Annotated in this window: 44 protein-coding genes and 4 pseudogenes (1 of these 48 running past the window's edge); 35 read left to right on the top strand and 13 right to left on the bottom strand. The window is 59.9% G+C overall.

Annotated elements, in window-relative coordinates; translation table 11 throughout:
* Positions 1-758: ABC transporter substrate-binding protein (locus RAD10_RS08410; RefSeq protein WP_461617055.1), on the bottom strand; the 758-nt coding region annotated here is incomplete at its 3' end.
* 428 nt (positions 759-1,186) lie between these two features.
* Here RAD10_RS08410 and RAD10_RS08405 point away from each other — a divergent pair.
* The 4 genes from RAD10_RS08405 (at position 1,187) to RAD10_RS08390 (ending at position 3,852) form a co-directional block, all read left to right on the top strand.
* Complete coding sequence (locus RAD10_RS08405; protein WP_018320022.1) at positions 1,187-1,564, top strand: PRC-barrel domain-containing protein; 378 nt, start codon at positions 1,187-1,189, stop codon at positions 1,562-1,564.
* Between the two features lie 587 nt (positions 1,565-2,151).
* Complete coding sequence (locus RAD10_RS08400) at positions 2,152-2,322, top strand: hypothetical protein (RefSeq protein ID WP_461617054.1); 171 nt, start codon at positions 2,152-2,154, stop codon at positions 2,320-2,322.
* 126 nt (positions 2,323-2,448) lie between these two features.
* Positions 2,449-2,886, top strand: coding sequence for a YybH family protein (locus tag RAD10_RS08395; protein WP_461617053.1), 438 nt, complete (start codon positions 2,449-2,451; stop codon positions 2,884-2,886).
* A gap of 546 nt (positions 2,887-3,432) precedes the next feature.
* Positions 3,433-3,852, top strand: coding sequence for a hypothetical protein (locus RAD10_RS08390; protein WP_461617052.1), 420 nt, complete (start codon positions 3,433-3,435; stop codon positions 3,850-3,852).
* Between the two features lie 150 nt (positions 3,853-4,002).
* Here RAD10_RS08390 and RAD10_RS08385 read toward each other — a convergent pair whose 3' ends face one another.
* Positions 4,003-4,461 (bottom strand): metallophosphoesterase family protein, encoded by a 459-nt coding sequence (locus tag RAD10_RS08385; protein WP_461617051.1) that lies wholly within the window; start codon positions 4,459-4,461, stop codon positions 4,003-4,005.
* Positions 4,462-4,667: 206 nt separating this feature from the next.
* Here RAD10_RS08385 and RAD10_RS08380 point away from each other — a divergent pair, with 206 nt between their 5' ends.
* The 12 genes from RAD10_RS08380 to RAD10_RS08325 all read left to right on the top strand — a co-directional run bounded on the left by RAD10_RS08380 (position 4,668) and on the right by RAD10_RS08325 (position 14,811).
* Entirely contained in the window at positions 4,668-4,790 is a 123-nt protein-coding gene (locus RAD10_RS08380; RefSeq protein ID WP_461617050.1) for a hypothetical protein, read from the top strand.
* A gap of 149 nt (positions 4,791-4,939) precedes the next feature.
* Entirely contained in the window at positions 4,940-5,272 is a 333-nt protein-coding gene (locus tag RAD10_RS08375; RefSeq protein ID WP_461617049.1) for a hypothetical protein, read from the top strand.
* A gap of 21 nt (positions 5,273-5,293) precedes the next feature.
* Positions 5,294-6,346, top strand: a complete 1,053-nt coding sequence (coxB, locus tag RAD10_RS08370; RefSeq protein WP_461617048.1) for a cytochrome c oxidase subunit II — start codon at positions 5,294-5,296, stop codon at positions 6,344-6,346.
* A gap of 2 nt (positions 6,347-6,348) precedes the next feature.
* Entirely contained in the window at positions 6,349-8,256 is a 1,908-nt protein-coding gene (ctaD, locus tag RAD10_RS08365) for a cytochrome c oxidase subunit I (RefSeq protein ID WP_461617077.1), read from the top strand.
* Complete coding sequence (locus RAD10_RS08360; protein WP_091965609.1) at positions 8,253-8,852, top strand: cytochrome c oxidase subunit 3; 600 nt, start codon at positions 8,253-8,255, stop codon at positions 8,850-8,852. The genes ctaD and RAD10_RS08360 overlap by 4 nt, the downstream gene beginning before the upstream one ends.
* Positions 8,849-9,202: a hypothetical protein gene (locus tag RAD10_RS08355; RefSeq protein ID WP_461617047.1), complete on the top strand. Its 354-nt coding sequence runs from the start codon at positions 8,849-8,851 to the stop codon at positions 9,200-9,202. The genes RAD10_RS08360 and RAD10_RS08355 overlap by 4 nt, the downstream gene beginning before the upstream one ends.
* Positions 9,190-10,113, top strand: coding sequence for a cytochrome c oxidase assembly protein (locus tag RAD10_RS08350; protein WP_461617046.1), 924 nt, complete (start codon positions 9,190-9,192; stop codon positions 10,111-10,113). Before RAD10_RS08355 ends, RAD10_RS08350 begins: the two co-directional genes overlap by 13 nt.
* An 83-nt stretch (positions 10,114-10,196) precedes the next feature.
* Positions 10,197-10,985 carry a GlcG/HbpS family heme-binding protein gene (locus RAD10_RS08345; protein WP_461617045.1) on the top strand — a complete coding sequence of 263 codons (789 nt, stop codon included), beginning with the start codon at positions 10,197-10,199 and terminating at the stop codon, positions 10,983-10,985.
* A gap of 106 nt (positions 10,986-11,091) precedes the next feature.
* Positions 11,092-12,939, top strand: a complete 1,848-nt coding sequence (locus RAD10_RS08340) for a methanol/ethanol family PQQ-dependent dehydrogenase (protein WP_461617044.1) — start codon at positions 11,092-11,094, stop codon at positions 12,937-12,939.
* Positions 12,923-13,780, top strand: coding sequence for a substrate-binding domain-containing protein (locus RAD10_RS08335; protein ID WP_461617043.1), 858 nt, complete (start codon positions 12,923-12,925; stop codon positions 13,778-13,780). The genes RAD10_RS08340 and RAD10_RS08335 overlap by 17 nt, the downstream gene beginning before the upstream one ends.
* Positions 13,780-14,415: a c-type cytochrome gene (locus tag RAD10_RS08330; RefSeq protein WP_461617042.1), complete on the top strand. Its 636-nt coding sequence runs from the start codon at positions 13,780-13,782 to the stop codon at positions 14,413-14,415. The genes RAD10_RS08335 and RAD10_RS08330 overlap by 1 nt, the downstream gene beginning before the upstream one ends.
* Before the next feature lie 18 nt (positions 14,416-14,433).
* Complete coding sequence (locus tag RAD10_RS08325; protein WP_461617041.1) at positions 14,434-14,811, top strand: c-type cytochrome; 378 nt, start codon at positions 14,434-14,436, stop codon at positions 14,809-14,811.
* A 537-nt stretch (positions 14,812-15,348) separates the two neighbouring features.
* Here the strand turns inward: RAD10_RS08325 and RAD10_RS08320 are convergent.
* Positions 15,349-15,933 (bottom strand): class I SAM-dependent methyltransferase, encoded by a 585-nt coding sequence (locus RAD10_RS08320; RefSeq protein WP_461617040.1) that lies wholly within the window; start codon positions 15,931-15,933, stop codon positions 15,349-15,351.
* Positions 15,934-16,155: 222 nt separating this feature from the next.
* On the opposite strand from RAD10_RS08320, the gene RAD10_RS08315 reads away from it, so the two are divergent.
* The 3 genes and pseudogenes from RAD10_RS08315 to RAD10_RS08305 all read left to right on the top strand — a co-directional run bounded on the left by RAD10_RS08315 (position 16,156) and on the right by RAD10_RS08305 (position 19,100).
* Positions 16,156-17,811: a recombinase family protein gene (locus RAD10_RS08315; protein ID WP_461617039.1), complete on the top strand. Its 1,656-nt coding sequence runs from the start codon at positions 16,156-16,158 to the stop codon at positions 17,809-17,811.
* A 359-nt stretch (positions 17,812-18,170) separates the two neighbouring features.
* The gene (locus RAD10_RS08310; RefSeq protein WP_461617038.1) at positions 18,171-18,380 is read left to right on the top strand and encodes a hypothetical protein; all 210 of its coding nucleotides are present in this window, start codon (positions 18,171-18,173) and stop codon (positions 18,378-18,380) included.
* 35 nt (positions 18,381-18,415) lie between these two features.
* Positions 18,416-19,100: pseudogene (locus tag RAD10_RS08305) on the top strand (SOS response-associated peptidase).
* Positions 19,101-19,156: 56 nt separating this feature from the next.
* Here the strand turns inward: RAD10_RS08305 and RAD10_RS08300 are convergent.
* Positions 19,157-19,345 carry a DUF3606 domain-containing protein gene (locus RAD10_RS08300; RefSeq protein WP_461617037.1) on the bottom strand — a complete coding sequence of 63 codons (189 nt, stop codon included), beginning with the start codon at positions 19,343-19,345 and terminating at the stop codon, positions 19,157-19,159.
* A 115-nt stretch (positions 19,346-19,460) separates the two neighbouring features.
* Here RAD10_RS08300 and ligD point away from each other — a divergent pair, with 115 nt between their 5' ends.
* The 3 genes from ligD (at position 19,461) to RAD10_RS08285 (ending at position 21,926) form a co-directional block, all read left to right on the top strand.
* Positions 19,461-20,381 carry a non-homologous end-joining DNA ligase gene (gene ligD, locus RAD10_RS08295; protein WP_461617036.1) on the top strand — a complete coding sequence of 307 codons (921 nt, stop codon included), beginning with the start codon at positions 19,461-19,463 and terminating at the stop codon, positions 20,379-20,381.
* On the top strand, positions 20,378-20,572 hold the full coding sequence (locus tag RAD10_RS08290) for a hypothetical protein (RefSeq protein WP_461617035.1): 195 nt from the start codon (positions 20,378-20,380) through the stop codon (positions 20,570-20,572). The genes ligD and RAD10_RS08290 overlap by 4 nt, the downstream gene beginning before the upstream one ends.
* A 553-nt stretch (positions 20,573-21,125) precedes the next feature.
* Entirely contained in the window at positions 21,126-21,926 is an 801-nt protein-coding gene (locus tag RAD10_RS08285; protein ID WP_461617034.1) for a hypothetical protein, read from the top strand.
* A 48-nt stretch (positions 21,927-21,974) separates the two neighbouring features.
* Here the strand turns inward: RAD10_RS08285 and RAD10_RS08280 are convergent, their stop codons facing one another.
* From RAD10_RS08280 to RAD10_RS08270, 3 genes are all read right to left on the bottom strand, one after another.
* Positions 21,975-22,499: an ATP-dependent DNA ligase gene (locus RAD10_RS08280; RefSeq protein ID WP_461617033.1), complete on the bottom strand. Its 525-nt coding sequence runs from the start codon at positions 22,497-22,499 to the stop codon at positions 21,975-21,977.
* A 444-nt stretch (positions 22,500-22,943) separates the two neighbouring features.
* Positions 22,944-23,171, bottom strand: coding sequence for a hypothetical protein (locus tag RAD10_RS08275; RefSeq protein ID WP_461617032.1), 228 nt, complete (start codon positions 23,169-23,171; stop codon positions 22,944-22,946).
* A 257-nt stretch (positions 23,172-23,428) separates the two neighbouring features.
* Complete coding sequence (locus RAD10_RS08270) at positions 23,429-23,653, bottom strand: hypothetical protein (protein ID WP_097668212.1); 225 nt, start codon at positions 23,651-23,653, stop codon at positions 23,429-23,431.
* Positions 23,654-23,954: 301 nt separating this feature from the next.
* Here RAD10_RS08270 and RAD10_RS08265 point away from each other — a divergent pair, with 301 nt between their 5' ends.
* Positions 23,955-24,125 (top strand): hypothetical protein, encoded by a 171-nt coding sequence (locus RAD10_RS08265; protein WP_461617031.1) that lies wholly within the window; start codon positions 23,955-23,957, stop codon positions 24,123-24,125.
* 484 nt (positions 24,126-24,609) lie between these two features.
* Here RAD10_RS08265 and RAD10_RS08260 read toward each other — a convergent pair.
* A pseudogene (locus tag RAD10_RS08260) lies at positions 24,610-25,959 on the bottom strand (transposase).
* 1,346 nt (positions 25,960-27,305) lie between these two features.
* On the opposite strand from RAD10_RS08260, the gene phaP reads away from it, so the two are divergent.
* Positions 27,306-27,905 (top strand): TIGR01841 family phasin, encoded by a 600-nt coding sequence (phaP, locus tag RAD10_RS08255; RefSeq protein ID WP_461617030.1) that lies wholly within the window; start codon positions 27,306-27,308, stop codon positions 27,903-27,905.
* A gap of 63 nt (positions 27,906-27,968) precedes the next feature.
* On the opposite strand, the gene RAD10_RS08250 is transcribed toward phaP, so the two are convergent.
* Positions 27,969-28,229: a hypothetical protein gene (locus RAD10_RS08250; RefSeq protein ID WP_461617029.1), complete on the bottom strand. Its 261-nt coding sequence runs from the start codon at positions 28,227-28,229 to the stop codon at positions 27,969-27,971.
* A gap of 387 nt (positions 28,230-28,616) precedes the next feature.
* Here RAD10_RS08250 and RAD10_RS08245 point away from each other — a divergent pair, with 387 nt between their 5' ends.
* Positions 28,617-29,240 carry a response regulator transcription factor gene (locus tag RAD10_RS08245; RefSeq protein ID WP_461617028.1) on the top strand — a complete coding sequence of 208 codons (624 nt, stop codon included), beginning with the start codon at positions 28,617-28,619 and terminating at the stop codon, positions 29,238-29,240.
* A 443-nt stretch (positions 29,241-29,683) separates the two neighbouring features.
* The gene (locus RAD10_RS08240; RefSeq protein ID WP_461617027.1) at positions 29,684-31,654 is read left to right on the top strand and encodes a response regulator transcription factor; all 1,971 of its coding nucleotides are present in this window, start codon (positions 29,684-29,686) and stop codon (positions 31,652-31,654) included.
* A 331-nt stretch (positions 31,655-31,985) separates the two neighbouring features.
* Here RAD10_RS08240 and RAD10_RS08235 read toward each other — a convergent pair whose 3' ends face one another.
* Entirely contained in the window at positions 31,986-32,177 is a 192-nt protein-coding gene (locus RAD10_RS08235; RefSeq protein WP_092258735.1) for a CsbD family protein, read from the bottom strand.
* A 252-nt stretch (positions 32,178-32,429) separates the two neighbouring features.
* Between RAD10_RS08235 and RAD10_RS08230 the strand changes: the two genes are divergently transcribed.
* Entirely contained in the window at positions 32,430-32,762 is a 333-nt protein-coding gene (locus tag RAD10_RS08230; RefSeq protein WP_461617026.1) for a hypothetical protein, read from the top strand.
* A 163-nt stretch (positions 32,763-32,925) separates the two neighbouring features.
* The gene (locus RAD10_RS08225; RefSeq protein ID WP_461617025.1) at positions 32,926-33,285 is read left to right on the top strand and encodes a hypothetical protein; all 360 of its coding nucleotides are present in this window, start codon (positions 32,926-32,928) and stop codon (positions 33,283-33,285) included.
* 100 nt (positions 33,286-33,385) lie between these two features.
* Here RAD10_RS08225 and mdoH read toward each other — a convergent pair whose 3' ends face one another.
* Together mdoH and RAD10_RS08215 are read right to left on the bottom strand one after the other, a co-directional pair.
* Complete coding sequence (gene mdoH / locus RAD10_RS08220; protein ID WP_461617024.1) at positions 33,386-35,509, bottom strand: glucans biosynthesis glucosyltransferase MdoH; 2,124 nt, start codon at positions 35,507-35,509, stop codon at positions 33,386-33,388.
* Positions 35,497-37,004, bottom strand: a pseudogene (locus tag RAD10_RS08215) (glucan biosynthesis protein G). The gene mdoH and the pseudogene RAD10_RS08215 overlap by 13 nt, the downstream one beginning before the upstream one ends.
* Positions 37,005-38,959: 1,955 nt before the next feature.
* Here RAD10_RS08215 and RAD10_RS08210 point away from each other — a divergent pair.
* From RAD10_RS08210 to RAD10_RS08180, 7 genes and pseudogenes are all read left to right on the top strand, one after another.
* Complete coding sequence (locus RAD10_RS08210) at positions 38,960-40,000, top strand: transglycosylase (RefSeq protein WP_461617023.1); 1,041 nt, start codon at positions 38,960-38,962, stop codon at positions 39,998-40,000.
* 416 nt (positions 40,001-40,416) lie between these two features.
* Complete coding sequence (locus RAD10_RS08205) at positions 40,417-41,115, top strand: ABC transporter substrate-binding protein (RefSeq protein WP_461617022.1); 699 nt, start codon at positions 40,417-40,419, stop codon at positions 41,113-41,115.
* Positions 41,049-41,222 carry an ABC transporter substrate binding protein gene (locus RAD10_RS08200; RefSeq protein ID WP_461617076.1) on the top strand — a complete coding sequence of 58 codons (174 nt, stop codon included), beginning with the start codon at positions 41,049-41,051 and terminating at the stop codon, positions 41,220-41,222. Before RAD10_RS08205 ends, RAD10_RS08200 begins: the two co-directional genes overlap by 67 nt.
* A gap of 358 nt (positions 41,223-41,580) precedes the next feature.
* Positions 41,581-42,033, top strand: a complete 453-nt coding sequence (locus RAD10_RS08195; RefSeq protein ID WP_461617075.1) for an Hsp20 family protein — start codon at positions 41,581-41,583, stop codon at positions 42,031-42,033.
* A gap of 82 nt (positions 42,034-42,115) precedes the next feature.
* Positions 42,116-42,445: pseudogene (locus tag RAD10_RS08190) on the top strand (hypothetical protein).
* 22 nt (positions 42,446-42,467) lie between these two features.
* A complete protein-coding gene (locus RAD10_RS08185) occupies positions 42,468-42,668 on the top strand; it encodes a hypothetical protein (RefSeq protein ID WP_461617021.1) in 201 nt (66 codons plus the stop codon).
* 61 nt (positions 42,669-42,729) lie between these two features.
* Positions 42,730-43,113 carry a Lar family restriction alleviation protein gene (locus RAD10_RS08180; protein WP_461617074.1) on the top strand — a complete coding sequence of 128 codons (384 nt, stop codon included), beginning with the start codon at positions 42,730-42,732 and terminating at the stop codon, positions 43,111-43,113.
* Positions 43,114-43,476: 363 nt separating this feature from the next.
* Here the strand turns inward: RAD10_RS08180 and RAD10_RS08175 are convergent, their stop codons facing one another.
* Positions 43,477-43,574 carry the end of an Nramp family divalent metal transporter gene (locus RAD10_RS08175; RefSeq protein ID WP_461617020.1) on the bottom strand. 1,198 nt of this gene lie beyond the right edge of the window, so the window shows 98 of its 1,296 coding nt (coding positions 1,199-1,296); its start codon lies beyond the right edge, outside the window; the stop codon is at positions 43,477-43,479.

Genomic DNA, 43,574 nt, shown 5'->3' with positions numbered 1-43,574 from the left:
ATCACGAACTCGAATTTAGTCGGCTGCTCTACCGGCAGATCGGACGGCTTGGCGCCTTTAAGTATCTTATCGACGTAACCGCCTGCACGGCGGAAGAGATCGGCGATATCGGGCCCGTAGACGATCAATCCCCCATTGGCGAATTGTCGGGAGAAATGAACAGCAGGCAGATGATGTTTCGCCGCGAGCGCGACGACTCGGGGGGCCTCGACAACGGTCAGAGTATCGCCAAAAACAATGATAGCATCAGCGCGCTGGGCGGCAGCCGAGGCAAAGGCCACATCAAGCTCCTCGGCCGTGATCGCCTGAACTATCGGCAGAGCCACACCCAGGTTGCGGGCCGTACTGGGTACCTCGTCGGCTAACAACAGCCTATGCATCGGGTTGCCTGGATTGGCCAGGATTGCAAACCGCGAGGCACCAGGCACCAGTTCCCGCAGGATTTCTATTCGTTTTGCGACAAAATCCCCCGGCACGTAAGTCGCAAGTCCCGTTATGTTGCCGCCGGGACGCGCTAGGCTTTGCACGAGGCCAAGTCCCACAGGGTCAGCCACAGCTACGAATACGATGGGAATGGTAGCAGTTGCCGATTTCAGGGCCTTGGTTGCCTGCGGTGCCGCGACGATGAGCACATCGGGACTGAGGGCAACGAGATCGGCAACTGAAGCGGGCAGTCGATCCGGAGGTTGGGAAAAACGATAATCGATAATCAGATTTCTTCCATCTATCCAACCGTGGTCTCGCAGCCCATCAAACAACGCCAGTTCGGTTTGATTGAGCCTCCGCCCGCTTCCATCACCTACAGCGAGAAAGCCAAGTCGATAGCGACTGCTCTGCGCCCGCAAACCCCGTGACGAACGAGTAACGCCGCAGCGGCCGCTATGAACTCCCGCCGCTTCATTCGACCCTCATCACAACTTGAGGACGACGCGGTGCAGTATATCAGTTCTCGACAGAGGTGAGCACTTGGTGAGTGCAATATTGCGTCGCAGCAGCGGCGCGAAGCGACCCGGCTGGTCGTCGCCAGATCTGCGCCTCATCGTCGTCCCTCTGTTTGAGCTCTTAAAGTCCATGTCAGCGTCGCAAGGCTGGTGATCGGCGCGGCGACCGTTACGCCTAACGCAGGAACACCCTCGGAGCGGCAGAGTTAAGCCGAAAACCACCTACCCATGAAGGAGAAAAAGTCATGGCCCGCGCAACAGCCCATCCGGATCATCACTGCATCTCAAGCGAAGACATTCAAGGAACCGAGGTGTATGGAGCAGATGGAAAGAATATCGGTGAGATTGATCACCTAATTATCGACAAGGTGTCAGGTCGCGTGGCTTATGCCGTTATGAGCTTCGGCGGATTTGTCGGCTTGGGTCACAGCCATTACCCCATTCCCTGGGGCGCTCTGACGTATGACACGTCACTTGAAGGCTTCCGAACCAATATCACGGAGCAACAGCTGAGGGACGCGCCTGAGTTTAGCGATGACTCCTGGGAAGATCGAAATTGGGAAACCCGAACCCACCGGTATTATGGGACGCCCACCTACTGGGAAGGGCGAGGTGGCCTATAACGCCGACTGGATCAGCGATTTCCGTGAGTGCCAGCTGACCTGATCGGCCGGCCCCACGCGGTAACCCCAATCCGGTCGCCAACCTGGCGACGAGGTCTCAAGTTTGGATGACGTTCGCTGCCGCATTGTCGAGCCTGATTCATTGGCGCTGCCTTGCCAGCCGCAGCACCGACGGTGTTGTGTTCGTCGAGGATACCGCTTATCGGCTCAGTCGAGGCGAAACCACCGATAGCCATCAAGCTCAATAGTGGTACCTCGGCGCTAGGTCTCGCGCCGCCTCATGTTCGCCCCCTAAGACACATCATAGCGACGATCGACCACTTTGATAGGGCCAAACCCACGGCTGTTGGCCCCCGATGTATTCAGGTCATTAGCGCCACTTGGAAGCGGCCGGTTGCTTCCGGTCTACCCCAACGAGTCGACAACTGCGATCGCCGCCCGAACCTCGCCTTCGGGCCAGAAGGCGAATTACTCCGGTGATAAGCGCAGGGATTTCCGGCCCAGGCAGTATGTGCGGCGTCGCTCCCTCCCATTTGTCAACGTGGCTGACGGTAATCGCCCGGAATTGCTGTTGCGCGAACTATTGGATGGAGTCTTCCGGCACCAGCCATGATGAACGTGTCTTCGCAAAACTGGTCGTGGTGGTGAAGTTCGGCGCATGTGTGACCGGCTGCATTGGCGGTGTCATGGCGCGCGATATGGACTTCGAGGTGAACGGCGCCGTTGAAGTTACCATCGCCTGCACCTCTTCCCTATGAACCAATGGCCGGCCGCAGCGCGACCGGCGACGGTGTCGTCATGCTGGCGGGCGCGCAGCCGCGGCAGACGATTGGACTGATGATCTGATCAAGCGGAAAAGGAATTATCCAACAGAGGAGTATCCTATGAAGTTGGCTCAAATATCAGCGCTAGTCATTTGTCTGCTCGGCGCGCCGGGAATTTCGTTGGCCGCGGACGCCAAGGGGGACGTGCAGCAGGCTTACGCCGCTTGGGATGCCGCATTCAACAAGCACGACGCGAAAGCCATCGGCGCTTCCTATGTCGCGACGGCAAAATTGATGCCGCCCACACATCAGGTGGCGTCAGGTCCGGCTGAGATCGAGAGTTTCTTTGCCGGTCTCTTCGCGAACGGTGTGACGGGTCACAAGTTGGAGATGATCGACGCCGGCGGAGACGACAAGGTTGTATTCGGCACAGCAAAGTGGAGTGCCACGGGCAAGGACAAGGACGGCAAGCCATCTCCGTTGGGTGGTTTGGCGATGCACGTATTCGAACGCCAAGCCGATGGCTCGCTCAAATTGAGGCTGCAAACATTCAACTAAAGCGGTGGCTTCATCGGTCCGGTGAGGTGGCAGCCTCACCGGACACCGAGGGCTGCTTGATGGGTCAGAAGCTGCCATCACGCAACATGCCGAGATTGGTCAGCTAAGGGCCAATTCCGGACGTCCGCCGTTATAGGTCGGCGGCAATGATCTGTTAATCTTGAGAGCGTGCTTGACGTGAGATTTGATCGATTAGCGCTTAAGTTGTACCGCCATAGTTGAAAGCTCTAGGGCAGTTCGCACGCAGCGATGGTACGGGCGGTGAAGCATCCCAACCGAAGGAGACATCGATCCATTCGGCGGCTCCCCTGGATTCCGGATCGTGCGGGCATTGTGTGGATGCTCGTGTCAGCTGTTATTGCTCTCGCCATCTTTGCGACGGTTGTCATTTATTACCCATTCCTGCCACAGCGGAACTCCAATGCGGGCTTTGGACCGGACTGGGATTGCACACCTCAACCCAGCGGCGAGCCCACCTGCATCAAGAAGATTGATCGCTAAAAGGATGCAATATTAGCGACGACCCCAAACAAAGGAGAGGTGGAGGTGACCGCTATAATCCTGCGGGCAGGTCTCGCGAGCACACTTCTTGCGGTGTTGATTACTACCTTTCCGGCTGTGGCTTGCCGCGGCCCTCAATTTGAACATCGCATCCTGCTCGACGCGATCCCACCGGCAGCCGAGAAGACCGAAGTCATCGCCAAAGTCGAGATCATTGAGGTGAACATTCATGAAATTCCGGGAATGCATCCCTTTCATGTGGCTCGGGGTCGGGTGCTGCAATCAATCCGAGGCACCTCGGACGGACAGATGCTCGAAATCTACGCTGAACCGGATTCATGCGGCGGTGGGCTTGATCAGCGTGCCCTCGGACGCATCGGGTTCATAGCAGGCCGCTTTAGACAGATATTCAGCCAAATGTTTTTCGAGGGCAGCTGGACTAACCGTCAACTCGGCAAAATCTAAGGTTGGCAAGGCTGGTGCCTTCGCAGAAATCGAGTCGGCTTTGGGTCAAAAGCAGACGGTCGGCGGGCTGCGCGACAAGGGCCGCTACGGGCCAATAGCCGACATCGCACACCAACCACGGCTGGCCGCCGGTCCGAGATTTCAAGCATATCAATCAAGCGTGTGGACGACCGGCCGAAGCTCACCCCCCTCGTCAATCTCAACGGTTGCGAGCGTGACCGGCAGCCTGAAGCGTTTCGGCCCGGCGCTGCCGGGATTGAGATAAAGGACGTTGTCGACCACCCCCACGCTCGCCCGATGCGAGTGACCACAGATCACCGCATTGATCCCGCTGGGCGCGGGCTTCGCGACCAGATCTTTCAGATCATGCAAGACATAGAAGCCGTGTCCGCCGAGGCGAACGGTCGTTGTCTCAGGATAATCGCGTGCCCAGGCGTCAACGTCGACATTGCCCCGGATGGCTGTCACCGGGGCGAACCGTCGTAACTCATTGAGGACTCGCTCGGCACCGATATCGCCCGCATGAATGATATGCGACACGCCGGCGAGGTAGAGCGCCACCTCTGGCCGGAGCAGGCCATGCGTGTCCGAAATCACTCCGATCTTCAAGGTGGCGCTCCTCCTGACAGACGGCGAAATCAAGCAGGATTAGGAACCAGCGCGGCGCGCTCGCATTGCCGTTTATCTAGCCCGAGTTCACATTTAGACAATAGTGGTATTATGGCCACGCGCCGCCGGGAGCTTGGCACGCCGGCTCAGAACACGAAGCCGACAGCGCCGCGGCGACGAATGGCACGGTCAGGCGAGGATGATGAATGCTTGAAGACCTGCGTGCGATCATGCAGCCCGGTGCGGTCACCGCCGTTCTCCTCGTACTGGCGCTTATGGCAGCAGCCGACGCGGCCATCTTCATCGCGGCCAGAGGATGGCCGTTCTAGTCAGGCGACCCGATAGTTGAAGTTGGGCACATCATCTTCCGGGGGGTGGCACCGATCCTGCGAACTGCCATCGGTACGACCCTCACCTATGTCGCTCTCGTTATCATGCTTCGCGTTGCGGGCCCAAGAACGCTGCGAAGTGGTACGCCATGGACTTGATCGTCACCGTTGCACTCGGCTCCACCTACGCTAACAGCGTTCTTTCCGGCGAAATCAGTGTTGCGCAGTCATTAGTCGGATTTGTCATGCTGATCGGCCTGCAATTCGTCATTGCCTTTGCAGTCGCCCTTGGGGCCAGTTGCGGATCGTCGTCAATCCGCAACCTGCATTTCGGCTGCTTCGCGGAAAATTCGTTCACGATGCGATGCGCCGACAGCGCGTCGCCAAAGCGGATAAGCGGACGGCCATACGACATCAAGGCAATGGCCCCATTTAGGATGTCGGTGCGGTCGTGCTCGAGGCTCCGCCAACCGCTCCGATGACGAATAGGAACCATCATAGGTTTGACCGGTTCGCCCTCCAACAGGGGAGCGCGGCGAACATTGATGCCTGTCCGGATGCGAACGGCTCTGGTGCCATTTGCGACGTTGCCACTGGCCGCTTGCGCCGGCCGGCAGTCAGCGCTCGACCCGCAGGGACTTCAATCCAACCAGATACTCCAGACTTTGTTCATCTTCCTGATTGTCGCAGCAATCGTCTGGACCGCAGTCGTTGTCGTGCTTTGCATCGGCCTGCTGCGCCGGAAGCGCCACGCCGAACAGCCTCTCGCGCTGCATCAGGGCTTTGAACGGACCAGCGGTCGCATCGTCTTCGTGTTGGGGCTCGCGACTCTCGTCATCGTGGTCGGGCTGTCGATCGCCAGCTATGCCGGTCAGCGCTCCGTGTTCACCAAGGACGAGCATGCGCTCACCCTCAAGATCATCGGCCATCAATGGTGGTGGGAAGTTCGTTACGAGGACGATAGCCCCGACCAGAGCTTCGTGACCGCGAACGAAATCCGGATCCCGACGGGCCAGGCGGTGAAAATCGAACTTGAATCCGCCGATGTGATCCACAGCTTCTGGGTCCCGAGCCTGACCGGGAAGATGGATCTGATCACCGGGCAGAAGAACGAGCTTCAATTCACCGCGAGAAACGCCGGTGTCTATCGCGGCCAGTGTGCTGAGTTCTGCGGCCTTCAGCACGCCCATATGGCCTTCGCCGTCTTCGCTTTATCGCCCGATGAGTACGGGCGCTGGCGGGATCATGAAAACCAAAGCGCCACCAGCCCGACCGACCCGCTCGGCAAGCAGGGCGAGCAGCTGTTTCGCGCAAGAGGCTGCGCGCTCTGCCATACGATCCGCGGCACGCTCGCCGGCGGCCAAGTCGGCCCAGATCTCACGCATATCGGCAGCCGGACGACGGTCGCAGCCGGAACGCTGCCGATGTCCTCGGCAACCCTAGGCGCCTGGATTGCCGATCCGCAGCACATCAAGCCCGGAAATAACATGCCGAGGATGCCGCTGCAGTCGGGCGAGCTTATCGCGCTCATTCATTATCTGGAGCAGCTCAAGTGAGCATGGTGGCCGAGCAACGCGAGTTGCGTGATGACGCGCTGAATGGCCTTCAGCTTTCGACGCGCATGGAGAGCATCTGGCGCACGCCATCCAGCTTTTTCGGCGCGCTGATGTCGGTAGATCATAAGGTCGTGGGACGTCGCTACATCGTCACGGCATTCGCATTTCTGCTGCTCGGCGGAATTCTCGCGGTGCTCATGCGCGTCCAACTTGCCAAACCCGAGAGCACGTTTCTCTCGGCGGACAAGTACAACCAGATCTTCACCATGCACGGCTCGACGATGATGTTCCTGTTCGCCGTGCCTGTGATGGAGGCCTTCGCCGTCTACCTCGTGCCGCTGATGGTTGGAACCCGGAACATCGCTTTCCCACGTCTGAACGCCTTCAGCTACTGGATGTTCTTGTTCGGAGGCTGCTTCCTCTGGATGTCCTTCGCCCTTAACGTGGGGCCGGATGTCGGCTGGTTCGCCTATGTCCCGCTGTCCTCCTTGCAGTACACACCGACCAAACGGCCCGACGTCTGGGCGCAAATGATCACCTTCACTGAAGTGGCTGCGCTTGCGGTCTCCGTCGAGATCGTCGTGACCGTCTTCAAGCAGCGCGCGCCCGGCATGACGCTGGACCGTATTCCCCTCTTCGTCTGGGCGATGCTGGTCACCAGCTTCCTGGTGATGTTCGCCATGCCATCCATCATGGTCGCATCGACCTCGCTGATCCTCGACCGCCTCGTCAACACGCGCTTTTACGATTCCTCGTCGGGCGGGCATCCCCTGCTCTGGCAGCATCTGTTCTGGTTTTTCGGCCATCCCGAGGTCTACATCATCTTCATCCCCGGCACCGGCATGGTCTCGGCGATCCTCGCAACGTTTGCCCGACGTCCCGTGGTCGGCTACCCTGTCGTCATCCTCTCGCTGATCGCAACGGGCTTCCTGTCGTTCGGCCTGTGGGTCCACCACATGTTTGTCACGGGCTTGCCGCAGCTCGGCGCCGGCCTGTTCACGGCCTCAAGCATGCTGATCGCGGTGCCCAGCGGCCTGCAGATCTTCTGCTGGCTGGCCACGCTCTGGGACGGTCGCCCGGTCTACCGCACGCCGCTTCTGTTCGTGATCGGATTCATCGTGATCTTCGTCATGGGTGGATTGTCGGGCGTGATGGTCGCCTCGGTACCGATCGACACCCAGGTGCATGACACCTATTTCGTCGTCGCCCACTTCCATTATGTCCTAATCGGCGGCGCCGTCTTCCCGCTGATCGGCGCCGTTTATTATTGGTTTCCTAAGATCTGCGGCCGGATGCTCAGCGAGAGGCTGGGACGCTGGAATTTCTGGCTCGCCTTTGTCGGCTTCAACGTCGCATTCTTCCCGATGCACATCCTCGGACTGATCGGGATGCCGCGGCGCGTCTACACTTACACCGCGGATATGGACTGGGCGCATTTGAACCTACTCTCCAGCGGCGGCGCCCTCATATTCGCGCTCAGCTTCGCGCTGCTGCTCGTCAACGTGATCCAGAGTCTTCGCAGCGGCACGCTGGCGGGAGACAATCCCTGGGATGCTTCGACCCTGGAATGGGCGACATCCTCACCCCCGCCGCCGCAGAATTTTGACCGCATTCCTGTCGTCAAGCACCGCGATCCCCTGTGGTTCGACACTGAGAGCATGCCGGTGGTCGCAGGTCTGAGTGTGGAACGCCGTGAGGTGCTGCTGACGTCGCTCGCCGAAGCAGAGCCGCAGGTCCGCGAGGCGTCTCCCGAACCGAGCATCTGGCCTCTGCTGACAGCCATCGCGACGACCGTCTTCTTCATCGGCTCGATCTTTACGCCGTGGGCCGTGCTGTGGGGCACCCCACCAATGGCGGTCGCCTTGATCGGCTGGTTCTGGCCCGCCGGCCACAAGGAGGACGAGGAGTGAGGCAGACCATCGTTCGCAATGTCGGCGACTTGCCGACCTATGGTTACGGTCCCCGAAGCGGTCCCTGGTGGGGCGCCATGGGCTTCATGGCGCTGGAGGGCATGGGGTTCGCCCTCGCCATCGGCGCCTATCTTTATCTCTACGCCGTCAACCCCAACTGGCCGATTGGCGCTACCCCGCCCGATCTCTGGCCGGGTACGGCCGAGGTCATCGTCTATCTCCTCAGCGTCATCCCCAACGAGATGACCAACCGCGCGGCGCACCGGCAGGATCTTGCCAGGGTACGCACAGGCTTGATCGTGATGTCGCTGATCGGTATCGCCCTGCTGGTGTTGCGCGGGTTCGAATTCGCCCATCTCAACACGCGCTGGGACAATTCAGCCTACGGATCGATCGTCTGGCTGATCCTCGGGCTGCACACGACACATCTCGTCACCGATCTCGGCGACACCGTGGTGCTGACGGTGCTGATGTTCACGCGGCACGCGAAGCCACGCAGGTTCAGCGACGTCACCGACAACGTGTTTTACTGGAACTTCGTCGTGCTGGCCTGGCTGCCGCTCTACGCGCTGCTCGACTGGGTACCACGCCTATGACCGATACGGAACGACATACGAAACTGCTTTATTGGGCCGGCGTCGCGCTCGGCCCCCTGGCTTGGGCTATCAACCTGCAGGGGATCTACACGTTCGCGCATTTCTCGTGCGAGTCGACCAGGTTCAGCGGTGCGATCATGAGCGCGGTGCTCGCCGGCATCGCCCTGGCCGGCACCGCGATATCCGCCCGTGCCGTCCGTCGTGGCGCCGGTGCGGAATGGAGCGATGCGCATGGCGGTGGCCCCCGGACGTTCATGGCCTGGCTCGGCGTCGGCTCCGGCGTTCTGTTCGCGCTGGTCATCGCGGACCAGCTCGCGGCCTCGCTGTTGATCAGCCCATGCCTGCGCTGAGCCTCTTGGCAATCCTGCTCGGCCTGCTGGCAACGCCTGCGTCAGCGCACGGCATCTCCGAGGTCGACACAGGCTCGCTCTGGAGCTCCGATCCCTGGCTCCTGGCGCCGCTCTACGTCGTCGGTATTTCCTTCTACATCGGCACACAACGGCTCTGGCGCCATGCCGGCGGCGGCCGCGGCGTCAGCTTCCGTCAGGTCGGCGCCTTCTGGACCGGCTGGCTGATCGTCGCGCTCGCCCTCACCTCGCCGCTGCATTGGCTCGGCGAGCGCCTGTTCACCGCGCATATGATCGAGCACGAATTGCTGATGGTGGTCGGCGCGCCGCTGATGGCCTACGCGCGGATCAACGGGCCGGTGATGTGGAGCTTGCCCGCCTCGCTGCGTCCTGCTGCAGGTCGCTTCCTGAATTGGCCAACGGTAGCCAAGCCCTGGGCTGCCGTCAGCCATCCTGTCAGCGCGACGGCCCTGCATGGTTTGGCGCTCTGGGCTTGGCATGCGCCGCCGCTCTATGCATGGGCGCTGGAAAGTACTGCTATCCACCGCCTTCAGCACATCAGCTTCTTTGCCACCGCGCTGTTGTTCTGGTGGGTGCTTTTCCATGGCCGCGGCGTCGGACGCAGCCTGCGGCTGCGGGACGGCATCGCGATCGCTTGCCTGTTCGTCACTGTCCTTCATTCCGGTGTGCTCGGAGCGCTGTTGACGCTGTCGACGCGCACATGGATTCCGGGCCAAGGCGCGCTTGCCGGCGAGTTCGACTTGTCTCCCCTGGAGGATCAGCAGCTCGCGGGCATTTTGATGTGGGTGCCCATGGGGATGCTCTACACCGGCGCTGCGCTGTTCTTCGCCTATCGGTGGCTCATCACGATTCCTGCGCGCTCCTCCATGCCGGTGGCCCGGCACGCCGGCTGAATCATGGACTGAGGGCGAACATAGGAACCGCAGCTGTGATGCAACGTTCGCCAGCTGACTCTCGACCATCGCGTGGAGGCCATATGGGCAAACCAACCGTCCGAGCGACCGTTATCATCGCGGCCGCTCTTGCGACGCTGCAAGGCGCAAGCGCGCAAGATCAGCCGCGCACAGGAATGTCGTGTCCGGTCGACCATGATCAGCTCGCGGACATCTTGAAGAAGAGCGTCAAGCCCGCCGGCGGTCCCAGCAATGGCGGCCTCGACAACAACGAGTGGGCTGCTGTCGTGAACCGGCAAGGCGTGGTCTGTGCCGTAGCCTACAGCGGCAGCAAGGTCGACGAGCAATGGCTCGGCAGCCGCGCCATCGCCGCCGAAAAGGCCAACACGGCGAACGCCTTCAGCCTGAAGGACAAGGCGATGGCGACCGCCAATCTCTACGCGGGCGCCCAGCCCGGCGGCTTCCTGTTCGGTGCGGCTCTCGGTAACCCGCCGTCTCCTGAGGTCATTTACGCGGGCACACCGGACGAATTCGGCACCGCTCATGATCCGATGGTTGGTAAGCCGGTCGGCGGCACGATCGTGTTCGGAGGCGGGCTGGCGCTCTACGACGGAAACGGCATCGCCGGCGCGCTCGGCGTCAGTGGCGACAGCTCCTGTGCGGATCACAATGTGGCCTGGCGCGTGCGCCACTTCCTCGGCCTCGATCACGTTCCGGCCGGCGTCAGCCCGAACATGAAAGATGCGATCATCTACGACATCGGTCCGGACGGCAAAAGCCCGTCGGGTTTCGGTCATCCCAAGTGCAACGGCAAGGAGGATCAGATTGCCGTCGACCTCGGCGCGGGCGTATCGGGAAATGTCGTTAGATAGCTCCCTCTCGAGCACTCAGGAACCAAGCACGCGTGCAACGTTTGTACGTTCGCAAACCGGCCTGCAACGCGGCACGGCCTCGTCACTGCCGTGGAGATCTTCACTTATGTTAATGTCCGGCCTCAGGCGGTTGCTGTGGGGAATACCGAGTACGCTCTGCGTGAGCCTTGCGTTGCTTTCACCCAGCCTTGCGCAGACTGATCTCGCCAGCCGCATGAAGGATCCTGGCCAATGGCCGATGGCTGCGCGCGACTACGCCAACACCCGTTATAGCGAGCTCGACCAGATCAACGCCAGCAACGCCTCAGGCCTGCGGCTCGCCTGGACGTTCTCCGTGGGGGTTGATCGCGGTCAGGAAGCGGCACCTCTCGTCGTCGACGGTACCATGTATGTGGTCAGCCCCTATGCGGGCCCGTACCCGAACCGCGTGTTCGCGCTGGATGCGACGACGGGCGAGCTGAAATGGTCGTATGCACCGAAGCCTGAACCCGCCGCAGCAGGCGTTGCCTGCTGCGACGTTGTCAATCGCGGGCTCGCTTTCGACAACGGTAAGATCTTCCTCAACACGCTGGACAACCACTCGGTCGCACTCGATGCCAAGACTGGCAAGGAGCTCTGGCACACCAAACTGGGTGAGATCAACAAGGGCGAGACCATCACGATGGCGCCCGTCGTCGTGAAGGGCAAGGTCCTCATCGGTAACAGCGGCGGAGAGATGGGCGTCCGCGGGTGGGTCACCGCACTCGACGAGAACACCGGAGCCATAGCCTGGCGCGCCTATGCCACCGGCCCCGACAAGGACGTTTTGATCGGCGACGACTTCAAGCCGTTCTACGAGAACCTCAAGGGCAAGGATCTCGGCGTCAAGAGCTGGCCTGCCGATCGATGGCAGGTCGGCGGCGCCACCATGTGGGGATGGATTTCCTATGACCCCGATCTCAACCTGATCTATTACGGCACGGCCAATCCCAGCCCGTGGAATGCGAACCAGCGCAGCGGCGACAATCTCTGGAGCACGACCATCTTTGCGAGGGATCCCGACAACGGGCATGCGAAATGGGCGTATCAGGTCAATCCGCACGATTTGTTCGACCATGACGAAATCAATGAGAACGTGCTGGTCGACCTCGAACTGAACGGCCAGCCGCGGAAGGTGCTGATTCACCCCGGCCGTAACGGCTACATGTACGTCATGGATCGCGCCACTGGCGAGGTGATCTCGGCGGACGCCTATGAGTTCGTCAACGCCTACAAGGGTGTCGACCTCAAGACCGGCAAGATCATCCCCAACGAGGAGAAGACCCCGCTGGTCGGCAAGACGGTCGAGAACATCTGCCCGACCGCGCCTGGCGCGAAGGATTGGCAGCCGTCGGCCTGGTCACCCCGTACCAAGCTCCTGTACGTTCCGCATCAGCATCTCTGCATGAACTTCAAGGCGTCGCAGGTCGGCTACATTGCCGGTACGCCTTATGTCGGTGCCGATGTCGATATGTATGCCGGCCCGGGCGGCCATCGCGGCGAGTTCATGGCGTGGGATCCGGTCGCGCGCAAAAAGGTCTGGGAGATCCACGAGAAGCTGCCGGTCTGGAGCGGCGCGCTGGTGACGGCGGGTGATGTCGCGTTCTACGGAACGATGGACCGCCTGTTCAAGGCGGTGGACGCAAAAACAGGCAAATTGCTTTGGCAGTTTCGGGCAGGCTCCGGGTTCATCGGCCAACCGATCTCCTACCGCGGCTCGGATGGGCAGCAGTACATCGCAATCCTTTCGGGCGTCGGCGGCTGGCCTGGCGCCGTCGCGAATGCAGAGGTCGATCAGCGGGTGCGCAACGGCGCGCTCGGCTTCGCCGGTGCCATGCAGGACTTGCCGTTCTACACCGCAGGCGGCAGCGAGCTTCTAGTGTTCAAGCTCGGCGGCACCAGCAATCAGGACGGCAGCCATGCGCCTCAGCAGTGATTGGGCCGCCCTCACTGTTGCTCTCGCTCTTGCCCTCGCCGGCTTGATCGGGATCGCCTCGCCGGCATCTGCCGCGCCGAATGGCGAGCTTCGTGTCTGCGCTGATCCGAACAATCTGCCATTTTCCAACAACACGGATGCGGGCTTCGAGAACAAGCTCGCCTCGATGGTGGCTGAGGCGTTGGGGCGGTCGGTATCCTACACCTGGTGGGCACAGCGTCGCGGTTTCGTCCGCAACACGCTCAAGGCCGACAAATGCGACGTAGTGATGGGCGTGCCTGCCGGCTATGAGCTTGTGGAGACCACAAAGCCCTATTATCGCTCGACCTATGTTTTCGTGAGCCGCAGGGACGAGCATCTCGATCTCTCGTCCCTGCTCGACCCCCGCCTACATCGTCTGACGATCGGCATCCATCTTGTCGGCGACGACGGCAACAACCCGCCGCCGGCGCAGGCGCTTGGCCAGCTCGGAATCGTCGACAATGTCCGGGGATACTCGATCTATGGCGATTATCGTCAGGCCGATCCGCCTGCGCGCCTGATCGAGGCGGTCGAACACGGCGAGATCGACGTCGCCGCCGCCTGGGGTCCGCTGGGCGGCTATTTCGCCGCGCATTCCAAGGTGCCGCTGTCGGTCGCCCCGATCCGGGACGGCGAACGCTTCGCACCTCAACAATTCCAGTTCGCCATTTCGATGGGCGTTCGCAAGGGCGACCACGCACTGCGCGACCAGCTGAACGCGTTCATCGACGCACATCGATCCGACATCGCTGCACTGTTGCGGAGCTACGGCGTACCTCTGTTCGACGAGCGCGTGACGGCCTCGGGAGGACACGAGTGATGTCTGCTTTACCACTGCGCGCGAGCGCGTTATCGCTAATACTGACGGTGGTGCCGAACACCGCAGTGCTCGCCCAGCAGACCCTGCCGCAATCCCAGGAGGCGCAGATGCCGACGCTGGCGCCGCGGCCGAACTTCGGCGGCAGCGTTGGCAACGGCAGGCCGAGTGTATTCATGCAGGTCCCCGTGACCACGTTGTTCCCGGGCGCACAGCCGAATCCGCCTGTGATCAAGAACCCGGTCCAGGGCGACCCCAATGCCGAGCAGCGCGGGATGACCTATTTCGTCAATTTCAATTGCGTCGGCTGCCATGCTCCGAATGGCGGCGGCGGCATGGGACCGGCGCTGAGCAACAACCTCTTCACATACGGCTCCCAGCCCGAGAACATCTATCTGTCGATCTATCAGGGTCGGCCCAAGGGCATGCCGGCGTGGGGCGGCGTGCTGCCCGACAGCGTGATCTGGGACCTCGTGACCTATATCGGCAAGATCAGCAACGAGCCAAGCCGGCAATGGGGCCGCACCTTCTCGGCAAATCCCCTGTCGCCTGAGGTGGAGCAGGTCCCGAGCGAGCAGGTCTCGACGACCGATCCATGGTCTGCCACCAAGACCTTCAACTTCGGCCAAAAGCCCTGATGGAGTGCGGAGCAGCCGATGGTCAGTCCAACGACACGATTGCTAATCGTCGCGCTGCTCGCCGTGACTGCCGCTGCCTGCGAGCCGGGCAAGGCCGCCGGCCCCGATAATTTCACCGGGGATGCGCGCCGTGGCAGCGACCTCGTCAAGCAATATCAATGCGGCTCCTGTCATGACATTCCCGGCATTGCTGGTGCCGACGGCAATGTCGGCCCGCCTCTGCACCGGATCGGCACGCGCACCTATATCGCCGGCTATATCCAGAACTCGCCGGACAACATGGCTGATTGGATCGAAGATCCGCAGCGTGCGTTGCCCGGCAACGCCATGCCGAAAATGGGCATCTCGCAGAAGGACGCGCGCGATATCGCCGCGTTTCTCTATACGCTTAAGTGAGCTCTGCCATTAGCACTGGTAACCCTTGGTGTCTCGCGGCGTCCGACTCAAGTCACTGAAACAAGTTTGTCACGGTGACTTAGTCCGGATTGGGTCACAAGCAGCCCCCAATTCTAACCTCTGGAAGTGTCGCAGTAGAACCGAGAGCGGACATAACTCAACCGCGACGGCCGAGTGCACCCCGGTTTCAGGCTTCGTTGGCTTTCTAGTCGCCTTTGATTTTCGAGAACCACTCAAAACAGGGAGTGTTCCTCGCCATGCGTCGGTTGAGGTCGGGTCCCCGTTCGCCTAGCGCCCTTTTGGCTTCGTCTACGGCCCGATGCGCGGCGGCTTCAGCCTGATGGATCTTTCGACGCCTTGGCGGCCCGGACCGCGCGCCTCGCGGACATCAGACGCTTTGTAAGCACGGAGCGCTCGTTTTCTCAGAGGTGCGGATTTGGCCATGCGCCAGAGCTGTCCGCGCACGACGAAGTATCGGCCATCGGGCGTCAACGGATGCTTCACGCGTAAGCCGACCTCCGCCGCGCCCTTGCATCGCTAGCGCGGCACAAATCTAAATTGCTGGGTCCCGTGCTCACCAGGGTCAGGGCCGCGTTCAGCTATCTGGTAGCCGTTGTGAGCCTCGATGAATGCCCGTTCGGAAAACCAGGTCCTCTCGTATCTCACTAGCTTTTCCGCGGATGAGTATACCTTCCCAGGTCCGTTATCGCTCAAGTACGACGTCTGGACCTCTAGCCTAGCGTCTCCGTCGCTGATAGGAACGCGATGCCAGACCAACCTCGCTGGTCTGACCGAACAGAGCGCCCGGATGGTGCCTAATGCGTCGGGCACATATTGTATCGCCCCATTGGAGTGAACCAGATCGATGTTTCCGAGCCACGCGGCGGCGTCCTCGATACGCTCAAAAAACATCAACCGGTCCGTGGCGAGCTCTTTCGCGCGCCTTACCATGGCTGGCGTTTCGACCACTGCCCATCGGATATTTGACGATTTCTGGCGCGCCACCTTGTAATGCAGGCCGGCGCCTCCGCCAAAATCGAGAACACAGTTCAGGCCGGCGACGAGCGGCCAGTCGCCACCGGGTTTGCAATTAATTGTCTTAAGGAAAATCGTTTCAACCAACTCGGGGTTCTCGTAGCCCCTCGATCACCTCGCTTGGCGGAAACAGCTTGCGCTTTACTCTTTGGACAATGCTCATGACGGGTTGGCCGGGCACACTTTTTGATGGTGGCGGCCCGTTAACACAATCAGAAACATTTGGAAACAAGAGGCACTTGCGGCATAGTTGCGCGCCACGGGAACGGACGTGCGTCCCCATCCCTGCGGATGATCGAGGCATCATTCATGGGCAACGCTCTTGTTGTGCCCAGAGGAACGAGCCTGGCGAAGCGCACCTCTGCCCTTCGCGCGGCGCAGTACGTTCGGATGTCGACCGAGATGCAGCGCTATTCGATACAGAACCAGGCCGCCGCAATCGCCGCCTACGCGCGAAACAAGGGCCTCACGATCGTTCGCACTTATAGGGACGAGGGTCGCAGCGGACTTAGGATCAAGGGCCGAGCGGGTCTGATCGAGCTGATCGATGACATCGAGTCGGGGCGCGCCGACTTCGACCACGTGCTCGTCTATGACGTAAGCCGGTGGGGTCGCTTTCAAGACGTCGACGAAAGTGCGCACTACGAATTTGTCTGCAAGCAGAATGGGGTTCGGGTCGCCTATTGCGCCGAGCAATTCGACAATGACGGCGGCCTTCTGTCTTGCATCATCAAGAACATCAAGCGCGTGATGGCGGCCGAGTACAGCCGGGAGCTTTCTGTCAAAGTTCATTCGGGGCTGTGCAAGCTGGCCAGCCTCGGCTACCGCGCTGGAGCTCCGACTACGTACGGCCTTCGCAGGGAGCTTGTTGACGAAAACGGCCGCCCCAAAGCGCAACTCGGCAAGGGAGAATACAAATCCCTGAAATCAGACCGCGTCCTTGTTAAAGCGGGGTCCGAAGAGGAAGCGAGAACCATCAGCTGGATATTCCGTCAGTTTGTCGAAGAACGGAAGTCTGACGCTGCGATTGCTCGTGCGCTCAACCAGGAGCGAATTGGCAATCATCATGGTCGGCCATGGACTCGTCTCATGGTCCACAACGTCCTCAAAAATGAGAATTACATCGGCAAGGTCGTCTACAATCGCACTTCGAAGCAGCTCGGACAGAAGCTAAAATCTAACCCGCCGGAGCAGTGGGTTCGCAGCTCTGCCGACATCAAACCCATTGTTGACGAAGAACTCTTCGCGGGCGCCCAACACATCATGGAGGACCGCTACGTCGCGATATCGGAAGTCGAAATGTTGAAGCGCCTCCGCGCTACGCTAGTGCACAGAGGCCGCCTGACGACCCAGATTATCAATTCCACCCGGGGCCTTCCCTGTTCTGATTCATACGTTGATCGCTTCGGCTCTTTACGCAAGGCATATGCATTGATCGGCTATCGGGCGTCCCGAGACTGCGACTGGTTCGATTGCCGAGCCTCCAGCTCAGCCATCTTGGCAGAGCATCAGGAAGGGATCCGAGCTGCCCTGCAAAAGCAGCGAGGATTGAAAGTTACCCCCAATGAATTTGGAGTTACGTTAAACGATAAGTTTGATATTTCGTTCTTGTTGGCTCGTCGTGCGACGAATATCAACCCACGATATATCCCTTTTTGGAGGACCTACACTTACAGGATCAAATCCGGATTGTTGGCAATAGGTCGGTTGAATGGGGAGAACAGGGCCATTCAAGACTACGTGCTGATCCCCTTTTCGCGTGGCCGCGCGACTTATCTAAGGATTTCGGACGCCAGCCTTTCTCGACAGCAAGGTACGCGAGTCGACTCATTCGCCAAACTTATTCGTATGATCAAAATAGAGCTGGCATCGTCCAACCATGGCGCATCAGCCAGCCTAAAGCGGCTGAAAAAATCACAGACAAAAAGGTTCCCCAAAACCAAGGGCGACCTCGCGCCGCACTGATCGAACGTAAGTACAAAAAGGCACCCAGCAGCGTGCCGTAGTTCCTCCTGAAGTCCCCGTTGAGCTTTGCAATCTTTGACAGCTCGGAGGAGGTCTCGATTTCGTCGGCCATTTGGCTGGTCCTCACTATTAAAGCCAGCGCCCTATGAACCACTGTTTTGCCCGACGGAGCAAGCGCAATTTCGGTATTTCAAAAAGTATCAGCACAGACCTTTTGTCGGTATTGACCAAGCAATTGCGATCCACCCGCGTGTACCCGCAAGCCCCAGCGGCTGGTCACCTCTCCGACTCGCTCCTATTCTTGCGTCATGACCAAAGCAGAGAACAGGGCGGCAGCGAAGGCGTGGCACAGGGAGCGCATGCGCCTGCGCGTGGAAGACGCCCGGGCCGAGGCAGTTGCAGCAGACCTCGCCGAGCTCGGCCGGCTGCGCCACTATCTTGTGTTCGCCAGGAAAGACGGCCGCGCTGACCGCGATAAGTTGATGAAGGCTATTGACGACTACGTTGAAGAAATGACCGGCGACCGTACCAAGCTTCACGCGCAGGGATCGAGTATCGGCGCCCAATGAGCCAATCTGAAACCGCCATCCATCGTAATTGAAGAATGTGCAATCTTTACAGCATCACGACCAACCAGGCCGCCATCCTGGCACTGTTCCGCGTCGTCAATCAATATGCCGGCAATCTACCGCCAATGCCCGGCGTTTTTCCTGACTACAAGGCACCTATCGTCCGGACCGGCGCCCACGGCCGCGAACTTGCGCTAGCCCGCTGGGGAATGCCATCGTCGTCAAGGGCACTAATGGACGCGACCAAGAAGCGCGCCGAGAAGCTGCAAGCCAAGGGGAAGACCGTGGACTTCAAGGAATTGCTCCGGATGGAGCCGGATTCCGGAACCACCAACATCCGCAACGTAAAGAGCAAACACTGGATGCGTTGGCTCGGCGTCGAAAATCGCTGCGTGGTGCCATTCAATTCGTTCAGTGAGTTCAACAAAGCCGCCCCTCCTATGCTTTGCCGGCATTTGGACCAACTGGACGTCAGTCCGGAAGGTCAAGGAGGGCGACACGACCAACGACCTCTATGCATTCCTGACGACGGAGCCCAATGCCGAAGTCGGCGCCGTCCATCCGAAGGCTATGCCCGTGATCCTGACGACCGCTGATGAGGTGGAGATCTGGATGAACGCCCCTGCGGATGAGGCGCTAAAGCTACAACGGCCGCTTCCTGACGGCGCGCTGCGCATTGTTGCTCGCGGCGTGAAGGAGGATCCCACACCAGCGAGGTAGCCTTTTGCACGCTGCGGAATCGCGGACAGGCCTAACCTGGAATGAGCGCGAAGTAGCTATTTAGACCGCAACCGCCCCTCTACCTTCTTGCGGCTGCTGCCGGCCTTTTTGACCGCCTTTTTAACCGCGGATGCGGAGCGCCCCATCTTCTTTGCCTCGTAGCCGACTTCGTATTCCTGTCTACCCGCCACGCGAGCGCGGTCTTGCTTACGACCGCGAGCGGTCTGCTTCTTCGCCTTAGCCATATTGCACCTCCATGCGCTGCTGAAACGCATGGAGATTCGGTTGGTTCCTGATCGGACCGGAACGAATCCGCGCACAAAGATTCGAATCATAGTGTGAGTTGCGTGGAGTGTTTCTGTGGCGTCGCAGCGGCAGCGGAAGTCGGTAATCGGCGTGAAGGCGCCCTTCCCCGGCTTTATCGAACCGGCCCTGGCATCCTCCGTCGAGAGAGTGCCGTCCGGGGAGCGGTGGATTCATGAGATCAAGTTCGACGGTTATCGTGTTCAGGTGCACCTGGCCAATGAAGCCATGACCATCTACACCCGCCGCGGCTACGACTGGACCAGGCGTTTCAAGAAAGTCGCCGACGACGCTTGGCACATCAAGGCGGGCTCGGCGATCATCGATGGCGAAATTGTTGTCCCCGCTGCTGACGGGACGACTGATTTCTCGGTGCTTCAGAACGAGTTCAAAGGCACGTCATCCAAGATCGTGCTGGTCGCCTTTGACTTGCTCTATCTGAATGGACGAGACCTCCGAAGACTGCCGCTCGTACAGCGCAAGGCTGAGCTGAAGAAGATCATTTGCGGCACGGACGTGCAGTTCAGCGAGAGTTTCGAGATTGAAGGGCGCGAGATGTTCGCGCATGCCTGCAAGGTTGGGCTTGAGGGTGTCGTCTCTAAGGTTCGCGACAGCGTTTACAACAGTGGTCGGGGCCACAACTGGGTCAAGACGATCTGCGCGCAGCGAGAGACGCTAACCATCGCCGGCTTCGCACTGGACGAAGGCAAATGGGACGGCGTGTATCTCGGACGCCGCAAGGGCGATGATCTGATCTATGCTGGCAAGGTCGACCACGGCTTCGACAAGACATCAGCCGACGAACTGCGCAAGCGACTGGAGCCGCTGGTCCGTAAAACCCAGCCCTACACAAAGCGCATTGCTCACAAAGGCACTTGGGTCGAACCGAAGCTGCTCGCTGAGATCGAGTACCGCGCCAAATCAGCCGAAGGCAAGGTGCGGCATCCATTCTTCAAGGGCCTCCGGGAGGACTTATGACCCGCGTCGGCCCCAAGCTTCGCTCAGAGAAGCGGGTGTTGCTCGCCATGTGGGGTGCGCAGAACATCCTGGCACGCCACGTCGAGCCGGGCGGCCTCGACGAAAGAGCTACGATCGACGCCTTGCTTACTGTGCTGGATGACGAGGAGGTCGTCGAGGCCGTGCGTGAACTAGAGCGCGCTCTGCGTTAATTGCCTTCTATTGCGAGAATCCGTTAAGTCGTACGGGGACATCAAAGGCGCCCTGGTCACTCGACGCGCCGATCTATGACGATGGCGCGGCAACCCTAGCTGACCGCGCAACCGGCGTTATTTGGGACGAAGTGCCGATGTAGGGATGGATGGGGCGCGCGCAATGAGCGAACAGGCCGGCCGGTTTCACGCCGCCGGGCCTTCGGGCACGGGTGCGGAACCTTCTCGCCCTGGAGGCACCCACCGGTCGCGCCTGAGGCTCCGGGCCGGCTCCAAAAGCTCATCCGGCTATTATCGCAAAAGCACGCCACTCTGGTCATCCGTCCTTGTCGTTCCCTGCGTTCTGAACATACTTCCGCCTCCTCGACTGCGTTAAAAGCGCCAGTTCAGTTCTGGGTGAGCTGGTAAAAAAGACGACTTGACGTGCAGCTCCATGCCCACCTTTGGGAAAGCTTCGCAGGCTCAAAAACCGTCTTGTTGAATGTTAGCTCGCCGTAGCGCAGATGCGGATCGCTCTCAGGCGGGTGCCATTGCTTTTGATGTGGAGCGCCAAATGGATTCCAAGCTGGGCGACAAGCTCGCGGAAGAGCAGATCACGAAAAGCTTGGAGGAGCAGCTTTTTAAACTGGTCAACCCAGCGCGCGAAGAGGAAGTCGGTCCTCTGGCCCCGCCGATCAGGGGGAAGACGTCTCGCGCCACGCCAGCAACGATTCATCGCTCGGCGGGTTGGCGCTACTTGGTTTTCGGTTCTCTATTGACAGCATCCATTGGTGTCGCTGCCTGGCGGTGGTCACCTTCCGTTGATAAGGCGATGGTGCCCCCCTCAGACCCGGGACCTTTGACACAGGCCGCGCCGCACGCCGCCGCGCCGACTGCAGTTGCCCTGTCTTCCGAACTTGCGCGGCAGCTCCAACCGCTTGCGCGCGATTTCGCTACCTTGAGGCAAACGGTCGAACAGCTCGAGGTGAGACAAGAACAATTGGTGCGCGACAATGAGAATCTCGTGAGCCAAATCAAGGCGAGCCGGGAAGAAATGGCGCGTAACAATACTACCATCGACCAGATCAAGGCGACCCAGATTCAGATCGCGCGCGACAGCCAAACGCTCACCGAGCGGCTCAACGCAAGCCAGGAACAACTCGCCCACGTCATCGCCAACGCCGCAGAGCCAAATGTGATGCATGAAGAGCCAAAAATGAGCCCCGAAGAGCCAAAGGCGACGTCCAAAATACCACTGCCGCGGACGCGGCAGTCGGCCAATGTCGCCCAGACGCAAAAGCCGGCGCCAACCCCCGCGCTGCCGCCAGTCAAGAAACCGCAAACATCATCGGCGTGGCCCTGGTCGATGCGCTAGAGCGATCGGAACCGATCAACCGGGCCCGGCGAGTGCCCGATGACCCCTCTACATAGCTCTGCTCGATCTGCTCGGCGGGGGTGAGCGGGGTGATGTTTGCAGACGGGCAGGCCCTTGAAGCAGGCGGCTCGAAATAGATCGGGCACGATGCCTACGAAAGGCGCCATGATGATCCCGTTCGGCCGGCGAGCCAGTAGCTGCTCGAGGTTTGCTGAGATGCAGAGGAAGAGCGCGCACGTCGTTACCGCCCATCGCAAGAATGTCGAAGGCGTAGAGCTGAACTTCGTGATCATGCTTGCGGCTGTGCAGCGCGTTGAAGTCGGAGACGCCGTCAACGCCGAGAAACACGGCCTCGTTATCGATTACGAATTGCTTCTGGCGGTTCGTCAACGCCGCCTCAGCAATCCAGGGATAACGCTTCGTACAGTCGGTGCCGTTTCGGGAGAGGAGGCGCACGCGTTCGTTCTCCTGAATGACTAGCATCCGGTAGCCGTCGTGCTTCACCTCATGAATCCAGTCCGGCCCGTTCGGGACCTGCTTGCTGGCGGTAGTCAGGCAGAGCTTGTACGCCATACGCATCGGCCGAAGATAAGATTTCGCGCAGCGTTTACGAATCGGGAAAAAGTAGCAAATTGAAGGATTGCTTCTCTGCTCCGGTGTCCCAAGAGCCCCCCTGAAACCGGAGCAATCCCAACGGCCTCAGCTCCCGCCGAGCAGAGGCCGTCTATTTGGTTTACGCTGGCAACTGTCCCGAGCGTCTCGAAGTAGAACGCTGCCGGCTCGAAATGAAGGTCACGGCAGCATTTATTCTCCAACTGAGCGCCGAAATCCCAGTTGGCCTAAGCTTAGCAATGGCCGTGCCACAGGTTTGTGACAGGAAATAGCAAACGGCCTCGAGCAGTTCCGGGGCTGGCTCGGATGCTGAGGCCGTTAAGCGCAGCCTCGAAAATAGGCGCGCGCTGCTTATTTTTCCCGACCGTGGCCGGATTCGCAAGAAATACAGGGACCAACTGTACGTTATTGCTGCCAGTTCACGCCGGCGGGCCTCTCAATTTCAGAGGGGCGGCTTTCGGCAGGCGAAGCAGTAAGCGAACGTAGCGCTCGTTCAGCTTGCTCCTTGGTCAAACCGGCGGCCCAGGCGGTCCCGATCAGTGCTGGGCCTTTGCGTTCGCGATCGTAGACCATCCATCCCTTGCCTCCGATTCGAACGAAGAAGCGGCTGGGCGATGGAATTTCGTCAGTCAATGAAGTTGCTCCCAATATGCCATGCATCTTGGGAGTGTATCAGCTTCATTCAAGCGCGTCGGGAAAATATGGCAATGCACCCAAGCTCGAGCGGTAGGTGCCGGTCACGATTGCGTGCGAAAATACGGCTCAAGGCCTTACAAAATTGGCCCCAGCTCCGTGGGGCAGGGTGCCGGAGCTGGGGCCTGCCGGGGTGTCCTGGGAAATGGCATCGGGAGAACTAGGCAGTATGCCAAGCGTTCTGGCCCTTCCCCAGGTCACCGGTTCTTGTCGGGTTTGCCGTTGGGGCTGCCATCATCCCCGCCATTGCCGTAACCGTTGTTGCCACGAGGGCCATGCTTCAAGCCGCCGCCGGAATGCGCGATGGCTGTGCTAGTCAGGGATGTCGACAGCAATGCTGTGATGGTAGGCGGAGTTACAACGGCGAACTTGCCGCAGGTCTTCAGAAATTCCCGCCGATCGTCATCTTCTTGTTCTGACATTTCCACCCTCCGAGAGTTCCGCGGCATAATATTTAAACCACAATTAAATATATTAAATAGTTAATAGGTTCAATCACAATATGTGAGGGAGGAGATTGCGGCGCGGCGCTCCGGCTGAGCGCCGCGGGACGAAAAAGCCCCAGCTGTCTGGACGGCTGGGGCGTCAACCAAGAGAGGTCACCTGTTCTTCGGCTGTGGTGGAGCAATTACGGGGGATTCACGTTCCTCGCGGCGCAGCCGCGCGCGCCGCTCCAGGCCCCCGCGGTATTTTTTTGGCACCTTCACCCCCGGGACGCATTTGGTGCTCATGGACGACAACGATGCTGACAGATACCTGCGCCAAGCAAATGCCTGTCTCGAGGAGGTGCAGAATGCAACGCGTGCGGCCGACAAGGAGGCGTGGCTGAAGCTGAGCGAAGAGTGGATGGCCATGGCGGAGAAAGCGCAGCGAGAGACGCCTTATGAGCATTAAAGCGGCGAAGGATGCAGCGGGTTCATATTGTTCGGGTGATCACAGATAGTGGCGAGCGCCAGCTATGGCTTGCGGCAACCGCTCGGGACAACGCAATCGACGCGGTGCTCGATGCCGTCCCTGAGGGGTGGACGGCTAGCCTTGTCAGCGGGAGCTGGGGGCCAGCCCCGATGACGCCGCAGCCCTGAACATGCAGCCTGGGGAAGTCCGGCGGCGCGCAAATCCTACGAAATCCTACGCCTTAGGGCGGAATGAGGTCCTGCTACGCTTCGATGGTGGCGCAGCTAACCTCACCTTAGGGTCGAAGTTGGATCAAAAGCTCTGCCCTCGTACCAGCATGGCCCGTCGGCCCAGTAGCCTTGGGAAGCAGACCTCCCCCGCGCGCTGGGCCGGAGTCTGCTGCGGGCCGATTTCGTTGAAAAAGGCGGCAGTAATCCGATGTATTGGTGCCAGCGCCGACACGGCCGGGGGGCTGCATCGGCTTTTATGCGGGCTTGAGGGTTTGCATCGGGATCAGTTTGGCCATCTTGCCAAGGTTCTGAGCGGTGGCTGCGAGAGTGAACTCGTCGCGCGCGCCGTTTGGGCCTCGTAATCGCAAACGGTCGAGCTTGAGAATGCGCTTGAGGTGCGCGAACAACATCTCAATCTTCTTGCGGAGCCGCCGTGAAGTGCGCCCCCCCACGATCGTGCGATCTGGCGCGCCATGTCGCGAGCCCCCTCATAGATCGAGCGTGGTACCCTCCGTGAAGCCTGCGTGGGACAACACCGGGACTTCAGCGCGCATCGATCACAATCGCGCTTGCTGGCGAGGTAAAGCATGGTGGCACCATCGTTGACCAGCGCGCCGGTCGTGGTGAGGACCTTGCCGTCGGGACAGCGGTAGACGTCACCTGCGTGGTCATAGGTGAAGTCGTCGCGCGAGAAAGATCCCATCTGTGCGAACCGACTTGTCGAACACTGTAACGTGTGGCTCGATGCCGTGCTCATAGACCAGCCAGCCGAGCATCTCGGCGGAGCCATAGCCGCTGTCGCCGAGAAGCCGGCTCGGATAGAGATCGAACCGTTCCAGCGAGCGCTCAATCATGCGCTTGGCCGCCAGTACCTCCGCCTGCCGGATGGCAGTAGTCGCCTCGACATCGACGATGATTGCGTTCTCGATGTCGACCAGGTAGTTTGTCGAGCAGGCGAAGAAGGCTTGGCCGCCATGCGCCCCTGTCCAGCGCGCTGCCGGGTCGGAGGGCGACACGAGCTTCGGCGTGACCTCGGTAGCGGCTCCGAAAGCGGCATCGTCGAGGACGGCCAGATACTCATCGATCGCCCGACCGGCGACTTCCGGGGGGAGTCCTTTGTCGCCTTCGATCCCCTTCTGCCGGTTGGCATCCGCCTTGATCAGGCTCGCATCGACTGCAAATCCGTCCCCACCGACCAGCCGCTCCCGGATGCAGCGGCGCAAGACGCTCTCGAACACACGACGGAACAGATCACTCTCCCGGAATCGGCCATGTCTGTTCTTGGAGAACGTCGAGTGATCCGGCACCGTTCCATCCAGGCCGAGCCGGCAGAACCACCGGTAGGCTAAATTGAGATGAACCTCATCGCACAGGCGCCGCTCCGATCGAATGCCGAAGCAGTAACCGATCAGGAGCATCCGGATCATCAGTTCAGGATCGATCGAAGGCCGCCCGATGCTACTGTAGAAAGGTGCCAGGTCCCGTCTGATCTCTTCCAGGTCGACGAACCTATCGATCGATCTGAGCAGGTGGTCAGCGGGAATATGCTTCTCGAGTGAGAACTCATAGAACAACGCAGCCTGTTCGACTTGCCGATGCCTCATAAGACAGACTGAATCACTGATATCTCTGCGCCGCAACAGCCGACTTTTTCAACGGAATCGGCCCTTTGCGGACATATCGAAATCAAAACAGACCGAAACGGCCGAGACGAGAAGCACTGCGGCTCAGCTAGGGAAGTCCTTTTGTCATCGTAAAGGGATTGAATCCACGTTCCGCGAGGGCAGCCCACGAAGCTGCGCCAAGATGTAACGATCGGAAATAGCGTCGCGGCTTGGTCGGGTCGGTGTCCAACACGAACCCCGTCGGTAACGCGCGGACAGTCGTGGCATAGAACCCACCATCGGGCGACCTCTGGGATTCGATGATAGCGATTAACGCTTCTGCCTTCTCAGTCCTGCCGAGCTATTTCATCAAGAGAGCCATTTTGGTCCCGTCCCTTCGGTCCACACCATCGCGGTCTTCACCATAAGAAAAGCCTCCGCCAACACTCATTCGCTGTTCGGCGGTCGTCATTGCCGATGCAAATTTCCCGGCCGCTCCGTGAAGCGCTGTCAAAGGCCAGATCTGGGCATCCAGAGCCAAAATCGGATTATGCGTGACACCGTCTTCAGCGGTCCCTGCGGCGAAACAGGCGCACCCCGGATCCCAAATCGTATTTACGAAGTACTCAGCAACCGTTGCCTCATCGCGCCAGCGCGCCGCCACTGATACCGATCATGATCAAGTTATCCATAACGATATCGCTCCCGTGCTGGAGCAGCTGCGCATCCTCTGGACGACATCGAATGCGCGTCCATAATTTTACGCTGCCGCCGCGCGATCCTCTTTGTTGGCCCCGCGCAACGTCCAGATACCAGCGAAGGCGAACAGCGGAAGATCCTCGCTAAGCGCGGACCAGACAACGGTCCTTCTTGGTTTCGGGGGTTCGGCTCCGAAAGTATGGGTTGGGAACGACTACTAGCAGGGGCATTAGGCGTAGGCCGCTACGAGCATCAAGCGTGGCGCGGACGGCTTGTCAGAGCAGCTTATGCTCGGGGCTGCGCAGCCGGTGAATGCCCATGAATCGCATTTTCCTCGCCATCATCGCTTCGGCGTTGATATTACTCCTCGGTGCAATCAGCTGTCGTTGATCAAGTATGCTGACCTGTCTCACGACCGCACCGTCGGTACGTCAGCTCTCGACAGAATAGCCGGCGAGAGCCCTCTGCTACTCTTCTTGAGCAAGATACGGTGCGGCGGGAACGAGCTGCAGTAAACCCTCGCTTATAATTCCTAGCGACTTCGGCCAAGCTGAAAGATTGGGAAGTCTCAGGAACGGTCTCATCAGGGTGGCGTTTTTGCACAATAGGCTGAGGGAGTCATCGACACAAACATTGGAGAACCAAAGATGGCAAACCCGCGTCCGGAAGAGAGATCGACACAAAACATGGAAGAAGCAGCCCGCCGTACAGGCGAGAGGGCTGCGGAGCAGACTACGCGCATCGGGCAAGCTGCGGCTGAGGCCGGCGAAGAAGTGGCACGGGCCAGCGCTGATATGCTCAAGCAAAATGTTGAGACGTTACAGCAGACCTGGCGCTCCAGCCTCGAGGCGGCGACCTCACTAATGGGACGGTCAAGCCAGCAATTTAGCCGCACGCTTGGCTTATCTGAAGAAGATGCGCAAAAGGTAACGGCGGCAACCGAACGGTCAGCTCGCAACGCGCAGACGCTCCTTTACAGTGGTACAGCCGCCGCCAAAGTGATGGGGGGAATGTCCCAAGAGTACCTCCAGATGGTTCGTCAACAATTTGAGAAGCACATCGAGCACTTGAACAGGTTGTGGACCTGCCGAACTCCACAGGACTTTGCGGCGGTGCAGAGTGACATGGTGCGGGAGACAGTGGAGACCGCTCTGGAAAGCAGCCGTCGTATCGCCGACTTGTCGCTCAAAATGGCCGACGATACCGGGAAGCAGATTAAAAAAACTATGGATCAGATCCCACGCTAAGCAGGGCGGACTTGTTCAAGGGAGAGAGCGGCAGGGCAAGCCGCTCTTGCCGCCCCGGCGAATTCAGCGCGATTTTCGTTTGCGCGTTCGCTTGCGACTGAGGCGTTTGGCGTTTGCCGCGACCTTCCTTCGGTATTGCTCAACAATCTTGTCTCCCGATGCGCCAGCCATCAGGCTTGTACCGGCCTTCGCCGCCGCCAGCACTTTTTCGCTCACCATGCGCTGGGCTTCACGTTGGGCCGCTTTGCCACCGCGCATCAACTTCGCTAGGCGCAGTCTGATCACGCGATTGCTTTCTAGCCCCAGCATCATCCAGTTCCACATGCTGCGATATTCCTAGCAAGGCGAATAACTTCGGATCACATCAACGACCACGGGGTGCGCGGTGTCCAATCAAAGCCGCGTGGCTTGCTACGGCGATGGTTCTAGGTTCCCTCGAGGGCGCGTGCGGAGCCCCGATTCTTTTCGTCCTCGAACTGATTAGGAGAAGACGAGAAGCGCTCTCGCGCCGGACAACTGCGCGCTCAGGATCATCAACGCGATAGGAAGCAGCAGCCTCTGCCGGAAGGAATAAACATTCCAAATCTTCTGAAATTCGCACTCCTTTTGCCGGTTCGCTCCACGTCCCGCTCATATTTGAACCATTAAAGTGCTCGCGACGTTCTCCACAACTGGAGGAAGCGAGCACGTGCAAATGAGGACCAGATCGAAATGCGGGTACTAATCGTCGACGACCATCCCGTTGTCGTGACCGGCTGTCGGGCCTTGTTCGCTTCGGACCCTTCCGTCGCGATCCTGGAGGCTTCCGATGCAAAGGAGGGCCACCGTGTGTACTTGCAGAAGCATCCCGACGTCACCGTGGTTGACGTGTGGCTTCCCGACCTTACCGGCTTCGAGTTGACCCGGCGAATCCGTAGGGATGATCCTGCCGCCAAAATAGTCATGCTCGGCGAGAGTGAGAATCCGGCGTTCGTGATGCGCGCTGTGGAGATGGGCATTCAGGGATATGTCTCAAAGAGCGATGATCTCCGGCTCCTGGCCAAGGCCATTCGGAAGGTTGCAGCTGGGGAGCGCTTCGTTTCACCGCGTCTGGCGGAAGCGACGACGTTCGCGGGCGCGGCGATCAAGGCCAGTCCCTTGACGCAGATGAGCCCACGCGAACTTGAGATCCTGCGGCTTTTGGGTCGTGGCGACCGCATTTCAGAAGTCGCGTCCGAACTCGGCATCTCCTATAAATCCGTTGCCAACACGACCTCCATGCTGAAGTCCAAGCTCGGCGCTAGAAATCACTCCGACCTGATCCGGATCGCAGTCGAGATCGATTTGCACCGGTGACTGGGATTCTGTTTTTTTCGACAGTTTTCACGCAGCAGCGACATCGGAGAGAGTCCTGCTCACTGTGGGCACTTGAGCGGGCACGACCTCTGACGCGCGCGCGCGACGGCGAAGAGGGCGAGCCATATGAAGCTATCCCCACGAACTGATTGAACTCATCGTCAGAAGCGTCCGCACGACACCCATTAGACAATTTGGAACCCAATCGGCCGAGCGGAGTTAAGTCGCCGCTTCTCATGTTGTGTTGCGAGGCCGAGCGAAGGAAGCCCATGCGTCGCATTCGACTTGTAATAGCAGATCGACGTCCCATTGTTCTGCAGGGTTTTGCATCGCTACTCGGAGCGCAGCCCGATTTCGAAGTAGTTGCGTGCTGTCTTGATGGAGCTAGTTGCCTTGCGGCCATTCGCAGCTTGACGCCCGATGTGGTGTTACTGGAGGACGGGTTGACCGATGTAACCGCGTCCGACATCCTCGCTGTCGTGGACGACGAAGCCCTTTCCTCCCGGCTGGTGTTCTTCACTGCGACTGTCGCCTGCGGCGATCTTGCCAGGGCACTGGCGACCGGTGCTTGCGGTGCGATTTCGATGAACGCCAAGCCAGAAGCGCTGGTGCAGTCCCTGAGGCTTGAAAAACCGGGGTCAGACCTGGCGAGGGTCGGCAACGAAGCTAATGGTGTCGCCTCGTTCGGCAATAATGTTCTGGCGCTTCTGACCGTCAACGAGCGGACGATCATGGATCTCATCGCCGAAGGTTTGTCGGACAGTGAAATTGCTCGGGTGTTCGGTGTCTCTTTGGGGATCGTTAGGACTCACATCGACCACGCGCGACAAAAGCTTGGAATCAACAGCCGGCACGAGCTCGCCGCGCTGGCACTGTCGCGCCGTTATGGCGCGATGAGTATTCTGACAGCTGCGATCCTGGCAGCGTTGGATGATTCGCCCGGTCACGCCGCAACCGAAAGTTCCACGATCAAGGTCGCAAATGGCGGCGCGGAGGTCGTCACCTTTAAAATCAGCCGCAAGGAAGCAGTATCGGGTGGCACCCCGGCCAGAGGCGCGAGCAAGGACCGCGCCGGCGCCGCAACTGGGACGTCATCGTCGACCGGCAAACTCGTCGACCCCGTGGCCGAGGTTGCCGCGAGCCTATCTGCGCAGGCAGCACTCAACGCGCCGAGGCCGGGTTCGAGCAGCTACAGCATCTTCATGGTTGCAGCTTTCGCCGCCTTGATCTACGAGCTCGATGGTGTCAGCCACGCCGCGCAGGCGTTCGATTTCGGCGATGACATTGTCACTTCATCTACCGCAAGCGACGCCAACGGACTGACATCCGCACTTCCCGGCTTCGCAAATTTAGGCGGCACGGCCGTGTACGATAGGGCATTCGAGTTCGCCCAAGGCGATACAATCGCCACAGACGGCAGCGAGCCTTATGTCGGCAATGCCCATGGGGAGGATGGCGGCAGTGCCCGAGAAATTCCTATTCCCCGAGGTTCCGGAACCGTTGATGTTGTTGCTGCGGCCGCGAGCGAAGCCTCGCAAAGTGACCCAACACAGACAGGCCGGGACGGGTCAAATCAAGGTCGATCGCAAGCCGATTTGCGCGCTTCCGACAACAGCTCCGAAGCCGCTAAGCGTGAGGCCCCGGGAGACGATTTAAATCACGGTCAATCGCAGAAGGCCCTGCATGAGTCCGACAACGGCTCCGGAGCCGCCAAGGGGCATGCCAAGCATGACGCTGCGGAAGACGGTTTAAATCACGGTCAGTCGCAGAAGATTCTACATGAGTCCGACCACAGCTCGGGAGCTGCCAAGGGGCACCCCAAGCATGACGCTGCGGGAGACGGATTGAATCACGGTCATTCGCAGAAGGCCCTGCATGAATCCGACAACGCCTCCGGAGCCGCCAAGGGGCACGCCAAGCATGAGGCCCCGGGAGAAGATTCGAATCGCGGACAGGCGCACGGCGATTTGCAGACTTTTGAAGATGGCTCCGAGGCCGGCAAGCAACACGCACAGCATCCACAGGCAGGTGATTTAGATGCTGGCAAACCGCAGCAGAATATACCAACGACGTTCGTAAATTCTGCCAACGACACACATTCGGCCTTGAAGATTCAGACCGAAGGAAGGGGCGGGCCTTCTTCCGACAACGCAGATCAGGCCAAATCAGCGGTTGGGACCGAGCTTGGCGATTCCTTTCGTTTTAAGAGTGGCGCCGACAATACGTCTTCAGAAATGTATGACCTTCAACAACTGAGCCACAGAAATGGCAAAGCCTATGGAGATGGTCAGCATTCCGTTGCACGCGAGGGGCCGGAGCTGGTCCAGGATGCTGACGGAATTGTTATTGCAGATGCGCACCACGATCACTCGTGGCACGCCAATCTCCATGCGGCTCACGATCTGATTGCTTAGCAATTCACTAATCGCACGGGCGGGTCGTGGTTCAAACGCTTTTTGCCCTGCTGACATCGCAATGCGCATTTGACGCATCATCCCCGAGACACTCGAGTGCTACGATGATGGAGGAATCGAACAGGAGGAAATCGCTGCATTCTGTCTAGTGCTCGACCTGTTCAATCATGCCGCCGCCAAAAGGCGAGCCGGCGCTCCAGAGCGGCACCTCCGATCAAGCGCGGACGGAAGTCCCAACCCCGAGCTTAGAGGGGCCCCGAAAAACTTGTTCTGGACGTGACAGAAAAGAAAAAGCCGCCCTTCGGCGGCCAGTTTCAGAACTTCCTTCTTCTTATTTCTTGAGGGCGTCAGCGGCATCCCGCGCGGCGTCCTTCACGTCTCCCGCAGCGTTGTGGGCGGATCCCTTGGCCTTATCCATCTTGCCTTCGGCCTCCAGGTCCTTGTCGCCAGTAAGCTTGCCAGCACCCTCTTTGATCGCGCCTTTTGCCTTGTCGGCGGCACCCTTCACATGTTCACGGTCCATGTCGTTATCCTTTCTTGGCCGGAAGACGAACACAACGAAACCGTTGCGCGGTCGTTCCTGCGAGACGCGCACCTCTCTTGCACATCAAGATTTGGCCGTGCCGGCGGGCGAAGAACATAGATTGCGTTCGATCCTGCAAGCTTCTGCGTGAAATGTGTCAACGCTGCAGTCGCAAGTTTTCACCAATTTGGCGGAAATGTTCGGGGGGTGCGCACGTTGATGAAGCGGCGGGGCCTAGATGGAGAAACAGCCATGCGATACTTATCTCTGGTATTGCTCATCGCACTGCCAGTTATATCGATACCTGCTGCCGCCCAGCAGAAAACCGAGGCGACGTCACAATCCGGTGTTGCTCAAAATGTGCAAACTGAAGCTGATAAAGGCATAAAAACCCGCAATTCCGGCGAATCCGGCTATGTTGGCGATCAGGATCGGCCCGGCGCGGCTTCTCATGCACCGGGCGAGACAACCAACGCGAGCGGGACCACAACGGGTAGCAGTGCGCCCGGTACTCAATCAAACATCAATAGCTCGCAGGCCGACTACAACGCTTCCTTGAAGGATGGCTCTGCGCCAAAGAAATAGCCGCCTTTGACGACCGCCTTGGAAGAGAGATCGCCGGCCATCTGTCAGCGGCACAAAGAGTGAAAGCCGCGACAACGCTGCGCGGGTTTTTGTTTGCGCTTGGCCCTTGGCTGACCGGTCTAGGGTTGTCAGTCCGCTTCCAACAGGTGAGCAGTATAGCGTTTTGCGGACAGACGAGGGCAGCCTTTTCGCCCCATTCAACCGAACCAAGCAGCGCCAGTGTGGCGGCGAGTCGCGCGTTGACGTCATTTCGATTGGCTTCGATGCTCCGGTGGAACCAGGAGACTGCTTCAGCATCCTCGTTAATCTGTATTTTGGCAAAGCCTACTATCATGAACCAGCGATGAGCGAAGATATCGCGGGGAGAGAGGCGAAATGCTTCTTTGATATGGGCTTCAGTCTCAGCCCCGCGACCCATATACAGCTTGGCGCCGTCAATTTGCGCCTCAGCCAAATTGCAATCCAGCGCCAGCGCTCTTTCAAACTCAGCGATGCCCTGAACCACGCGCTTGGTGCAGACTAACACGCACCCCAAGGCCAAGTGGGCATAGGCACGCAAACTTTCGGACTACTTTCTATCCTGGTTCGAGCCCAGGCCTGGTCTCCAATCGCTTGGGGCGTGTTCATCCCTTCTGGAGCACAGCCGACAAGCCTGGACCATCGTTCAAGATCGAAAAAACCTCCCGCGGCGACAGATGGGCAGCCGCCTGCTCGAAGCTATCGCTCGCATCGATCTTAGCGCGGCCGACCGCCAGGTTGGCGTCGATCATGTCGGGACGGGCGGCGCGAGGAGGCGGCAACTGCGCGAGGTGGAAGGCTAAGAGCGCGGCGCCTTCGCGCAGCTCCACCAAAGCGGGTTTGATGCCAATCTCCGCCACCGTGGCCAACTCGTTGGCCCGGAGCAGCACCTCAGGCGGCTCTCGGTCTTCAGGAGTGACAAACAGTTGGCTGGACGCGGGCTTGGCCGCCAGCGCCCCGATGGGAACGGCGAACAGCAGTCCAATGATGACTGGCGACATCCACAGCAGAAGGGGCAGCGAAACGGCGTATGCGCTTGCCGCCATCGCAATGCCGCACAAGGTCGGGATGCCGTACTTCCGATAGAGTTCGCGGCGCTCCACCGTGCCGTCGTCCCGCCTTTGCGTCTGCCAGCCGGCGTCGCGGCCGGCCAAAATCTCTACGACTGCGATCGATTGAAAGATCATCATCACGGGCGCCATCAACGCGGAGACGATCACCTCTGCGAAAACTCCGGCCGAGGCACGCAACGCGCCGCCGAATTGACGTCTCACCGAGCCTCGCATCCAAACGAGTGCGAGGCTGAGTAGCTTCGGCAACAGCAGAAGTCCCATCGTTGCAACGAACACCCAAATGGCGAGCACGGGATCCTGGGCGGGCCAGGTCGGAAACAACGAGAAACCCTTCGGAAAATACTCTGGACGCACGAAGCGGGCCTGCAACGAGATCAGCATCCCCAGCAGCAGGAACAGAAGCCACAGAGGTGCCGTCAAATATGCCCCGATCCCCACCATAAAATGCAAGCGCGACACCCAATGGAGCCCGCGAGCAGGCACGACAGCGAGATGCTGAAGATTGCCCTGACACCAGCGTCTGTCCCGCGCCGCGAAGTCGAGCAGCGAGGGTGGTACCTCTTCGTAGCTTCCGCCGAGCGTCGGCAGCATGTAGATGCCCCATCCGGCCCGCCGCATCAGCGCAGCCTCGACGAAATCATGGCTTAGGATGTGCCCCCCGAATGGCTTGCGCCCGCGCAGCTGCGGCAGCGCCGCCGCTTCGGCGAACGCCTTCACCCGGATGATCGCGTTGTGACCCCAGTAGTTGCCTTCGGAGCCGTGCCACCAGGCGACGCCGGCGGCGATCATCGGCCCGTACAGCCGGCCCGCGAATTGCTGGACGCGGCTGAACAGACTTCGCGCGTTGACGATCATCGGCAGTGTCTGGACGAGCCCGGCGCTCGGATTGCTCTCGATGGCATGGACCAATCGGACAATGGTCTGCCCGCTCATGAGACTGTCGGCGTCGAGCACGACCATGAAGTCGTAGACGCCGCCGAACCGCGTGATCCACTCGGAGATGTTGCCGGCCTTCCGGGCCGTGTTGTCGGCGCGGTGACGATAGTATAGCCGCGTGCCCACGGCCTGACGCAGCGCGAGCAGAGCTTTCTCTTCCGCAACCCAGATATCTGGATCAGTGCTGTCGCTCAGAACGTACCAGTCGAACAGCTTTCCGTGCGAGGTCGTCTCCAAGGATTCGATGATCGCACGAAGCCGCGCGGCCAATCGATGCGGGTCTTCGTTATAGGTGGGAAGCAGCATGGCGGTGCGGCTTGCGATGGTCGGCAGTTCCGCGCCGGGCACCAAGGCGCCTTCGTCCCGACGATGGGCCAGCAGCACAAAAAAGCCGGCGAGTGAGGAGGCGAACGAAAACGCGACCCAAGCGAGCAAGACCAGGAAGAGCGCCAGCACCATGGCTTCGAGGACCGTGACGCCGCCGACCTCCAGCACGCGATACATCTCGTACCCGCCCGCGCCCGTGAGCACCGCCGTCGAGAGCAGAATCAGGCCGCGCCGCCCAGCCATCGTGGTGGCAATCGGCGCAGGAGCACGGTCCGAGACCGGGTTCTTTCCGAGGTCGCCAGGAGCCATCGGAAGCGGCGACTCGCGCGGCAGCAGGCGTTGGTTCGTGATATCGCCCCCTGTCGATCGCGTGGCTCGGCTCAGGGTGCCCATCGGTAGACCCAGACTTCGGACAAGGGCTTGTCGCCCTCGGTCAGAAACGCCCGCAGTTCGATCGGCTCTCCTTTCACTGGGCACTGGAAGCTCAGCCGCCATCCACCCGTATAGGGGTTGGGCTGCGTGACGATGTTCTTCACCTCGGACTTCTCAGCCTTCACCACGCCTTTGACGCCGGCAGGATCGATGCCCTTCAGGTTCTCACCGACCAGGTCGAGGACGAAGAGGCGCGCGTCCTCGCCCCTCGCGCCTATCCCGCTTCGCGTGAAGCGGGCGAGCGAATGCGGCTTCGGGCTATCCGGCCCCCAATGCAGTCGATAGGTGTAGTTGTGTTCGCCCTTGGCTTGAAGCGGGTTCTTTGGCCACCAGAATGCGGCGATGTTGTCGTGGACCTCTTCCTTGGTCGGGATCTCGAACAGCATGACGCCGCCCTCGCCCCAATCCCCGATCGGCTCCATCCAGAGACTCGGGCGTTTTTCGAAGCTGGACTCGATGTCCTGATAAGCGAAGAAATTTCGCTCCCGCTGCATCAGCCCGAATCCGCGGGGATTGAGATCCTTAAAGGTGCTGATCTGCAGATCGCGGGGGTTGCTTAGCGGCCGCCAGAGGCTTTCGCCCTTCCCATTGAAGATCGCAAGGCCGTCGGAATCGTGGACCGACGGGCGGAAGTCGTCGATGTCGTTGCGGTCGTTCGGACCGTAGAAGAACATGCTGGTCATAGGCGCGAGCCCGGCCCGCTGCACTTCGACGCGCGGGTAGACTGACATTTCGACGTCGAACACAGTGGTTTCGCCCGGCCGCACGGTGAAGCGGTAGCTCGCCGCGCAACTTTTGCTATCGAGCAAGGCATGGACGACCATCGAGGTCGCGCCCGGCGCTGGCCGCTCGAGCCAGAACGCCTTGAACAGTGGAAATTCCTCCCCCTTGGCTTCGCCGGTATCGATCGAAAGTCCTCGGGCGGAGAGCCCGTACGTCTGCCCCTTGGCCACGGCTCGGAAATAGCTCGCGCCCAGGAAGACGCAGACCTCGTCGTAATAGTCGGCGCGATTCAAGGGCGCGTGGATGCGGAAGCCGGCGAACCCGAGGTCAGCCTCCTCGAACGCCGGGACCTTCTCGCCGAATGAAAAGTCTTCCTTGCGGTACTTGAGTTCGGTGGCCCTTCCGTCCACGACCTCGAAGATGGTCACCCGGTTTTTGTAGAAGAAGCATGGAAGAACTGCGCTTCGAACGGAAGTTTCTTACCGCGCCAGAGCGCGCGTTCGGGCAGGAAACGGATGGAACGGTACTGATCGTAATCGAGATCCTTCAAGCCGCTCGGCAGCTTCTCGTCCGGCGCCTCGTGGGGTTTGCCCGCCAGCATACGGGCGAGGTCCCTCACGGTGGAGGGACCGAACGCGCCCTCCGGCAGGCCAGCAGCAGCGAAACTGCTCCGCGAAGCGAGCAACAACGCCGGCAGCAACGCCGACCCTCGAACAAGCTGGCGTCGGTTCACGGGTTCTCCTACTCGCTACTGCTGTCGCGGCCAAGCAACGGCCACCGCGCCCGCGAGTTCCACCCGACCGGCTATTGCTGGCGGGAAGCTGCCCAATCACGGGCAACCGCCGGAAGCCGGGGTTCCGGGTGCCTCAAAACGAGTCTCCTTGATCAAGTTCAACGGCTACGCGCCGCGATCAATGCGGCAGGCGCCGCGATCGCGCGGGGTCAATTACCGCCAGAAACGGGACTTGCGCATGGGTTCGCGATTTGCCCGGAGCCTGACGGCAGGTTCGCTGGCGGGAGCACCAGTGAGAGCCCTCGTTTGCGTTCGAGCAGACCGCTCTGTCTTGCACGAGGCATCCTTGCAAGCGCCGGGAATCAATGGGCATTGGCTAAGTTGGTTCTGCCGGATCACACCTCGACCACGTGATGCGGACAAAGGCCTCAGCTTGGCGCCAGCCCCGAGCTGAGGCCTTTTTGTTACCTGTGTGCATTTTTGTACAAAGCGCCGGAACGCAGTCGGGGTTTCTGACTCATCCCACGGGGCTTTCGATGGGATATAAAAGACGTGCCGCGTCACACCTCCTTCGCCCGAGAGGCGGCAGCAACGCTGCTGCGAATGGCGAAAACAACAAAGGACCCGGGGATTGCGTCGGGATTGATTCAGCGAGCGGCCGACCTAAAGGATCGCACGGGCGAGTTGCCCCCGATTAATACTGAGATTGCTCCCGCGGAGCCAAGGAAGCCACTGACGAAAAACTAAGCTTGGCGCAAACGGGCCTAAAGTCATTTGAAAAAATCCCCCGGCTCCGGGGGGGCGATGGGGATGAAGCCGGGGCCGAACGGAGTCGCCCTTGGGGAAGGGCACCGGGAAAACTTGGCAATCGGCACAGCGTTCCCAAGCCCACCTACTTTTCTCGAGGCGTCAGCGATCCTTATCAGGTTTGCCGTTGGGGCTGCCGTTACCGCCCCCAATGCCATAGCCGTTATTGCCGCGAGAGCCATGCACCAAGCCGCCGCCCGTGGGCGATGGCCGGGCTGATGATAGACTTGGACAGCAAGAGAGCGGCGGCCCCATCTCCTGTTGCCCCTAAGATGACCTTTCCAAGATCCCCAAGGTTGGTCCCGCTTCAGACTGGACAACGGTTCGCTGGTGCACGTCCCGAAGGAAGTGGATGGAAGCGGCTTGCCCAGGAACAAAATTTAATTGATTTAATTTGGTTAATATTATTTCATCGACTTATCGGTGGAGGACGCCATGCCAGACCAAGACGACGACCGTCGCGAATTCTTGAAGACCTGCGGAAAGTTCGCGGTGGTGACACCGCCGACGATTACTCTCTTGCTATCAACGTCCTTGACTTCCGACGCGATCGCGCAGTCTGGCGCGAGGGCTGTCCACGGTAACAATGGCTGGGGTAACGGCGGCGGTGATGGCAGTCCCAACGGTAAGAGCGACAGAGGCCGTTGAGCCGTAGTGGATCGATAACGGGCGCAGAACTGGCCGATTGCCAAGTTTCCAGTGCCATTCATCAAAGTCTGATCAAGCTGCCTTGGCCCCCCTGCCAGCTTGATTAGGCCCCAGCTCCACGCACCTCTGGAGTTGGGGCTTTTTTTAAACCGAGACTAGCGCGCACCTGTTCGAATGGATCCCTTCGCCAAGCTTGCAGGCACCAAAGTTAGGTCAACCGCGATCCTGAGCGGACATGTCGTTTCTGCTCCCCTTTCGGCGAACGCCTCTGACCTTCACGGTGATGCCCGCTGAGCGCCGCTTCTGACCCATAGCCGACCCACAGCGTCTCCCGCCAAGGGGCGCTCGTGACCCAAAGCGGGACACGATGAGTGACGAGGCAGAAGGCCTGCTCTCATTCACCACATTTAAACCTTAAGATTTTACGAAGGAGGGCTCATCACAGGCCGCAGGAACATGCGAACAGCCTTTGTACAGAAGCCATCCGTGGACTTCGGGCAATGAAGGTTTGGCAGACAAGCTGCATCGCGGCTGCGGTCGCATCCGCGGGACTTTATCTAGCCGCCGGTAACAGGCCGGCCGGGACGGGGCTGGATGTCATGCCGGGCGCTGCAGCGAACATAGCGGCTCCCGCGAACATGACGGCTCCTGCAAACATGGTGACGCCCGCCTTGTACGCCGAGGCATCGGCCAGACTTGCGATAGCGCTTCGGGCAGAAAGAGCCGAGCTGGGCTCGGTGACGTCAACAGGTTCCGGGCCGTTGAGCACCGGAGCGGAGATCGTCGATGAACCCGTCGCGACCAAATTGGCGTCGTTGGGACAGGATATCGTCCAACCGCTAGGACGCGATGCGTCCAACGATGCTCCGAAAGCGGCGTCGACGCAGGATTTCCGTTATCTGGTCTACTACGTCTGGTCCGAACTGCCGCCCGCCGAGAAGCCGGCGGAAATCGTCTTGCGTGCGTTCAAGGACATTCCGGTCGGAACGCCGGCCGAAGAGATCAAGCGCGCTTCCGGCGCGTTTGGTCTCGATTTCAATTTCATGATGGCGGTCGCCAAGATCGAATCCGGCTTCAATCCCAATCAACGCACCGGGTCTTATATCGGGCTGTTTCAGCTGAGCCACTATGAGTTCGGGAAGTTCGGCTTCGGGCAGATTCGCAGTCCGCGGGATAACGCCGTGGCGGCCGCCTACAAGATCATTACCGAAGGCGTCCAGTTCGAGTGGATCACGCACCGGACGCCGGACTTGAGCGATCTTTACCTGATCCATCAGCAGGGCTGGGAAGGCGCCGCTGAGCACATCAGCCGGCCCGCTCGCATCGCTTGGAAATCGATGTGCGCCACCAGCGAAGGCAAGGAGAAGGGCGGAAGGTGGTGCAAACGCGCTATCTGGGGCAATGCACTTCCAGCGTCCAAGCGTACTTGGAAATCGGTGGACAATGTGACTTCAGAGGCGTTCGTCGGTATGTGGCGCGGCCGGGTCGCCGAATTCTACACGAAATATGTGGCAACTGCCGCTGCGGCGGCAAGCCAATGAATCCGTTTTCGGCAGGCCCTGCCACGCTTGCAGGCTAGACCAAGTCCGCTCATGGCCCTGAGCCGAACAACGAACGCGCCGTCGCCACGTCGGCTGTTTGAGGGAGACCTGACCTTGCGCGATGAGACGTGCTGAGCAGCTTTTGACCCCAGCCGTCCTGCGCCACGCTCCGCATTTGCGACGCAGCATTTGCACACGCTGTGGGTACAACCGTCGAAACGTGATACTCTGCGCCTCATCGTCCTCTAGCTTGATGAGGAACGAATGAAGCGGCGGAGTTCATAGCGGGCACCGCGGCAATACTCGTTTCGCCAAGGCGTTCGGGGGCGCAGGGGACGCCTCGGCGAATTGGTTTCCTCGGCGCTTGGGCGGATGAGCCGGCTCGCGATCCAGCTCACGCCGCATGGCTCAGGGGCTTGCGCGAGAAGAGCTGGATCGAGGGCAAGAACCTGCTTGTCGAATATCGTTATGCCCGGGATCGACTGCCAGCTTTAGCCGCCGAATTGATCGATCTAGCTCCCGATCTGCTAATTGCCTCCGGGCCGGCAGCAGCCCTAGCCCTGAAATCGGCAACTGCTACCATTCCGATTGTATTCGTGGCTGTGTTCGATCCCGTGGGGCTCGGCCTCGTCCGAAGCTTGTCGCATCCAGGCGGCAACATCACGGGCCTTGCGACCTCCGCGGGAGTAGCGGTCGCAAAACAAATAGAAATCCTCCGCGAACTGGTCCCTGGCGCCTCGAAGGTTGCGATCCTAGTCAATCCGGATAACCCCATGCACCGGTTGGCATTAGCCGAGGAGATACCCCGCACAGCGCGAGAGTTAGGCATGGCTCTGCCGATTGTCGAGGCAACCAAGGCCGAAGAACTCGACACCGCCTTTGCCGCCCAGCGCGCCGTTGCAATCATTGTCCTTGGCGATTATTTGACTGTTTTCGAGTCTCCGCGAGTGATCGCACTTGCGGCCGAACATCAACTGCCCGCGATTCATCTCTTTCGGCAATTCGCCAAGGGCGGATTGGTCGTCTACGGTCCTGATTTAGCCGACATCTGGCGTCGTGCACCAGCTATCTCGATAAGATCCTCAAAGGCACCGAGCCTGCCGATCTGCCGGTAGAGCAGCCAACCAAACTCGAACTCGTAATCAACATGAAGACTGCCAAGGCGCTTGGCCTCACTGTGCCGCCCTCGCTGCTGAGCCGTGCTGACGAGGTGATCGAATGACGCGCGGTTTGCTGCGATGCATGAGTCCGGAAGTGGCCCATCGGCGAAGTTGCGCCTCGTCTGATGGAGGTCCGCTCATTGCGGCAGGGCGGACTAGATTTGCTCAGCCCGACTTCTTCGCATTTTGACCCCAAGCGGTCATCGAGCGCAGCGAAGCGGATGTAACTTGCACGACAACAGCGCCCGTTACAGCGCTAAAATTTTTCGTCACCCTCCTGAAACTTTTTTGCTCGTGGCAGATTTTTTGATCGCCGCAGACATGGCGGCCGGAGCGCCTTCGGGGCCCCGCAATCAAGGCGGGCGCCGGAAGGTGTCCGGGGCCAGCTCGTACCCAACTTGCTCTTTGGAGGATTTGGCTATGAGGTATGATTGGACTCCCCTGTGGAGGTCGACCATTGGGTTCGACCACCTGTTTGACGTTCTCGACGAGGTCCAGCGGACCGCCGAAGAGACTTATCCCCCTTATAACATCGAGCGGCTCGACGAGAACCGCTTCCAAATCTCGGTGGCGCTCGCCGGCTTCTCACCGGACGAGGTGGGCCTTACGATGGAGCAGAATGTCCTGACGTTGGAAGGCCATAAGGCCGAGAAGGACGAGAAGACCTTTCTGCATCGCGGAATGTCGACACGGTCGTTCAAGCGGCAGTTCACCCTGGCTGACCACGTCGAGGTCAAAGGCGCGCACTTCGAGAACGGTCTGTTGGTCATCGAGCTTCAACGCGAGATTCCCGAGGCCATGAAGCCGCGGCGCATCGTCATCGCTGGCGCAAGCGCCGGGCAAGTCAAGCAGATCGAGGGCAAGGCCGCCTGACCTACCCGCGGCTGTTCCGATCGTCACCGCGCGGGTGCTCCCGCGCGGCCACCTTAAAGCGTCTTATGATGGGAGGTTAGCCATGCGGACGACGCCCGCACGCGACAACGTCTTCGATTTCAATGCTCTTCTTCACCCCGGCACGGTGTTCTCGCATCCGCGCGAGGTCGTCGCTGACCCGAATTTGAGTCTGGCCGAGAAGCGCGCCATCCTTGCGTCATGAGCCTCTGATGCCTCGGCGATCGCGTCCTGTCCAGCGTTACGCTCGCCGGACGGACTAAAGAAGCCGGTTCATATCGACGAGATTCTGGAAGCGCTACGCGCGCTAGACGGAAACGGACCGCGCAACCCAAACCCGCCGGGCGGTAAGCCCATGCGTCTACGCTCGACCGAACGTTGCGCAGCGGCGTGAGCGAGGGTCTGCAAATGATTCCATGATTGACGTCACACTGTTGCTTCCAGGTCGCTTCTATTGGGTCCTTGTGCGCTCAAGCACGAAAACTCCCGAGTGGCAGCCGGCACGCTTCACCGGCGCTACTTGCGAAGGTGACGGCGCCACGTGGGACGGCTTCAATCGCGACGTCGGTCATCATTTCGTCGAGGTCGTCGACATCGGCGCAGAACTACTGTCCTAAACGCTCGCGTTAAGATGTCTAAGAAGCCTAGCGACAGCGCAGCTATCGATCCGCTGCGCAGATTCCCTATGTACAATCGCTGCGGCGCTGTCCTTTCTGCGGCGGTTCGGAGGTTTGGATCAACGGCGACATCGATCCAAAATTCGTAGTATGTAAGGAATGTTCAGCTTTCGGGCCCAATGCGCCGACCGTTAAGCAGGCGGCCGAGCGCTGGAACAAACGCATTCCCCCTAAGGCGAAGACAGCCCTCCGGCTATCTAGCTCTCAATCAGCGGCCGAACAACCAGGCTTGGAGCGTGGCGGTCGCCGCTGCCGCGCGCTGTGCCAAGAGATCATCTCGTCCATCGCCCGTTTGCCACGCGCAAATCCGCCAACGTGCCTGCTCCGCGCCGCTCAATCTCCGCATACGGGATTCAGCCGCAGCGATGTCCGCTCGTGGCCCTGAGCGGACCTTGTCGCGCAGTCCGCGGATTTTCTGCTTTTGGCTCACTGGCGACATTCCGGCCTCAAAGAAGAGTCAGTTTGTAGACTCGTCCGTTCAATCAGGTCGTGCGGCGCGGCTTGAAATATCCAGCTGTAATGGTGATTCGCGTATTGAAAGTTATGACATATGTCGGCCGCTGACCGACCGCGCCACTCAGCCTGGTTTGCTTCGGGTCAATCGCATCGCAATGCCGGCGTCGAATTGGCAGGACGGGCATGATTGCCACGGCGGGGGGACGACCAGATGCGCCTGTAGGTCGCGGAGTCCGCCGCCCAGGCCGCCGAGACACTGTGCCAGTGTCGTTGCGTTGATGAAGCCAGGCAATCAGATCAGCAGGCTGCAAGCCATGCCGACGATGCACAGGAACATCGCTGCGGTCGCGACCCAGCCCAGCCAATAGACTGGCCCTGAGATCACCAAAT

It is taken from the genome of Bradyrhizobium sp. 23AC (assembly GCF_054863025.1).
This window is presented reverse-complemented; position numbering and strand designations above follow the sequence as displayed.

Excerpts from the sequence above, each read along its gene's own strand:
- RAD10_RS08405 (WP_018320022.1), top strand. The coding sequence starts at position 1,187 with ATGGCCCGCGCAACAGCCCATCCGGATCATCACTGCATCTCAAGCGAA.
- RAD10_RS08400 (WP_461617054.1), top strand. The coding sequence starts at position 2,152 with ATGGAGTCTTCCGGCACCAGCCATGATGAACGTGTCTTCGCAAAACTG.
- RAD10_RS08395 (WP_461617053.1), top strand. The coding sequence starts at position 2,449 with ATGAAGTTGGCTCAAATATCAGCGCTAGTCATTTGTCTGCTCGGCGCG.
- RAD10_RS08380 (WP_461617050.1), top strand. The coding sequence starts at position 4,668 with ATGCTTGAAGACCTGCGTGCGATCATGCAGCCCGGTGCGGTCACCGCC.
- RAD10_RS08375 (WP_461617049.1), top strand. The coding sequence starts at position 4,940 with ATGGACTTGATCGTCACCGTTGCACTCGGCTCCACCTACGCTAACAGC.
- ctaD (WP_461617077.1), top strand. The coding sequence starts at position 6,349 with ATGGTGGCCGAGCAACGCGAGTTGCGTGATGACGCGCTGAATGGCCTT.
- RAD10_RS08355 (WP_461617047.1), top strand. The coding sequence starts at position 8,849 with ATGACCGATACGGAACGACATACGAAACTGCTTTATTGGGCCGGCGTC.
- RAD10_RS08350 (WP_461617046.1), top strand. The coding sequence starts at position 9,190 with ATGCCTGCGCTGAGCCTCTTGGCAATCCTGCTCGGCCTGCTGGCAACG.
- RAD10_RS08345 (WP_461617045.1), top strand. The coding sequence starts at position 10,197 with ATGGGCAAACCAACCGTCCGAGCGACCGTTATCATCGCGGCCGCTCTT.
- RAD10_RS08340 (WP_461617044.1), top strand. The coding sequence starts at position 11,092 with ATGTTAATGTCCGGCCTCAGGCGGTTGCTGTGGGGAATACCGAGTACG.
- RAD10_RS08335 (WP_461617043.1), top strand. The coding sequence starts at position 12,923 with ATGCGCCTCAGCAGTGATTGGGCCGCCCTCACTGTTGCTCTCGCTCTT.
- RAD10_RS08330 (WP_461617042.1), top strand. The coding sequence starts at position 13,780 with ATGTCTGCTTTACCACTGCGCGCGAGCGCGTTATCGCTAATACTGACG.
- RAD10_RS08325 (WP_461617041.1), top strand. The coding sequence starts at position 14,434 with ATGGTCAGTCCAACGACACGATTGCTAATCGTCGCGCTGCTCGCCGTG.
- RAD10_RS08315 (WP_461617039.1), top strand. The coding sequence starts at position 16,156 with ATGGGCAACGCTCTTGTTGTGCCCAGAGGAACGAGCCTGGCGAAGCGC.
- RAD10_RS08310 (WP_461617038.1), top strand. The coding sequence starts at position 18,171 with ATGCGCCTGCGCGTGGAAGACGCCCGGGCCGAGGCAGTTGCAGCAGAC.
- RAD10_RS08300 (WP_461617037.1), bottom strand. The coding sequence starts at position 19,345 with ATGGCTAAGGCGAAGAAGCAGACCGCTCGCGGTCGTAAGCAAGACCGC.
- RAD10_RS08290 (WP_461617035.1), top strand. The coding sequence starts at position 20,378 with ATGACCCGCGTCGGCCCCAAGCTTCGCTCAGAGAAGCGGGTGTTGCTC.
- RAD10_RS08285 (WP_461617034.1), top strand. The coding sequence starts at position 21,126 with ATGGATTCCAAGCTGGGCGACAAGCTCGCGGAAGAGCAGATCACGAAA.
- RAD10_RS08280 (WP_461617033.1), bottom strand. The coding sequence starts at position 22,499 with ATGGCGTACAAGCTCTGCCTGACTACCGCCAGCAAGCAGGTCCCGAAC.
- RAD10_RS08270 (WP_097668212.1), bottom strand. The coding sequence starts at position 23,653 with ATGTCAGAACAAGAAGATGACGATCGGCGGGAATTTCTGAAGACCTGC.
- phaP (WP_461617030.1), top strand. The coding sequence starts at position 27,306 with ATGGCAAACCCGCGTCCGGAAGAGAGATCGACACAAAACATGGAAGAA.
- RAD10_RS08250 (WP_461617029.1), bottom strand. The coding sequence starts at position 28,229 with ATGTGGAACTGGATGATGCTGGGGCTAGAAAGCAATCGCGTGATCAGA.
- RAD10_RS08245 (WP_461617028.1), top strand. The coding sequence starts at position 28,617 with ATGCGGGTACTAATCGTCGACGACCATCCCGTTGTCGTGACCGGCTGT.
- RAD10_RS08235 (WP_092258735.1), bottom strand. The coding sequence starts at position 32,177 with ATGGACCGTGAACATGTGAAGGGTGCCGCCGACAAGGCAAAAGGCGCG.
- RAD10_RS08230 (WP_461617026.1), top strand. The coding sequence starts at position 32,430 with ATGCGATACTTATCTCTGGTATTGCTCATCGCACTGCCAGTTATATCG.
- mdoH (WP_461617024.1), bottom strand. The coding sequence starts at position 35,509 with ATGGGCACCCTGAGCCGAGCCACGCGATCGACAGGGGGCGATATCACG.
- RAD10_RS08210 (WP_461617023.1), top strand. The coding sequence starts at position 38,960 with ATGAAGGTTTGGCAGACAAGCTGCATCGCGGCTGCGGTCGCATCCGCG.
- RAD10_RS08195 (WP_461617075.1), top strand. The coding sequence starts at position 41,581 with ATGAGGTATGATTGGACTCCCCTGTGGAGGTCGACCATTGGGTTCGAC.
- RAD10_RS08185 (WP_461617021.1), top strand. The coding sequence starts at position 42,468 with ATGATTGACGTCACACTGTTGCTTCCAGGTCGCTTCTATTGGGTCCTT.